The 41,921-nt window shown below is 71.9% G+C and carries 29 protein-coding genes, 2 tRNA genes and 2 pseudogenes; 24 read left to right on the top strand and 9 right to left on the bottom strand.

The features are described from left to right. Positions 1 to 82: 82 nt before the first annotated feature. Positions 83 to 538 carry an NUDIX hydrolase gene (locus tag A2U95_RS14220; RefSeq protein WP_166022517.1) on the bottom strand — a complete coding sequence of 152 codons (456 nt, stop codon included), beginning with the start codon at positions 536 to 538 and terminating at the stop codon, positions 83 to 85. 301 nt (positions 539 to 839) lie between these two features. On the opposite strand from A2U95_RS14220, the gene A2U95_RS14225 reads away from it, so the two are divergent. Beyond that, positions 840 to 4,145: a S8 family serine peptidase gene (locus A2U95_RS14225; RefSeq protein WP_166022519.1), complete on the top strand. Its 3,306-nt coding sequence runs from the start codon at positions 840 to 842 to the stop codon at positions 4,143 to 4,145. Positions 4,146 to 4,251: 106 nt separating this feature from the next. Here the strand turns inward: A2U95_RS14225 and A2U95_RS14230 are convergent, their stop codons facing one another. Next, positions 4,252 to 4,971 carry a hypothetical protein gene (locus tag A2U95_RS14230; protein WP_166022521.1) on the bottom strand — a complete coding sequence of 240 codons (720 nt, stop codon included), beginning with the start codon at positions 4,969 to 4,971 and terminating at the stop codon, positions 4,252 to 4,254. A 2-nt stretch (positions 4,972 to 4,973) separates the two neighbouring features. Continuing rightward, positions 4,974 to 5,512, bottom strand: a pseudogene (locus tag A2U95_RS14235) (RNA polymerase sigma factor). Between the two features lie 334 nt (positions 5,513 to 5,846). Between A2U95_RS14235 and A2U95_RS14240 the strand changes: the two are divergent. Together A2U95_RS14240 and pepN (A2U95_RS14245) are read left to right on the top strand one after the other, a co-directional pair. Further along, complete coding sequence (locus A2U95_RS14240) at positions 5,847 to 6,866, top strand: aspartate-semialdehyde dehydrogenase (RefSeq protein WP_166022523.1); 1,020 nt, start codon at positions 5,847 to 5,849, stop codon at positions 6,864 to 6,866. Between the two features lie 187 nt (positions 6,867 to 7,053). Continuing rightward, positions 7,054 to 9,630 (top strand): aminopeptidase N, encoded by a 2,577-nt coding sequence (gene pepN / locus A2U95_RS14245; RefSeq protein WP_166022525.1) that lies wholly within the window; start codon positions 7,054 to 7,056, stop codon positions 9,628 to 9,630. A gap of 96 nt (positions 9,631 to 9,726) precedes the next feature. Here the strand turns inward: pepN (A2U95_RS14245) and pepN (A2U95_RS14250) are convergent. Next, positions 9,727 to 12,294: pseudogene (gene pepN / locus A2U95_RS14250) on the bottom strand (aminopeptidase N); the annotation flags it as partial. A gap of 162 nt (positions 12,295 to 12,456) precedes the next feature. Here pepN (A2U95_RS14250) and A2U95_RS14255 point away from each other — a divergent pair. After that, positions 12,457 to 13,128, top strand: coding sequence for a mycothiol-dependent nitroreductase Rv2466c family protein (locus tag A2U95_RS14255; RefSeq protein ID WP_166022527.1), 672 nt, complete (start codon positions 12,457 to 12,459; stop codon positions 13,126 to 13,128). A gap of 190 nt (positions 13,129 to 13,318) precedes the next feature. Here A2U95_RS14255 and A2U95_RS14260 read toward each other — a convergent pair whose 3' ends face one another. Next, positions 13,319 to 13,900: a biotin transporter BioY gene (locus A2U95_RS14260; RefSeq protein ID WP_166022529.1), complete on the bottom strand. Its 582-nt coding sequence runs from the start codon at positions 13,898 to 13,900 to the stop codon at positions 13,319 to 13,321. Between the two features lie 338 nt (positions 13,901 to 14,238). On the opposite strand from A2U95_RS14260, the gene A2U95_RS14265 reads away from it, so the two are divergent. Continuing rightward, positions 14,239 to 15,672, top strand: a complete 1,434-nt coding sequence (locus A2U95_RS14265; RefSeq protein WP_166022531.1) for an amino acid permease — start codon at positions 14,239 to 14,241, stop codon at positions 15,670 to 15,672. A 147-nt stretch (positions 15,673 to 15,819) separates the two neighbouring features. Beyond that, complete coding sequence (locus tag A2U95_RS14270; RefSeq protein ID WP_166022533.1) at positions 15,820 to 16,869, top strand: hypothetical protein; 1,050 nt, start codon at positions 15,820 to 15,822, stop codon at positions 16,867 to 16,869. A 74-nt stretch (positions 16,870 to 16,943) separates the two neighbouring features. On the opposite strand, the gene A2U95_RS14275 is transcribed toward A2U95_RS14270, so the two are convergent. Beyond that, a complete protein-coding gene (locus tag A2U95_RS14275) occupies positions 16,944 to 18,374 on the bottom strand; it encodes an amino acid permease (RefSeq protein ID WP_166022535.1) in 1,431 nt (476 codons plus the stop codon). A 248-nt stretch (positions 18,375 to 18,622) separates the two neighbouring features. Between A2U95_RS14275 and A2U95_RS14280 the strand changes: the two genes are divergently transcribed. The 3 genes from A2U95_RS14280 to A2U95_RS14290 all read left to right on the top strand — a co-directional run bounded on the left by A2U95_RS14280 (position 18,623) and on the right by A2U95_RS14290 (position 21,349). Next, a complete protein-coding gene (locus tag A2U95_RS14280) occupies positions 18,623 to 19,108 on the top strand; it encodes a ribose-5-phosphate isomerase (RefSeq protein ID WP_166022537.1) in 486 nt (161 codons plus the stop codon). 112 nt (positions 19,109 to 19,220) lie between these two features. Next, complete coding sequence (locus tag A2U95_RS14285) at positions 19,221 to 20,063, top strand: Fpg/Nei family DNA glycosylase (RefSeq protein WP_166022539.1); 843 nt, start codon at positions 19,221 to 19,223, stop codon at positions 20,061 to 20,063. 128 nt (positions 20,064 to 20,191) lie between these two features. Further along, positions 20,192 to 21,349 (top strand): PP2C family protein-serine/threonine phosphatase, encoded by a 1,158-nt coding sequence (locus tag A2U95_RS14290; protein WP_166022541.1) that lies wholly within the window; start codon positions 20,192 to 20,194, stop codon positions 21,347 to 21,349. A 206-nt stretch (positions 21,350 to 21,555) separates the two neighbouring features. Here A2U95_RS14290 and A2U95_RS14295 read toward each other — a convergent pair whose 3' ends face one another. Beyond that, the gene (locus A2U95_RS14295) at positions 21,556 to 22,695 is read right to left on the bottom strand and encodes an acyltransferase family protein (protein WP_240957322.1); all 1,140 of its coding nucleotides are present in this window, start codon (positions 22,693 to 22,695) and stop codon (positions 21,556 to 21,558) included. Positions 22,696 to 23,255: 560 nt separating this feature from the next. On the opposite strand from A2U95_RS14295, the gene A2U95_RS14300 reads away from it, so the two are divergent. Further along, positions 23,256 to 23,450 carry a hypothetical protein gene (locus A2U95_RS14300; protein ID WP_151773224.1) on the top strand — a complete coding sequence of 65 codons (195 nt, stop codon included), beginning with the start codon at positions 23,256 to 23,258 and terminating at the stop codon, positions 23,448 to 23,450. Positions 23,451 to 23,532: 82 nt separating this feature from the next. Here A2U95_RS14300 and A2U95_RS14305 read toward each other — a convergent pair. Then, positions 23,533 to 23,603: transfer RNA gene (locus A2U95_RS14305), tRNA-Gly, on the bottom strand. 202 nt (positions 23,604 to 23,805) lie between these two features. Between A2U95_RS14305 and A2U95_RS14310 the strand changes: the two genes are divergently transcribed. The 5 genes from A2U95_RS14310 (at position 23,806) to clpX (ending at position 28,718) form a co-directional block, all read left to right on the top strand. Continuing rightward, positions 23,806 to 23,879, top strand: a tRNA-Pro gene (locus tag A2U95_RS14310). A 199-nt stretch (positions 23,880 to 24,078) separates the two neighbouring features. Then, entirely contained in the window at positions 24,079 to 25,470 is a 1,392-nt protein-coding gene (tig, locus tag A2U95_RS14315; RefSeq protein WP_166022543.1) for a trigger factor, read from the top strand. Between the two features lie 436 nt (positions 25,471 to 25,906). Next, positions 25,907 to 26,512, top strand: coding sequence for an ATP-dependent Clp protease proteolytic subunit (locus tag A2U95_RS14320; RefSeq protein WP_166025208.1), 606 nt, complete (start codon positions 25,907 to 25,909; stop codon positions 26,510 to 26,512). Between the two features lie 53 nt (positions 26,513 to 26,565). Continuing rightward, positions 26,566 to 27,246, top strand: coding sequence for an ATP-dependent Clp protease proteolytic subunit (locus A2U95_RS14325; protein WP_166022545.1), 681 nt, complete (start codon positions 26,566 to 26,568; stop codon positions 27,244 to 27,246). 182 nt (positions 27,247 to 27,428) lie between these two features. After that, positions 27,429 to 28,718, top strand: coding sequence for an ATP-dependent Clp protease ATP-binding subunit ClpX (gene clpX, locus A2U95_RS14330; RefSeq protein ID WP_166022547.1), 1,290 nt, complete (start codon positions 27,429 to 27,431; stop codon positions 28,716 to 28,718). A 64-nt stretch (positions 28,719 to 28,782) separates the two neighbouring features. On the opposite strand, the gene A2U95_RS14335 is transcribed toward clpX, so the two are convergent. After that, positions 28,783 to 29,799 (bottom strand): hypothetical protein, encoded by a 1,017-nt coding sequence (locus A2U95_RS14335; protein ID WP_166022549.1) that lies wholly within the window; start codon positions 29,797 to 29,799, stop codon positions 28,783 to 28,785. A gap of 133 nt (positions 29,800 to 29,932) precedes the next feature. On the opposite strand from A2U95_RS14335, the gene A2U95_RS14340 reads away from it, so the two are divergent. From A2U95_RS14340 to mrdA, 9 genes are all read left to right on the top strand, one after another. Further along, entirely contained in the window at positions 29,933 to 32,581 is a 2,649-nt protein-coding gene (locus tag A2U95_RS14340) for a valine--tRNA ligase (RefSeq protein WP_166022551.1), read from the top strand. Between the two features lie 101 nt (positions 32,582 to 32,682). Further along, a complete protein-coding gene (locus A2U95_RS14345) occupies positions 32,683 to 33,717 on the top strand; it encodes an acyltransferase (RefSeq protein ID WP_166022553.1) in 1,035 nt (344 codons plus the stop codon). Between the two features lie 125 nt (positions 33,718 to 33,842). After that, a complete protein-coding gene (gene folC / locus A2U95_RS14350) occupies positions 33,843 to 35,363 on the top strand; it encodes a bifunctional tetrahydrofolate synthase/dihydrofolate synthase (RefSeq protein ID WP_166022555.1) in 1,521 nt (506 codons plus the stop codon). A 7-nt stretch (positions 35,364 to 35,370) separates the two neighbouring features. Further along, positions 35,371 to 35,712, top strand: coding sequence for a DUF4233 domain-containing protein (locus tag A2U95_RS14355; RefSeq protein ID WP_166022557.1), 342 nt, complete (start codon positions 35,371 to 35,373; stop codon positions 35,710 to 35,712). Between the two features lie 273 nt (positions 35,713 to 35,985). Beyond that, positions 35,986 to 36,396 (top strand): nucleoside-diphosphate kinase, encoded by a 411-nt coding sequence (gene ndk, locus A2U95_RS14360; protein WP_166022559.1) that lies wholly within the window; start codon positions 35,986 to 35,988, stop codon positions 36,394 to 36,396. Positions 36,397 to 36,650: 254 nt separating this feature from the next. Then, entirely contained in the window at positions 36,651 to 37,670 is a 1,020-nt protein-coding gene (locus A2U95_RS14365) for a rod shape-determining protein (RefSeq protein WP_108955326.1), read from the top strand. A 201-nt stretch (positions 37,671 to 37,871) separates the two neighbouring features. After that, positions 37,872 to 38,918: a rod shape-determining protein MreC gene (gene mreC, locus A2U95_RS14370; protein WP_166022561.1), complete on the top strand. Its 1,047-nt coding sequence runs from the start codon at positions 37,872 to 37,874 to the stop codon at positions 38,916 to 38,918. Positions 38,919 to 38,937: 19 nt separating this feature from the next. Then, entirely contained in the window at positions 38,938 to 39,585 is a 648-nt protein-coding gene (gene mreD / locus A2U95_RS14375; protein ID WP_166022563.1) for a rod shape-determining protein MreD, read from the top strand. A 52-nt stretch (positions 39,586 to 39,637) separates the two neighbouring features. Next, positions 39,638 to 41,921 (top strand): penicillin-binding protein 2 (gene mrdA / locus A2U95_RS14380; RefSeq protein WP_166022565.1); only part of this gene is annotated, 2,284 nt, incomplete at its 3' end.

Here is a 41,921-nt window from a genome sequence, read left to right on the forward strand (position 1 = left end):
GGCCGTGGCCGTGCGCGGCCGCGCGGCGCCGGGCGCCCTCCGCCCCGCGACGCCGGGGCCGTGCCGGCGAGGCCCCGCGGGGTCAGGTCGCGCGGGCGAGGTGCCCGTTCCGCGGGCGTTCGCGCCACAGCCGCAGCCCCGTGTCCACCAGCTCGACGTGGTCGAGGCCGGCGACCGCCGACAGCGGATGCCACGCCGCCATGTCCGTCGACCCGCCCACCTCGTGGCGCAGCGTCCCCCCGGTGATCCGCCCCTCGTACACCACCCGCAGCCCGTGGAAGTCGGCACGCGCCCCCAGCCGCCGGGGGTAGGAGCGGCGGACCGAGTCCACACCGAGGAGGGCCACCGGCTCGACGGCGTAGCCGGTCTCCTCCTCCACCTCCCGCACCACCGTGTCGTAGGGATCCTCGCCGTGGTCCATGCCGCCACCCGGCAACGTCCACCGCCTGGTGCCGTCACCCGCGACCCAGCGCGCCAGCAGCACCTGCTCGTCCCGCACGCAGACGGCGTAGGCCGCCACCCTCAACTCCTCATGCATACCCAGACGTTACGGCAGGCGCGGCGGGAGGTCCGCCCGGTCGGCGCGACGCGGACGGCGAACGGACCACCGCCCACGACACGCCGGGCGGTCACCATGCCGTCACACCCGACACGCAAGTCACAGGCCATGGCGGGATTACGCCATGGCAGCAATACGCCTCGGACAACTCTCCCCAAACTCCGGACTCATAGGCAAAGCTGAGCGGTCATCCGGACCATTTTTCCGGACGTCGGCGATCCCGGGCGGTTCCGCCCCGGGTGACGCCCTCCTCACTTTCCTTCACTCGCAAGGGAAACCGATGACCTCTCATTCCGAGCGCACCCAGATATCGGGCGCCAGACGTGCGGCACGGATCGCCGTCGCCGCGGGTCTGGTGGCGGCGCTCTCCGCGGCCGGGCCGATCCCCATGGCCCTCGCCGCCGAGGCGGCCCCCGCGGCCGACCAGCCCGCCCCGGGCAAGTCGGCGCACGACAAGCTGGGTTCGGAAGACGCCGAACTCCTCGCCGAGGCCAAGGCCGACGGCGAGAAGAACGTCACCATGATGGTGATCACCGAGCCGGGCCGGACCGAGAAGGTCGCCGAGCAGCTCGACGCCGTCAAGGGCGCCACCGTGGGCAGGACCTACGACAAGCTCGGCTACGTCCGGGCCACGCTCCCCACCGGCAAGGCGGAGGCCGCCATCGCGGCCGCGGCCAAGCTCTCCTCCGTCCAGGGCATCGACCTGGACAAGGAGATCAAGCTGGACGACCCGCGTCCGGACGCCGGCAGGAAGGGCTCCGCCTCCTCGGCGGCCACCGCCTACCCGGCCCCGAACGCGAGCACCCCGGCGAAGAACCCGTACAACCCGTCCCACGAGACGGGCGCCGTCGACTTCGTGAAGCAGAACCCGAAGGCCGACGGCCGCGGCGTCACCATCGGCGTCCTGGACTCCGGCGTGGACCTGGGCCACCCGGCGCTCCAGAAGACCACCACCGGCGAGCGCAAGATCGTCGACTGGGTGACCGCCACCGACCCGGTCAAGGACGGCGACCTCACGTGGCGCCGGATGACCCTCCCGGTCACCGGCCCGACCTTCACGGTGTCCGCGCAGCCGCAGGGCTCGCAGACGTTCACCGCGCCCGCGGGGTCCTACAAGTTCAACTACTTCGCCGAGTCGGCCACCACGGGCGGCGACATGGCGGGGGACCTGAACCGCGACGGTGACACCACCGACATCTGGGGCGTCCTCTACGACGCCGCCGCCGGCACCATGACGGTGGACCTCGACGACGACCTGGACTTCACCGACGAGACGGCCATGAAGCCGTACAAGGACGGCTTCCAGACCGGCTACTTCGGCACCGACAACCCGGACACCCAGGTGGTCGAGCGGATCCCGTTCGTCGCGGAGATCCGCAAGGACGTGGTCTACAACGCGGCCGGTGACAAGGCCGACTACGTCAACATCGGCGTCATCGAGTCCACGCACGGCACGCACGTCGCCGGCATCACCGCGGCCAACGGCCTGTTCGGCGGCAGGATGAACGGCGCCGCCCCCGGCGCCAAGGTCGTCTCCTCCCGCGCCTGCACCTGGTCCGGCGGCTGCACCGCCGTCGCCCTCACCGAGGGCATGATGGACCTGGTGGTCAACCGCGGCGTCGACATCGTCAACATGTCGATCGGCGGCCTCCCGGCGCTGAACAACGGCGACAACGACCGCTCACGGCTCTACACGCGCCTCATCGACGAGTACGGCGTCCAGCTGGTGATCTCCGCGGGCAACTCCGGCCCCGGCGTCAACACCATCGGCGACCCCGCCCTCTCCGACAAGGTCATCTCGGTCGGCGCCACCATCTCCAAGGAGACCTGGGCCGCCAACTACGGCTCGGTCGTGGAGAAGTCCTACGCGATGATGCCGTTCTCCTCGCGCGGTCCGCGTGAGGACGGCGGTTTCACGCCGACCCTCTCCGCCCCGGGCGCGGCGATCAACACCAGCCAGACCTGGACCCCCGGCGGCCCGGTCGCCGAGGCGGGCTACGCGCTGCCGGCCGGCTACTCCATGCTGCAGGGCACCTCGATGGCCTCCCCGCAGGCCGCCGGCGCGTCCGCGCTGCTGATCAGCGCCGCCAAGCAGAAGAAGATCGACCTCACCCCGGCGAAGCTGCGCACCGCGCTGACCTCGACGGCGAACCAGATCCCCGGTGTCCAGGCCTACGAGCAGGGCGCCGGTCTGATCGACATCGTCGACGCCTGGGACTCCATCAAGGACAACGCCAAGGCCCACGAGTACACGGTGAAGACCCCCGTCGACACCAACATCGACTGGGCGCTGGCCGAGCCGGGCTTCGGCACCGGCCTGTACGACCGCGAGGGCGGCATCGAGGTCGGCGAGCGCAAGGTGTACGACGTCGTCGTCACCCGCACCTCCGGTTCCAGGGCGAGCGTGCTGCACAAGCTGTCGCTGAAGAACAACCACGGCCGCACCTTCGACATCGTCGGCAGCGAGCTGGTCGTCCTCCCGCTGAACAAGCCGGTCACCGTCAAGGTCGCCGCCAAGCCCGGCTCGCTGGGCATGCACAGCGCGATCCTCGAGGTGAACGACCCGTTCACCGAGGGCGTCGACAAGCAGATCATGACCTCCGTGATCGCCGCGTCCGAGCTGAAGCACTCCTTCTCGGCCGAGGGCACCGTCCAGCGGAACAGCCACAAGTCCTACTTCGTGACCGTTCCCGAGGGCGCCACCTCCCTGGAGGTCGCGCTCGGCGGTCTCGCCGAGGGCAGCCAGACCCGCTTCATCTCGATCCACCCGTACGGCGTGCCGTCGGACCCGACGTCGACCGTCAACTGCTACCCGAACTACGCGGGCGGCACCGGTGGCTGCAAGCCGGAGGCGCGCTTCTACGCGCCCACCCCGGGCGTGTGGGAGATCGAGGTCGAGTCCCGGCGCACCTCGCCACTGCTGAACAACCCCTACGAGCTCGACGTCACCGTCCTCGGTGCCACGTTCGAGCCGGAGACCCTCACCATCCCCGAGGCCAAGGTCGGCGAGCCGGCCGCTGCCGAGTGGACGGTCGAGAACAAGTTCGCGGGCTTCGACGGCAAGCTGGTCGGCGGACCGCTCGGCTCCTCCAAGTCGGACCGCCCGACCATCGCCAACAAGGAGACCCACACCTTCACCGTCGAGGTGCCCGCGGGCGCCGACGCGCTGAACGTGGCCATCGGCAACGTCTCCAACACCGCCTCGGACCTGGACCTCGACGTCTACTACGAGGACGGCGCGGAGCCGGTCAAGTCCTCCGCCGACGGTGACTCGGAGGAGTCGGTCTCCATCCCGAACCCGGCCGCGGGCACCTACACCGTCAAGGTCGTCGGCTACTCGGTCCCGGGTGACGCGACCCAGTACGACTACCTCGACGTGTTCTTCTCCGAGGCGCTCGGCACCGTCGCCGTCGACGGCGACGCGGTGAAGCTCGCCGAGGGCGCCAAGGCGTCCTTCTCCGGAGCCGTCACCGTCGCCGCGCAGGCTCCCGAGGGACGTGAGTTCTTCGGCGAGGTCCAGCTCGTCAACGGCAACGGCACCCCGGCCGGCGTCGGCAGCGTGAAGATCGGCAGCGTCGTGGAGTAGTCCACGGCCGGCGATCGAGGGGCGGGCGTCCGGGAACGGGCGCCCGCCCCGTGCTTTTCCGGGGGCACCTTCCCGGGGCATCTTCCCGGGGCACCCGGGTCCCGGGTCACCCGGGCGGGCAGGCCCGTCCGTCCGCACCGGGCCCCGCGGCGTCCAGCTCCTCGCGCTCGGCGGCGAGGCCGTCGCCCGTGACCCACCGGTCCTCCCCGGGGCCCTTGACGACCAGGGCCCGCGTGCCGGGCCGCAGGTCCTCCCGGGCGTCCTCGGGGAGCACCGCCACGGCGGTGGGCGCGTCCGCGGCGTCCTGCCGCGGCCTCCAGTACCGCTCGGCCTCCAGCACCACCCGCACGTGGCCCTCGGCCAGCGGCCGGACGCTCACCACCGTGCCCTCGACGGCCAGGCTCGCGCAGGCGGCGCCCGGCCGGCCGGAGGGCGAGGCGGGCACGGCGGCCTTCTCGTCGGCCTGCCCGCCGGCCTCCGGCGCCGCTTTGGCCGCGTCCGCCGAGGAACCGGAGCTCACTCCGCCCACCGCGCCGGCGTACATCACCCCCGTGAACGCGGCCGCCGCCGTGGCCAGCCCGGCGGCCCACACCAGGGCGGCCCTCCGCCGCGCGCGGCGGCGCGGGACCGCGGCGACGGGCCGGAGCGGCACGGGGGCGGGCGCGTCCGCGAGCGTGTCGCCGATGTCCCGCAGCGCACCGCCGATGAGCCGCACGTCCGCCAGCGCCGCCTCGTGGGCGGCGCGCGCGGCGGGGTCCGCGTCCGGCGGCGGGGGGTCCCCGTTCAGCACCGCGGCCAGCGGATCGTCCTCGTACCCGGCGGGCATCCTCACACCACCTCGTCCTCGTGCAGACGGGCGCGCAGCGCCCGCACCGCGCTGTGCAGCCGGCTCTTCACGGTGCCCTCCGGCACCCCCAGCTCCGCCGCGATGTCCCGGACCGCCAGATCGGCGTAGAACCGCAGGGCAGGGCCACCACCTGCCGCTGCGCGTCGGTCAGCTCGTCCAGACCGTGCGCCACGGACAGCTGCAGCACGCTGGACTCCTCGCCGGACGGCTGCTCGGCCGGCCGCAAGGAGGCCAGGCGCTCACCGACCCGCTCCTGGCGGCGGCGCGCGCGGTGCCAGTCCATCGCCCAGTTGGACGCCACCACGGCGGCCCACGCGGACACGTCCCGCGGGGCCTCCTTGCCGGCGGCGGCCCGCTCCAGCAGCCGCAGCCGCACGTGCTGGACCCCGTCCGCCAGGTCGGCCTGCGGCACCCCGCCGAGCGCCAGCACCGCCCGCACCCGCCGCTCCTGCCCAGGCTCCAGCGGATCGGCGGGGTCCGCCCCCGCCGCGCCCTTGAACCGCACCCGTCCGCGCAGCACGCCGCCCCTCCCGTTGCGCCCTTCCCGCCCCCTACGACGCCGGGTGCGGGCAAAACGTTCGCGCCCTGCGGGGAATGGCGTTCGTCACACCGTGACGCGGCCTCCGCAGAGCTTCCGCCGAGGCCCCCGAACGACAGGATTCGCACACGCGACGGCGGGTAGGCACCGCAGGATCGCCGCCGGGAGCCGTCCGCACCCTGTCCGGCCTGCGAGAGGGCGGGCAAAGAATTGGACAGGTGACCCGGTGGCCGCCGCATGATGGAAACCGGCCACCGCGCACCACGGCACGCGCGAGAGGGCCGCACACACGACAGACACGCAAGGGAGTCGCACCGTGAGGGTCGGAATCGTCGGAGCCACCGGTCAGGTCGGCACGGTCATGCGCAGGATCCTCGCGGAGCGGAACTTCCCGGTCACGGAGCTGCGCCTGTTCGCCTCCGCCCGGTCCGCCGGCCGCGAGCTGGACGGCGTCACGGTCGAGGACGCCGCCACCGCCGACTACTCCGGCCTGGACATCGTCCTGTTCTCGGCCGGCGGCGCCACCTCCAGGGCGCTGGCCGAGAAGGTCGCCTCCCAGGGCCCCGTGGTGATCGACAACTCCTCCGCCTGGCGCAAGGACCCCGAGGTCCCGCTGGTGGTGTCCGAGGTCAACCCGCACGCGATCGCGAACCGCCCCAAGGGCATCATCGCCAACCCGAACTGCACCACCATGGCCGCCATGCCGGTGCTGCGGCCGCTCCACGAGGAGGCCGGCCTCGAGGCCCTGGTCGCCACCACCTACCAGGCCGTCTCCGGCTCCGGCGTGGCCGGCGTCGCCGAGCTGCACGGCCAGGTCCGCAAGGTCGTCGACGAGGCCGACAAGCTCACCCACGACGGCTCCGCCGTGGAGTTCCCCGCGCCGGACGTCTACAAGCGGCCCATCGCCTTCAACGTGCTGCCCTTCGCCGGCAACCTGGTCGAGGACGGCCTGAACGAGACCGACGAGGAGCAGAAGCTCCGCAACGAGTCCCGCAAGATCCTGGAGATCCCCGGGCTGAAGGTCTCCGGCACCTGCGTGCGCGTCCCGGTCTTCTCCGGCCACTCCCTCCAGGTGAACGCCCGCTTCGCCCGCCCGATCAGCCCGGAGCGCGCCGCGGAGCTGCTCGCCGAGGCCCCCGGGGTCGTCCTCACCGACATCCCCACCCCGCTCCAGGCGGCCGGTCAGGACCCGTCCTACGTGGGCCGCATCCGCCGCGACGAGACGGTCGACAACGGCCTCGCGCTCTTCATCTCCAACGACAACCTCCGCAAGGGCGCCGCGCTGAACGCCGTCCAGATCGCCGAGCTGGTCGCGGCGGAGCTCACCGCCGAGTAGCGGAACACCGTTCCCCGCGGCGCGTCGCACAGGGCGGTCACCCTCACGGGTGACCGCCCCGCGTCGTTTCCCGGGGTCGTCCACAGGCGGTTCGCCCGGTTCGTCCACAGGCCGGGGAACCTGATCGCACGGAGCGCGGGCCCCGTGGAAGGATGGCGCAACCTACGCACAACGAGGAGATGACCGCGTGCCTGGCACCAATCTGACCCGCGAAGAGGCACAGCAGCGGGCCGAGCTGCTCACCGTCGACTCGTACGAGATCGAACTCGACATCTCCGGCGCTCCGGAGGGGGAGAGGACCTACCGGTCCGTCACCACGGTGCGCTTCACGTCCGCCCGGGACGGGGAGTCCTTCATCGATCTGGTCGCCCCCACCGTCCACGAGGTGACCCTCAACGGCGACGCGCTGGACCCGGCAGAGGTGTTCCAGGACTCGCGGATCGCGCTGCCCGGCCTTCTCGAGGGGCCGAACGTGCTGCGCGTCGTCGCGGACTGCGCCTACACCAACACGGGCGAGGGCCTGCACCGCTTCGTCGACCCGGTCGACGAGCAGACCTACCTGTACACCCAGTTCGAGGTGCCGGACGCCCGCCGCGTCTTCGCCTCGTTCGAGCAGCCCGACCTGAAGGCGACCTTCCGGTTCACCGTGAAGGCCCCCGCCGGCTGGAGCGTGATCTCCAACTCGCCGACCCCGGAGCCCGGGAACGGGGTCTGGGCCTTCGAGCCGACCCCGCGCATCTCGACGTACATCACGGCGCTGATCGCCGGCCCGTACCACTCGGTGCACAGCACCTACGAGAAGGACGGCCGGACGGTCCCGCTCGGCATCTACTGCCGCCCCTCCCTGGCCGAGCACCTCGACTCCGACCACATCTTCGAGGTCACCCGCCTCGGCTTCGACTGGTTCGAGGAGAAGTTCGACCACCCGTACCCGTTCGCCAAGTACGACCAGCTCTTCGTGCCGGAGTTCAACGCCGGCGCCATGGAGAACGCGGGCGCGGTCACCATCCGCGACCAGTACGTCTTCCGCTCCAAGGTCACCGACGCCGCGTACGAGCGCCGCGCCGAGACCATCCTCCACGAGCTCGCCCACATGTGGTTCGGCGACCTGGTCACCATGGAGTGGTGGAACGACCTCTGGCTGAACGAGTCGTTCGCCACCTACACCTCGGTCGCCTGCCAGGCCGCCGCCCCCGGCTCCCGCTGGCCGCACGCCTGGACCACGTTCGCCAACTCCGAGAAGACCTGGGCCTACCGGCAGGACCAGCTGCCGTCCACCCACCCGATCATGGCGGACATCCGCGACCTCGAAGACGTCATGGTCAACTTCGACGGCATCACCTACGCCAAGGGCGCCAGCGTCCTCAAGCAACTGGTGGCGTACGTCGGCGAGGACGAGTTCTTCCGCGGCGTGCAGGCCTACTTCAAGCGTCACGCCTTCGGCAACACGCGCCTGCCCGACCTGCTGGGCGCGCTGGAGGAGACCTCCGGCCGCGACCTGAGGAACTGGTCGACGAAGTGGCTGGAGACGGCCGGCATCAACATCCTCCGCCCGGAGATCGAGACCGACGGGGCGGGCGCCGTCACCTCCTTCGCCGTCCGCCAGGAGGCCCCCGCGCTGCCCGCCGGCGCCAAGGGCGAGGCGCTGCTGCGCCCGCACCGCATCGCGATCGGCCTCTACGACCTCGACTCCGCCACCGGGAAGCTGGTGCGCTCCGAGCGGCTGGAGCTGGACGTCGACGGCGAGCTCACCGCCGTCCCGCAGCTCACCGGCAGGGCCCTCCCGGACGTGGTCCTGCTCAACGACGACGACCTGTCCTACGCCAAGGTCCGCCTCGACGAGCGGTCGCTGGCCTTCGTCACCGAGCACCTCGGCGACTTCGAGTCCTCCCTGCCGCGTGCCCTGTGCTGGGCGTCCGCCTGGGACATGACCCGTGACGGCGAGCTCGCCACCCGCGACTACCTGGAGCTGGTGCTCTCCTCCATCGCCAAGGAGTCCGACATCGGCGTGGTGCAGTCCCTGCACCGGCAGGTGAAGCTGGCGCTGGAGCTGTACGCGGCCCCCGCCGACCGGGACGCGCTGCTGGCCCGCTGGACCGACGCCACGCTGGCCCACCTGCGGTCCGCCGAGCCGGGCAGCGACCACCAGCTCGCCTGGGCGCGCGCCTTCGCCGACGCCGCCCGCACCCCCGAGCAGCTCGACCTGCTGGAGGCGCTGCTCACCGGGTCGAAGAGCCTCGACGGCCTCGCCGTCGACGCCGAGCTGCGCTGGGCCCTGGTCCAGCGCCTCGCGGCGACCGGCCGGTTCGACGAGGCGGAGATCGCCGCCGAGTACGAGCGCGACCGCACCGCGGCCGGCGAGCGGCACGCCGCCACCGCCCGCGCGGCCCGCCCGACCCCGGAGGCCAAGGCGGAGGCGTGGGCCGCCGTCGTGGAGTCCGACAAGCTGCCGAACGCGGTCCAGGAGGCCGTGATCGCGGGCTTCGTCCAGACCGAGCAGCGGGAACTGCTGGCGCCGTACACGGCGAAGTACTTCGAGGCGCTGAAGGGCGTCTGGGAGTCCCGCTCCTTCGAGCTGGCCTCGCAGATCGCGGTGGGCCTCTACCCGGGCATCCAGGTCTCCGAGGACACCCTCGCCCGCACCGATGCGTGGCTGGACTCCGCGGAGCCGGTCGCGGCCCTGCGCCGCATCGTCACCGAGTGCCGCGCGGGCGTCGAGCGCGCGCTGCGCGCACAGGCCGCCGACGAGGCCGCGGCGAAGTAACACCTCCCCGGGGCGCCCGGTCGCCGGGCGCCCCCTTCCTCTCCCCCCGGCACGACCGCCGGACACGGAGGCCTCCGGGGGAGGGGCGGAAGGAGTGGCGGCCGCGTCGCACTCCTGGGCGCGCAGCGCGCGGGCGAGGTCGTCCCGCGCCTCGAGCACCAGGCGCCGCAGTGCCGGAGCCGCTGCCTCGTGCGCGGACAGCCACGCGTCCGTCGCCTCCAGCGTCGCGTGCGAGTCCTGGAGCCACGGGTACAGCCCCTCCACCAGGTCCTTGCCGATCTGGATCGACCGCTCCGCCCACACCCGCTCGATCATGGCGAAGTACTTCCCGGCGTACGGCGCCAGCAGCCCCCGCTGCGACGGCTGCGAGAAGCCGCCGATGGTCGCCTCCACCAGTGCGTTGGAGAGCGCGTCGGACTCCACGACCGCCGCCCACGCCTGCGCCTTGACCGTCTCCGACGGCCGTGCCGCCAGGCACCGCACCTGCCGCCGCTCGCCCGAGGCGGTGTCGTCCCGGGCCAGTTCCGCGGCGAGCACCGACGCGTCGGCGAGCCCGTGGGCGGCCAGCGGCTCCAGGAAGTCCCAGCGCAGCTCCTGGTCCACCTCCAGCCCGTCGATCTTCTCGGCGCCGTCCAGCAGGCCCCGCAGCAGCGCGAACTCCGGCTCCCCGGAGGCGACGGAGGCGAGGAACCGCGCCCAGGCGAGCTGGTGCTCGCTGCCCGCCTCGGCGGCCCGCAGCTCCCGCAGCGCGCACTCGGCCAGCAGCCGCTCGCCCTCCGGCCGCCAGACCGGCGCCGCGTACCGCACCAGCGCGGTCCGCGCCCAGGCGTGCAGCATCTGCAGCACGCCGATCTCCGTCTCGGCGCCCGCGAACCGCGTCACCAGCGCCACGAAGTCCCGGGCCGGCAGCAGCGCGTCGCGGGTCATGTTCCACAGCGCGGACCAGCACAGCGCCCGCGCCAGCGGGTCCGTCGTCGCACCCAGGTGCTCGCGCAGCGTGGCCAGCGAGGTCTCGTCGAAGCGGGCCTTGCAGTAGGTGAGGTCGTCGTCGTTGACCAGCACCAGGTCCGGGGCGTCCGCCCCGGCCAGCTCGCCGACGACCGTGCGCGCTCCGGCGACGTCGGCCTCGGCGCGCGCGTAGCGGACCAGTTCGCCGCCGTCGACCCGGTAGAGGCCGATCGCCACCCGGTGCGGCCGCAGCGTGGGGTGGGACTCGGCGGCCTCCTGCACCACCGCCAGCTCCTCGACCCGCCCCCGCGCGTCCAGCAGCACCTGCGGGGTGAGCGCGTTGACCCCGGCCGTCTGCAGCCAGGCCTTCGCCCAGGAGGTCATGTCCCGGCCGCTGGTCTCACCGAGCACCGACAGCAGGTCGCCCAGCCGGGTGTTGCCGTAGGCGTGGCGCTTGAAGTAGCGGCGCGCCCCCTCCAGGAAGGCGTCCCGCCCGGCGTAGGCCACCAGCTGCTTGAGCACGCTGGCGCCCTTGGCGTAGGTGATGCCGTCGAAGTTGAGCTTGGCGTCCTCCAGGTCGCGGATGTCCGCGGTGACCGGGTGGGTGGACGGCAGCTGGTCGGCGCGGTACGCCCACGCCTTGCGGCTGTTGGCGAAGCTGATCCAGCCCTCGGTGAAGCGGGTGGCCTCGACCAGCGAGAAGGTGCCCATGAAGTCGGCGAAGGACTCCTTGAGCCACAGGTCGTCCCACCACTCCATGGTGACCAGGTCGCCGAACCACATGTGGGCCATCTCGTGGAGGACGGTGGTGGCCCGCCGCTCGTAGGCGGTCCGGGTCACCTTGCCGCGGTAGATGTACTCCTCGCGGAAGGTCACCATGCCGGGGTTCTCCATGGCGCCGAGGTTGTACTCGGGCACGAAGGCCTGGTCGTACTTGCCGAACGGGTACGGGTAGTCGAAGTGCTCGTGGAAGAAGTCCAGGCCCTGCTTGGTGACCAGGAAGACGTCGTCGGCGTCGAAGTACTGCGCCAGCCCCTTGCGGCACATCGCGCCGAGCGGGATCTCCAGGCGGGTCCCGTCGGGCAGTTCACGGCTGTAGGTGTCGGTGACGTGGTGGTACGGGCCGGCCACGACCGCCGTGATGTAGGTGGAGATCGGCTTGGTCTCCGCGAAGCGCCAGACCCCGTCGGCGAGTTCTCCCGCGCCGTTGCTCCACACCGTCCAGCCCTCGGGGGCGCGCACCTCGAACCGGAACGGCGCCTTCAGGTCGGGCTGCTCGAAGTTGGCGAAGACGCGCCGCGAGTCGGCGGGCTCGTACTGGGTGTAGAGGTAGACCTCGCCGTCCTCCGGGTCGACGAAGCGGTGCATGCCCTCACCGGTGCGGGAGTAGGCGCACCGCGCGTCGACGATCAGCTCGTTCTCGGCGGCCAGGTCCTCCAGCTGGATGCGCGAGCCGTCGAAGACGGCGCCCGGGTCGAGGTCGCGTCCGTTCAGGGAGACCGCCGTGACGCTCGGCGCGATCAGGTCCGCGAAGCTGCCGGCGCCGGGTTCGGCGCAGCGGAAGCGGACGGTGGTGACGGAGCGGAACGTCCGCGGTCCGTCGCCGGTGGTCCCGCCGAGGGCGGAGCGCAGGTCGAGCGACACCTCGTAGGCGTCGACGGACAGCAGCGCGGCCCGCTCGCGGGCCTCCTCGCGGGACAGGTTCTCACCGGGCAAGGGTCGTCTCCTCCGGGGTTGGGCGGATGCGAATGATCAGGGGTTGTGGTGATCGGCGATGATCCTCCCACGGTGCGGCGGGAGGGGGCATGCGGGAATTGACGCGCGCGGCGGCGTGTTGGCGGAACGAGGACCGACCCGACCCCGCACCCGAGGAGCGCCATGCCCGAGACGACGTCCGAGACGACTTCCACCCGGACCCCGGTGGACTTCTGGTTCGACCCGCTGTGCCCCTGGGCCTGGATGACCTCCCGCTGGATGCTCGAGGTGGAGAAGGTCCGGGACGTCGAGGTGCGCTGGCACGTGATGAGCCTCGCCGTCCTCAACGAGGACAAGCTGGACGAACTCCCCGCCGAGTACCGGGAGATGCTGGAGAAGCAGGCCTGGGGGCCGGTGCGGGTGGTGACGGCGGCCTGGCAGAAGCACGGCGAGGACGTCCTCGGTCCGCTCTACACCGCGCTCGGCACCCGCATACACAACCAGGGCGCGGGCGTCGGCCGTGAGACCGTGGCGGCCGCGCTGGCCGACGTGGGCCTGCCCGCCGAACTGATGGAGTACCACGACCAGGAGGACTTCGAGTTCGACGCCCAGCTGCGCGCGTCGCACAAGGAGGGCATCGACAAGGTCGGCCAGGACGTCGGCACGCCGGTGATCGCGGTGCCCGGAGCGGACGGCGAGCAGATCGCCTTCTTCGGCCCGGTCGTCACCCCCGCCCCGCAGGGCGACGAGGCCGGCCGGCTCTGGGACGGCACGCTGGCCGTGGCCTCGGTCCCGGGCTTCTACGAGATCAAGCGCACCCGCACCAAGGGGCCGGACTTCTCCAACCTGGTCTAGGACCGGGTGCGGGGGACCGGCCGCCCCGCCGTCCGTGTGAGAAGACGACCGCGGCGGGGCGGCCCGGCGATCCTTGCCGTCACCTTATTGCACATCGTTCGCAGAATGCGGGTCCGTGCACGGGAAAGGCCCCGGCTCTCCTGAGCCGGGGCCTTTCGCCCGCTCCGGCCGGCGTCCGGCCGACGTCCGGTCAGCGGCGCTCGAGCAGCTTCCACACGGAGGGCAGCACGCCCATGGCCAGCGCGGCCTTCAGCACGTCGCCCAGCACGAACGGGGTGAGGCCGGCGGCGATCGTCGCGCTCGCCGAGAGGTCCAGGGCGAAGGCCAGGTAGGGCAGGCCCAGCGCGTAGATCACCGCGGAGCCCAGCAGCATGGTCCCGGCCATCCGCAGCGGGGTGCGGTCGGCGCCGCGGCGGGCGAGTGCGCCCACCATCGCGGAGGCCACGACCATGCCGAAGACGTAACCGAGGGACGGGGCGGCCGCGCCCGAGGCGCCCTCGGCGAACCACGGCATGCCCGCCATGCCGGCGAGCAGGTAGACCAGCATCGAGAGCAGGCCGCGCCGGGCGCCCAGGGCGCTGCCGACCAGGAGCACGGCGAAGGTCTGGCCGGTGACCGGAACCGGGGAGCCCGGGACCGGCACGGCGATCTGGGCGGCGACACCCGTCAGCACGGCGCCGCCGACGACGAGCGCGGCGTCCCGGACGCGGGAGGCGGGCAGCAGGTCGGCGAGGACCTGCCCGGAGCGGGCGGGGGCGGCGGCGGTGCTCATGGGTCTCTCCGCGGGATGGGGTCGGCTGTGGGGGACGGCCGGGCAGGTCCGGGTGAACCGGCCGCGACACGCACTTGTTCGAACACGACGACGCTATCCCAGGGCGTTCGGCGGCATCACCGTCCGTGCTCGACAAAGGCCGGATCGACGACGTCGTGGGTACCGCACAAATTACCCGCCCCACGCCTCGGCGAAGAGTGACGCTGCTCACGCCGGAGCCTTGTAGGAAGTCGCCAATTCCGGCCGGAGGGTAAGCGGAATATCACGCTCCGAATTGTGGCCGTTCGCATTCCGGGCGCAGGCACCGAACCCCGTCGGCGTCGACCAGACTCACTGCCATGTCACGCACCACCCCCGAGACCGCGGCGGTGACGGAGACCCCGTCGTCGTCCGCGGCCCCCGCGCACGATCCGTCCGCCCCGGAGTCCGGCTCCCTCGGCCACGGCCTCAAGCAGCGTCACCTGTCGATGATCGCCCTCGGCGGGGTGATCGGCGCCGGCCTGTTCGTCGGCTCCGGCGCGGGCATCGCCGCCGCCGGACCGTCGATCGTCATCGCCTACGCGGTCTCCGGCCTGCTGGTCATGCTGGTGATGCGGATGCTCGGGGAGATGTCCGCCGCCCACCCCTCCTCCGGCTCCTTCTCCTCGCACGCCGGGCGGGCCATCGGCCCCTGGGCCGGCTTCACCTCCGGCTGGGCGTTCTGGGTGATGCTCTCCACCGCCGTCGGACTGGAGGGCATCGGCGCGGCGAAGATCGTCACGGGCTGGCTGCCCGGCACCCCGGAGTGGATGTGGGTCGCCCTCTTCATGGCGGTCTTCACCGGGACCAACCTGGCCGCGGTGAAGAACTTCGGCGAGTTCGAGTTCTGGTTCGCCGCCCTCAAGGTGGTGGCCATCGTCGCCTTCCTGGCGCTGGGCGTGCTGGCCGTCGCGGGGCTCCTGCCCGGCAGCGACGGGGCGGACCCCGCCGGCCTCTCCGAGATCATGCCGGGCGGGGTGCACGGCCTGATCATCGGTCTGCTGGCCTCCGTCTTCGCCTACGGCGGCATCGAGTCCGTCACCGTGGCCGCCGCCGAGTCGGAGGACCCGGTGCGGGGCGTGGCGAGCGCCGTGCGCACGGCGATGTGGCGGATCGGCCTCTTCTACATCGGCTCCATGGCCGTGATCGTGCTCCTGGTGCCGTGGAACTCCCCGGCCCTGGTCGAGAAGGGCCCCTACGTCGCCGCCCTCGACACCCTGGGCATCCCGGGCGCCGGCCAGATCATGAACGTGGTCGTCCTGGTCGCGCTGCTGTCGGCGATGAACGCCAACACCTACACCGCCTCCCGGGTGGCCTTCTCCCTGGTCCGGCGCGGACAGGGCCCCAAGGCCCTCGGCCGGGTCACCGGCGGGGTACCGCGGGCGGCCGTGCTGGCCTCCTCCGCCTTCGGGTTCCTCTGCGTGCTGCTCAGCTACTGGCGTCCGGACGACGTGTTCGCCTGGCTGCTCAACATGATCGGCGCGGTCATCCTGGTGATCTGGCTCTTCGTCGCGGTCTCCCAGCTGGTGCTGCGCCGCCGGCTCGAGCGCGAGGAGCCCGCCCGGCTGACGGTCCGCATGTGGGCCTTCCCCTGGCTCACCTGGGTCGCGACGGCCGGCATCCTGACGATCTTCGTGCTGATGCTGCTGGAGCCGGGCACCCGCGTCCAGGTGCTCTCGACCGGGGCGCTGACCCTGGTCCTGGCCGTCACGGGGTACGTGTCGCAGCGACGCGGCGGGCGCACGGCCGCGTAGCGGCGCGGCGCCCGCCGGGGCGGCGCCCGTCGGCTCCCCGCCCCCTATCGCGCGTCTGTTCCCCGGAACATGGCGGAACGGTCAGCGTTCCTCGACGGGCCTGTAACAGGGGTCGGGTGCTGCTCCGTACGGGGGAAGCAAGGGAACATGACGCACGACTTCCCCGTGAACCCCTTGCTCTCCTCCCGCCCCGCCGCCCCCTCCGGGGCGCGCCTGCTCGTCACCGCCGCCGAGCTGCGCGCCCACGGCGTGACGTCCGCCCAGGCCGGGGCGCGGTGCCGGCCGGGCGGGTCCTGGCAGCGGCTGCTGCCCGGCGTCTACCTGCTGCGGCAGGGCGCGCCGACCGGGGAGGAGCGGCTGCACGCGGCCCTGCTCTACGCCTCCCGCCGGGAGTCCGCCGCGTCCTCGCCGGGGGAGGGGCGGGAGGCCACCGCCGTTCCGGTCCAGCCGCGGCGGGACGACCCGCCGCACGCGGACGCGGTGGTCACCGGCCTGGCCGCGCTGGCCCTGCGCGGCTTCTCCTCGGCGCCCGCGCTCTCCCGGCTGGACGCCGTCGACGTCCTGGTGCCGCGCGCCCGCCGGGTCCGCTCCACCGGCTGCGCGCGGGTGGTGCGCACCGCCCGGATGCCGGTGCCGGAGGCGGTGGCCGGGGTACCGGCGGCCCCGGTCGAGCGGGCCGTCGCGGACGCGGTGGCGCACCTGCCGGAGGACGCCGGGGCCCTCACCGTCCGGCGGCTGTTCGGCGAGGCGGTCCAGGACGGGCACTGCGAGCCCGCCGCGCTGCTGCGGGAGCTGCGCCGCGGGCGGCTGACGGGGCGGCCCCGGGTGGCGGAGGCCATGGACGTCCTGGTGGCCCAGGGACGCGCGGCGGCGGAGGAGCGCCTGTACCGGATGGCCCGGGAGCACGGGCTGCCCGACCCGGTGTGGAACGTCGAGCTCCGGCTGCCGGACGGCCCGTCGCTGGGGGCGGTGGACGCGTACTGGCCGGAGCGGGCGGTGGCCGTGGAGCTCGAGGCGCCGGGGGACGCGGGGAAACGGGAGCGGCTGGAGCGGCTCGGGGTCAGGGTGGTCCGCGTCCCCCGCCTCCGCCTCACCACCGACCAGGGCATGGAGCACCAGGCCGCCCTGGTCCGCACCGCCCTGACCGCGGCCCTCGACCACCGTCCCGCCTCCCCCCTGCGGATCCTCCCGCGCTGACCCGCCGCCAGGACGCCGCGACCCCCGCCGCCCGGTCGGGCGGCGGGGGTCGCGGCGGGGGAGGGGGCGGCGCGTCAGACCTCGGCGGCCGGCCGCGACGGGGAGGATTCGTCGGAGGGGGCGGCGCCGCCGGTGCGGCCCCGGCGGACCAGGGCGACCCCGACCACGACGGCCGCCACCAGCAGCGACAGCAGCATCGTGTCCCGTCCGCCGTTCTCCGTGTCCGTCAGCATGTAGCCGATCACGAACACGATGAACGCGATGCACGCCCACGTCAGGTACGGGAAGAGCCACATCTTCACGACCAGCTTCTCCGGCGCCTCCCGCATCACGATCCGCCGCATGCGCAGCTGCGACACGCAGATCACCAGCCACACGAACAGCGCCACCGCGCCGGAGGAGTTCAGCAGGAAGAGGAAGACCGTGTCCGGGAACGCGTAGTTGAAGAACACCGCGACGAAGCCGAAGACCACCGAGGCCAGGATCGCCACCCGCGGCACGCCGTTGCCCGTGGTGGTGGCGAACGCCTTCGGCGCGTCGCCGCGACGGCCGAGCGAGTGCGCCATGCGCGAGGCGGTGTACAGGCCGGAGTTCAGGCAGGAGAGCACCGAGGTCAGGATGATGAAGTTCATGATCTGGCCGGCGTGCGGGATGCCCAGCGAGTCGAGCGCGGCCACGTACGAGCCGTCCTCGGCGATCTTCTTCGAGTCCCACGGCAGCAGGGTGACGACCACCAGGATCGAGCCCAGGTAGAAGACGCCGATCCGCCAGATGATGCTGTTGGTGGCCTGGGTGACGGCCTTCTGCGGGTCCTCGGCCTCACCGGCGGCCAGCGTCGGGATCTCGGAGCCCATGAAGGAGAAGACGACCAGCAGGACACCGGTCAGGATCGCGCCGGCGCCGTGCGGCAGGAACCCGCCGTGCTCGGTCAGGTTGGACCAGGAGGCCTGCTCGGCGTCGACGCCCGGCAGCACCCCGAAGATGGCCAGCAGGCCGATCGCGATGAACGCGGCGATGGCGACGACCTTGATGCCCGCGAACCAGAACTCGAACTCGCCGTAGTTGCCGACGGAGGCCAGGTTGGTCGCGGTGAGCACGACCATCACGATCAGCGCCCAGGCCCACTGCGGGACGGCCGGGATCCAGCCCTCCAGGATCACCGCGCCCGCCGTCGCCTCGACGGCCAGCACGACGACCCAGAAGAACCAGTAGAGCCAGCCGATGGAGAAGCCCGCCCAGCGGCCGAGCGCGCGGTCCGCGTGGGCGGAGAAGGACCCGGAGGTCGGGTTGGCGACCGACATCTCGCCGAGCATCCGCATCACGAACACGACGAGCGCGCCCACCAGGGCGTACGACAGCAGGATGCCGGGTCCGGCGGCGGCGATGCCGCTGCTCGAACCGACGAAGAGGCCCGCGCCGATGACGCCGCCGATGGCGATCATCGTCAGGTGCCGGTTCTTGAGGCCGGTCTGAAGGCCGGAGCCCTCGTGTCCGCCAGAAGTCATGGAGCTGTTCCTTACGCCGGGATGGTGCGTGTGGTGTTCCCCCGCCCTTGTGGGGCGTGCGGGGGCTTCGCCGGAGCGACGGTTCAGTGAAACGGAGGAGGAAGATCCTTGGAACCTTGGGTTCCGGATTTTTATCTGGGTTTTGCCTTGGCTCCTATGGCGGAGGTCACATTTTCCGGTGATCAGGGCCTTCCTGAAATCGCCGCCCCGTGCGCGGCGGGCACGCGCGTCCATGTCACACTCGGACCATGCGCGTCTATCTCGGCTCCGACCACGCCGGTTACGAACTGAAGAACCACCTCGTCGAGTGGCTGAAGGCCGCCGGCCACGAGCCGGTGGACTGCGGCCCGCACGTCTACGACGCCCAGGACGACTATCCGCCGTTCTGCCTCCGCGCGGCGGAGCGCACCGCGGCCGACGAGGGCTCCCTCGGCGTGGTGATCGGCGGCTCGGGCAACGGCGAGCAGATCGCCGCCAACAAGGTCGCGGGCGTGCGCGCCTCGCTGGCCTGGAGCGAGCAGACCGCCGCCCTCGGCCGCGAGCACAACAACGCCAACGTGGTGGCCGTCGGCGCCCGGATGCACTCCCAGGAGGAGGCGACGAAGTTCGTCGAGATCTTCCTGAACACGCCGTTCTCCGGCGACGAGCGCCACATCCGCCGCATCGACATGCTCGCCGCGTACGAGACGACGGGCGACCTCCCGCCGATCCCGGCGCACCACCCCCAGCAGTGACGGCCGCCGCGGACGGAACGCCGCGGCAGCCCCACGCCCCAGGACCTCGCCGGCCCCCGCACCTCCCCGTGCGGGGGCCGCGCCGTGGCGCGGGCAGAACGGAGAAGACGCCGTGCCGGAAGGGCACACCATCCACCGGCTCGCCCGGGACTGCGCCGAGCGCTTCCTGCACGCCCCGGTGCGCGTCAGCAGCCCGCAGGGCAAGTTCGCCGACGGCGCGGCCCTGATCGACGGCACGGAGATGACGTCCGCGGAGGCGCACGGCAAGCACCTGTTCCTGGGGTTCCCGGGGTTCCTGGGCCCCGGGGACACCGCCTGGGTCCACGTCCACCTCGGCCTCTTCGGCAAGGTCGCCTTCGGCCCCGTCCCGCCGCCCCCGCCGGCCGGCACCGTCCGCCTGCGCCTGACCGGCCCGGCCGCCTTCATGGACCTGCGCGGTCCCACCGTCTGCGCGCTGATCACCCCCGGCGAGAAGCAGGCGGTGCACGACCGCCTCGGCCCCGATCCGCTGCGCGAGGACGCCGACCCGGACGCCGCCTGGCGCCGGATCTCGCGCAGCCGGACCACCGTCGCCGCCCTGCTGATGGACCAGAAGGTGGTGGCCGGCGTCGGGAACGTCTACCGCGCCGAGGTCCTCTTCCGGCACGGCGTCGACCCCTACCTGCCCGGCCGGGACCTCACCCGCGGGCAGTGGAGGGCGATCTGGGACGACCTGGTGGAGCTGATGCGCGAGGGCGTCCGCAACAACCGGATCGACACCGTCCGCCCCGAGCACACCCCCGAGGCCATGGGCCGTCCGCCCCGCGTCGACGACCACGGCGGCGAGGTCTACGTCTACCGCCGCACCGGCCAGGCCTGCCACGTCTGCGGGGAGGCCGTCCGCGTGTCCGAACTGGCCGCGCGCAACCTGTTCTGGTGCCCCGGGTGCCAGCCCGCGAACGTGCCCGGCGCGTGACCGGCGAAGGGCGCGACCGGGGGGAGGGCGGGGGAGGCAGGGACTTCCGGCCCGAATCGGGCCCCGGACGGGGGACAAGTGGGACCTCCCGTGCCAGGGAGGGGGTCCGCTGGATAGGGTCCCAAGCGATGGCAGCAGGACGAAAGAGGCGCTCGGCCGCCGACACGTTCACGGCCCGGATGAAGAAGCAGTTCCACCGGGCCCGCATCGGCCTGCGCAAAGCCGCGGTCGACTACTTCCGGGGCGACGGCTCGGACTGGATAGCCTTCGTCGCCCTGCTCCTCACCATTCCCCTGATCGCGAGCCTCACCCTCGCCAACGCCGTCTGGTTCACCCCGGCGGCCCTGGTGCTGCCCATCGTGGCGGGCGGTCTGCTGCTGCGGCCCGCCAGCCTGCTCGCCCTCTACGCGGCCGCGGCCACCGCGCTGATCGTGGAGGCACTGGCCCTGCGGCCCTATCCGGACGGGTTCGCCCGGGTCACCCCCGGTGTGGTGCTGGTGGTCGCCGCCTGCGGTTTCGTGGGCCTGCTGGTCGCACAGTTCCGCAGCCGGGTCGGCGTGCCCTGGCGGCGGGGCGGCACCATGCTGTTCGACCTCCGCGAACGCATCCGGGTGCAGAGCGCGCTGCCGGACCTGCCGGACGGCTGGCACCGGGAGATGGCGCTGCGGCCGGCCGGCGGCCAGTCCTTCTCCGGCGACTTCGTGGTCGCGGCCCGCACCAACGAGGGCCGCACCCTGGAGGTCGTCCTCACCGACGTCTCCGGCAAGGGCATGGACGCCGGGTCGCGGGCGCTGCTGCTGTCCGGCGCGTTCGGCGGCCTGCTGGGCTCGCTGCCCCCGCACGCCTTCCTGCCCGCCGCCAACGGCTACCTGCTCCGGCAGGACTGGGAGGAGGGCTTCGCGACCTCCATCCACCTGGTCCTCGACCTGGACACCGGCGACTACGAGCTCTACTCGGCGGGCCACCCGCCGGGGCTCCAGCTGTGCGCGGGCACCGGACGCTGGGAGGAGAAGACGGCCGAGGGGCCACTGCTCGGCGTCTACGACGGGGCCACGTTCGACCCCTGCAAGGGCTCGCTCCGCCCCGGCGACGTGCTGATGCTCTTCACCGACGGCCTGGTGGAGACCGCCGAGCGCGACCTGGTGGAGGGCATCGACCGGCTCACCGGCGAGGCCGACCGGTACGTGGCGGGCGGCTTCGAGGGCGCCGCCTGGCACCTGATCGAGGCCGTCGCGAAGGACGTCAACGACGACCGGGCCCTCCTCCTCATCTCCCGCACGGGCTGACGGCCCGCCTCCGCACGGGCCGGGGAGCCGCCTCCCGCACGGGCCGGCGGCCCGCCTCCGCGCGGTCCGGCGCTCCGCCCACCCCGGGTACGGGCCGGGCCGGCACCCCGCCCGCACCGGTGCGGCGCCTCGGGCACGACGAAGGCCCCGCCGCTCCTCGGGAGCGGCGGGGCCTTCGTCGTGCCCGTCGTGCGGGTGGCGCCGGGTCAGACGCCGGCCGGGACCCTGGAACGGTCCGCCGTGCCCGGCCCCTCGGCGGGGGCGGCGGTCCTGGCCGCCCTCGCGGCGGCCTCGTCCTCCCGGAAGAAGCGGTCGAGGTTCGGCTCCAGCACCGGCTTCAGCGCCGTGCGCACCGGCGCCGAGCAGAGCACCGTGACCACGGCCACCGCCAGCGCCGTGCACAGCAGCACGCCCATCGGGCCGCGCGCCAGGTCGTGGTCGAACCAGCCGAACCAGATGCCGCCCTTCACCAGGAACCCGTGCAGCAGGTAGCCGGAGATGGTCCCCGCCCCGAGGGCGGTGAACCACAGCCGCCGTCCCGGCACCCAGGCGAAGAAGCAGGCCGTGAGCAGCACCGAGCAGCCGAACATGCCCAGCGTCATCAGCGGACCGATCCACCAGTCGCCGCCCAGCTCCTGGGCCGCGTCGCGGTGGTAGAACCACGCGGTGTTCATGTTGCCCTTGGCCCACCAGCCGACGACCAGCGCCGCGGCGAAGACCGGCAGCGCCAGGGTCCGCATCCGCCAGGTGCGCACCAGCTTGAAGTGCTCCGGCTTCAGGCACAGGCCCAGCACGAAGTACGGCAGGAACTGCAGGGCGCGCTGCATGTCCAGGTCGTTGCCGATCTTCGGCGAGACGGTCGCCAGCATGGCGATCGCCAGCGCCACGGCCAGCGGGTGCCGCAGGGAGCGCCACATCGGGGTGGTCAGCCGCCAGACGAAGAGGGCGGCCAGGAACCAGGTCAGGTACCAGGGGTCCAGCAGGCTGATCGGGGCGTCGGGCTCGTGCGCCCAGCGGCGGAAGAGCGAGTAGGCGGTCTCGAAGACGATGTACGGCACCACCACGCCGCTCAGCAGGCGCTTGATCTGGTGGGGCTTGAACGCGAACGACCGCGAGAAGTAGCCGGAGATCACGATGAAGGCCGGCATGTGGAAGGCGTACACGACCATGTAGAGCACGCCCATGGTGCGGTTGCCTTCACGGAGCGGTTCCCAGACGTGCCCCATGGCCACGAGGACGATGGCCAGGTACTTGGCGTTGTCGAAGAACGAGTCGCGCTGCCCCGCGGGGGGGAGGGGGCTGCGCTGGGTGTGCTGGTTGCTGTGCGGCTGCGGCGGCGCGTTCACCGGCGACCACCCCGCGGGCAGGGGCGGGGAGTCCGGACGTTCGTCGTCGCACGTGAGGGGGACGAGGCAACGTGAAACATCTGAGGCACCCTAGCGTCGGTTGTACGAATCCGAAAAACGCAGGGTCGGTGAATAACCGCCTCACCCCCGGATACCCCCGTATTCACCTGCGATGTCTCTTGCTCCTGTGACGATCGGCACAATGCGGAGGAGTGGGGTCCGCAGGCCGAACGCCCCTTTTTAGGTATCCCTTTTTCATCTCAAATGCGGCCAAGTCGGGCATGGGGCCCATGATCGTACGTGGGGGTCGCGCGGGGTCTGTGGATACGGGGAAACGGATGTGCGGGGATTATCGGCATTGCCTTTCGGAGGAATTGCCGAATGGTCCGCCCGGTAAGATCGTAGTTTTTATATCGAGCGTCGAACGTGTGGTCGGCGGGTGTCCGCGGTGCTCCACCGGCCGTGTGGGGGCGGCGAGTTGGGTGGCACGATGGGTTGGCCGGGGATGGGCCGGGTACATCCCATGGCGGCAAGCGGACCGACCGAGGGTGTGATCAGGCGTGGCCATTTCACTGTCTGTGGTGCTTCTGCTGGGGATCGTCCTCGTCGTCCTGATCCGGGGCGGGTCCCTCAAGGCGGGGCCGGCGATCGTCGCCATGTTCTTCGGCTTCTTCCTGGCGTCGACGGGGATGGCCGACGACATCCAGAGGTTTCTCGATTCGCTGGCGGCGATGATCAATTCGATAAACATCTGACCGTCGCGACGGGTGCGCGCCGGGGACGGCCGAAGGCCCGGAGCGAGAAGGTGATCTTCTCGCTCCGGGCCTTCGGCGTCGGAGCGGGCGACGGGAATCGAACCCGCGTAGCTAGTTTGGAAGACTAGGGCTCTACCATTGAGCTACGCCCGCGAGGGTGGCGCCGACGGCCGGGCCGCGGCGACACAAGGCATGGTAGCGGGTCGTCGCACCCGACCGCACCTCCCCTTTTCCGCGGCACCGTCCCGCGCACCTGTTTGAGGCCGTCCGACGCCCCGTCACGACCCCGTGGCCGACGGCGTGGAAAGCGGCGGACCGGGGCCCGCGCCGCGTGTACCCTACGGATCGCACCAGACGGGGTGTGGCGCAGCTTGGCAGCGCGTCCGCTTTGGGAGCGGAAGGCCGTGGGTTCAAATCCCGCCACCCCGACAAAAATGATCACCGGGCGCCCCTTGGGGTCCGGTGATCGCCTTTTGGGTGGTGTGGCCGCTGCGGCTACTATGCAAGCGCGCCCGTGTGCGGTCGGCCGTGAAGCCTCAGAGCCTGACGCCGAAGCCGCCCCGGTGCGCGGAGCCGGACCGCTCTGGTCCCGGCGAACCCAAGCAGTCAGCCACAAGGAGACCGAACCGTGAAGAGCGCCGTGGAGACCCTGAACCCGACTCGGGTTCGGCTCACTGTCGAGGTGCCCTTCGAGGAGCTCAAGGACAGCCTCGACGCGGCGTACAAGAAGATCAACCAGCAGGTCACGGTGAAGGGCTTCCGCAAGGGCAAGATCCCGGCCCGCGTCATCGACCAGCGGTTCGGCCGCGGCGCCGTGCTCGAGGAGGCGATCAACGACGCCCTCCCGAAGTTCTACACGCAGGCGGTCAACGAGGCCGAGCTCGACGTCCTGGGCCAGCCCGAGGTCGACATCAAGGACCTCAAGGACGGCGAGCTGCTGAACTTCACCGCCGAGGTCGACATCCGTCCCGAGATCGAGCTGCCCGAGGACTTCTCCGGCATCGAGGTCGAGGTCGACGCCGTCGAGGTCACCGAGGAGGACGTCGACAAGTCGGTCGAGCAGCTGCGTGAGCGCTTCGCCACCACCTCCCCGGTGGAGCGCGCCGCCGCGGACGGCGACGTCGTGACCCTTGACCTCGAGGCCAAGGTCGACGGCGAGGTCCTCGAGGACGGCATCGCCAAGGACGTCAGCTACACCATCGGCTCGGGCGAGCTGCTGGACGGCATCGACGAGGCCGTGAAGGGCGTGGAGGCCGGTGGCGAGGCCACCTTCACCTCCGAGCTCAAGGGCGGCTCCGCCGCCGGCAAGGCAGCCGAGATCACCGTCAAGGTCAGCCAGGTCGCCGAGCGCGAGCTGCCCGAGCTGGACGACGAGTTCGCCCAGCTCGCCTCGGAGTTCGACACCCTCGAGGAGCTCAAGGCGGACAGCCGCAAGCGCCTCGAGAACATGAAGCAGTACGACCAGGCCACGCAGGCGCAGGAGCGCGTGCTGGACAAGCTGCTCGAGCTGATCGAGGTCCCGATCCCCGAGAAGCTGCTCGAGGACGAGATCCAGACCCGCAAGCACAACCTGGAGCACCACCAGCTCGGTCAGATGGGCCTCGACCTCGACAAGTACCTGGAGATCCAGGGCAAGACCGCCGAGGAGTTCGAGACCGAGACCCGCGAGGCCGCGGTCAAGGGCATCAAGACCCAGTTCGTCCTCGACGCGCTGGTCAACAAGGAGAAGCTGAACGTCAACCAGGAGGAGCTCACCGAGCACCTCATGCGGCGTGCGGCGTCCTCCGGCATGTCCCCCGACCAGTTCGCCCAGGCGGTCGTCCAGGGCAACCAGGTCCCGATGCTGGTCGGCGAGGTCGCCCGCGGCAAGGCGCTGGCGATGGTCGTCGAGTCGGCCACGGTCAAGGACACCAACGGTGAGGTCGTCGACCTGAGCGACGAGGACGAGGAGGAGGCCGAGGGCCAGACCGCCGAGGCCGCCGCCGAGGAGTCCGCCTCCGAGGAGTCCAAGGAGGGCTGACCCTCCCGCTCCCCGAGCCCGCACCGGGCCCCGCCCTTCCCCGCCCCGCGCGGCGGAAGGCCGGGGCCCGGTCCCGTTTCCCTGCCGCCGCCCTCCCCGGTGCCCGCCGGGAGAGGGCGGCGGCGCGGCGTCCGGGGGAAGGGGCGCCCCGGGGTGGTGTGGGCGCGGCCCGGCGGGCAACCCGGGTCGTGACGAGGGCCGCGACGCCGCAGGACCCGTCCCGCCCCTCCCATGCGCTCACAGCGAACACTCCAGGAACCGGGATGGCACGTGACTGCCTGCGCGTTAGGGTCCATGAATACGAGGGCAGGGGTCTCCCCGTCGCCGCCGATCACCGCGGCGCGCTGCAGGGGCACGCACCGCCCCCGCCCCGGCAGAACACGTGAGACGGCCCGGCGCCGTCGTAAGACGAGCAGGTGGATACGTGACGAATCTGATGCCCTCCGCCGCCGGCGAGCCTTCCATCGGTGGTGGCCTCGGCGACCAGGTCTACAACCGGCTGCTCAACGAGCGGATCATCTTCCTCGGCCAGCCGGTCGACGACGACATCGCCAACAAGATCACCGCACAGCTGCTGCTCCTTGCCGCAGACCCGGACAAGGACATCTACCTCTACATCAACAGCCCCGGCGGCTCGATCACGGCCGGCATGGCGATCTACGACACCATGCAGTACATCAAGAACGACGTGGTGACGATCGCGATGGGCCTCGCCGCCTCGATGGGCCAGTTCCTGCTGAGCGCCGGCACGCGCGGCAAGCGCTTCGCGCTGCCGAACGCCGAGATCCTGATCCACCAGCCGTCGGCCGGCCTGGCCGGTTCCGCGTCGGACATCAAGATCCACGCCGAGCGCCTGCTGCACACCAAGAAGAAGATGGCGGAGCTGACCGCGTTCCACACCGGTCAGACGGTCGAGCAGATCACCCGCGACTCCGACCGCGACCGCTGGTTCGACGCCGAGGAGGCCAAGGAGTACGGCCTCATCGACGAGGTCATCTCCGCGGCCTCCAACATCCCGGGCGGCGGCGGCACCGGGGCCTGATGCCCGCACCCGCACACCGGCCCTTCCCCGCCCCGCCTTCCAGGAGACAGAGAATGAACGACTTCCCCGGCAGCGGCCCGTACGACCGCGCGCGCGCCGAGCTGACCGTTCCGGTCGCCGAGTCCCGTTACGTGATCCCGCGCTTCGTCGAGCGCACCTCCCAGGGCGTGCGCGAGTACGACCCGTACGCGAAGCTCTTCGAGGAGCGCGTGATCTTCCTGGGCGTGCAGATCGATGACGCCTCCGCCAACGACGTCATGGCGCAGCTGCTGTGCCTGGAGTCGATGGACCCGGACCGCGACATCTCGATCTACATCAACAGCCCCGGCGGCTCCTTCACGGCGCTCACCGCGATCTACGACACGATGCAGTTCGTGAAGCCGGACATCCAGACCGTCTGCATGGGCCAGGCCGCCTCCGCCGCCGCCGTCCTGCTCGCGGCCGGCACGCCCGGCAAGCGCATGGCGCTGCCCAACGCCCGCGTCCTGATCCACCAGCCCTACAGCGAGACCGGCCGCGGCCAGGTCTCCGACCTGGAGATCGCCGCCAACGAGATCCTGCGGATGCGCTCCCAGCTGGAGGAGATGCTGGCCAAGCACTCCACCCAGCCGGTGGAGAGGATCCGCGAGGACATCGAGCGTGACAAGATCCTCACCGCCGAGGACGCGCTGCAGTACGGGCTGATCGACCAGATCATCTCGACCCGCAAGATGAACAACACCAGCGTTCGCTGACGCGACCGCGGCAGGACGTCTGCCGCCTCTTGGCGGGGTTCGCCCGGATCCGTTCCGGAGCGGACCCTGCCAAGGGGGGCCCGAACGGGGGGCCAGGCAAGGTACCGTCGACATAAGGCAGCACCGTGGAGACCGGGGACGCACCAGCGTCCGGGGGCTCCCAGGCGAAGGGGAAGCACACCGTGGCACGCATCGGTGACGGCGGCGATCTGCTCAAGTGCTCGTTCTGCGGCAAGAGCCAGAAGCAGGTCAAGAAGCTCATCGCAGGCCCCGGTGTGTACATCTGCGACGAGTGCATCGATCTCTGCAACGAGATCATCGAGGAGGAGCTCGCCGAGTCCAGCGAGACCCGGTGGGAGGAGCTCCCCAAGCCGCGGGAGATCTACCAGTTCCTCGAGAGCTACGTGGTGGGCCAGGAGCCCGCCAAGAAGGCGCTCTCGGTGGCGGTGTACAACCACTACAAGCGGGTCCAGGCCGGTGAGAACGGCGGCGGCCAGGGCCGCGAGGACTCCATCGAGCTGGCCAAGTCCAACATCCTCCTGCTGGGGCCCACCGGCTCCGGCAAGACGCTCCTCGCCCAGACGCTCGCGCGGATGCTGAACGTGCCGTTCGCCATCGCCGACGCGACCGCGCTGACCGAGGCCGGCTACGTCGGCGAGGACGTCGAGAACATCCTGCTCAAGCTGATCCAGGCGGCCGACTACGACGTCAAGAAGGCCGAGACGGGGATCATCTACATCGACGAGATCGACAAGGTCGCCCGCAAGAGCGAGAACCCGTCGATCACCCGCGACGTCAGCGGCGAGGGCGTCCAGCAGGCCCTGCTGAAGATCCTCGAGGGCACCACGGCCTCGGTGCCGCCGCAGGGCGGGCGCAAGCACCCGCACCAGGAGTTCATCCAGATCGACACGACGAACGTGCTGTTCATCGTGGGCGGCGCGTTCTCCGGGCTGGAGAAGATCATCGAGTCGCGGGCCGGCGCCAAGGGCATCGGCTTCGGCGCGACCATCCGCTCCAAGCGGGAGCTGGCCGCCAAGGACCAGTTCGAGGACGTCATGCCCGAGGACCTGGTCAAGTTCGGCATGATCCCCGAGTTCATCGGCCGTCTGCCGGTGATCACCAGCGTCCACAACCTGGACCGCGAGGCGCTGCTCCAGATCCTGGTCGAGCCGAAGAACGCCCTGGTCAAGCAGTACCAGCGGCTCTTCGAGCTGGACGGCGTGGAGCTGGACTTCGAGCGCGAGGCGCTGGAGGCCATCGCGGACCAGGCCATCCTCCGCCAGACCGGCGCGCGCGGCCTGCGCGCCATCATGGAGGAGGTCCTGCAGTCGGTGATGTACGAGGTGCCGTCCCGCAAGGACGTCGCCCGCGTGGTGATCACCGCCGACGTGGTCCACTCCAACGTCAACCCCACCCTCATCCCGCGCGACGCGCGCGGCGGCCGGGGCACGGGCGAGCAGAAGTCCGCCTGATCGGCCCGGTCCACGCGAAAGGGGCGCGCCCGCCAGGGCGCGCCCCTTTCGCACGGGCGGGGTCCTACGCGGGCTTGCGGATCTCGTCGCGGACCTTCCCGGTGAGCTCCACGGCAAGTTCCTTGCTCACGCCCGCGGTGGCGTCACCCGGCGAGACGAGCCCCATGGTGCTGTAGTCGGCCCAGACGCAGAACCAGTCCGTCTTCATCTGCTTGGTGACCGGGTTCTTGCCCTCGACGCCCTGGCACTTGGCCACCGTGCCGTCGATGTCCACTTCCTCGGGGTCGCCCAGCAGCCGGGCCCCGCTCTCGGAGTCCTTCTCGAACTCCTTCTTGTAGGAGGCGAAGAACGCGTCGAGGCTCGCCTCCGGGTCGGCGATCTCGCCGTACCCGCCGGCGACGGTCAGCCCTTTGGCGGTGGCCATGTCGGGCATGGTGCCCGGGTCCTGCGGGTCGTAGCCGGAGACGTCCGCGGTGGTCCAGAAGCCGCCCATCGCCTTGCCGTCCTTGACGCCGCTGGCTTCGAGGTCCTTGGCCTGCGCCCCGGCGCCCTCGGCGGCCTCGCCCATCAGGTGGTAGTCGGTCAGCAGGGTCTTGGGCGCCGTCAGCTTGTGCGGGCCGTCGTCCTCCAGCCCGCCGGCGAAGAACAGGAAGTACGCGCCGACCGCGAGCGCGACCACCGCGGCCGCGCCACCGAGGAGCAGACCCTTCTTCCTGCCGCCGCCACCGCCGCCGGGCTGCCCCTGGGGCGGCACGCCGTACGGGGGCTGACCGGGCTGACCTGGCTGCTGGCCGTACGGGTTGGCCTGCGGCGGGACGCCGGGCTGCTGGGGGTAACCGTAGGGCTGCTGCTGCTGCGGGTAGCCGTAGCCGGGCTGCGGCTGCTGGGGCGGCGGGGAGCCGTACGGGCCGGGCTGCTGACCGCCGGGCGGGCCGTAGGGACCGGGCTGACCGTAGGGACCGGGCTGACCGCCGGGCTGACCGGCCGGCTGACCGTAGGGCCCAGGCTGAGCTCCCGGCTGTCCGTAGGGGCCGGGCTGCTGGGGCTGCCCGCCGTACGGGCCAGGCTGGTGGTGACTCATGGCTGGTTTCCCTCCCTGGTGCTGTCCGGCGCCATCCTTCCCTAACCGGGGCCCCCGCGTGCGCCCGGGGCGCAGACCGTTACCGAGTAATCGCGTTTCGGAACGACCCCGGCACACCCCTAAAATGACCGGCGTGACCGAGAACTCTCAGCAGCCCACAGCGCCCGAAACCGAACTGCCGACCCAGTACACGCCGGCCGACGTGGAGGGACCGCTGTACGAGCGCTGGGTAGAACGCGGTTACTTCGAGGCGGACGCCGGGAGCGACAAGCCGCCCTTCACCGTCGTCATCCCCCCGCCGAACGTCACCGGCTCGCTCCACCTGGGCCACGCCTTCGAGCACACGCTGATCGACTCCCTGACCCGCCGCAAGCGGATGCAGGGCTACGAGACGCTGTGGCAGCCCGGCATGGACCACGCCGGCATCGCGACCCAGAACGTCGTCGAGCGCGAGCTCGCCAAGGAGGGCAAGTCCCGCCACGACCTGGGCCGCGAGGCGTTCGTCGAGCGGGTCTGGCAGTGGAAGGCCGAGTCCGGCGGCCAGATCTCCGGCCAGATGCGCCGCCTCGGCGACGGCGTCGCGTGGTCGCGTGAGCGCTTCACCATGGACGAGGGCCTGTCCCGGGCCGTCCAGACCATCTTCAAGAAGCTCTACGACGACGAGCTGATCTACCGCAAGGAGCGCATCACCAACTGGTGCCCGCGCTGCCTGACCGCGATCTCCGACATCGAGGTCGAGTACCAGGAGGACGACGGCGAGCTCGTCTCCATGAAGTACGGCGAGGGCGAGGACACCATCGTCGTCGCCACCACCCGTGCCGAGACGATGCTGGGCGACACCGCGGTCGCCGTCCACCCGGACGACGAGCGGTACAAGCACCTGGTCGGCAAGCAGATCAAGCTCCCGCTGACCGACCGCACCATCCCGGTCGTCGCCGACACGCACGTCGACCCGGAGTTCGGCACCGGCGCGGTCAAGGTCACCCCGGCCCACGACCCGAACGACTTCGAGATTGGCGAGCGGCACGGCCTGCCGTCCATCACGGTGATGGACGAGCACGCCGTCATCACCGTCCACGGCCCCTTCCAGGGCCTGGACCGGCTGGAGGCGCGCTCGGCGATCGTCGGCGCGCTGCGCGCCGAGGGCCGCGTGGTCGCCGAGAAGCGCCCCTACGTCCACAAGGTCGGCCACTGCTCGCGCTGCAAGACCACCATCGAGCCGCGGCTGTCCATGCAGTGGTGGGTCAAGGTCGCCCCGCTCGCCAAGGCCGCCGGTGACGCGGTCCGCGACGGCAGGGTCAGGATCCACCCGCAGGAGATGGAGAAGCGGTACTTCGACTGGGTCGACAACCTGCACGACTGGTGCATCTCGCGCCAGCTCTGGTGGGGTCACCGCATCCCGGTCTGGCACGGACCCGACGGCGAGATGGTCTGCGTCGGCCCCGGCGAGGAGCCGCCGTCCGGCGAGGGCTGGCGCCAGGACAGCGACGTCCTCGACACCTGGTTCTCCTCCGGCCTGTGGCCGTTCTCCACGCTGGGCTGGCCCGAGCGGACCGAGAGCCTCGCGAAGTTCTACCCGAACTCCGTCCTGGTCACTGGCTACGACATCCTCTTCTTCTGGGTCGCCCGGATGATGATGTTCGGCCTCTACGCGATGGACGGCACCCCTCCGTTCCACACCATCGCGCTGCACGGCATGGTCCGTGACCAGAACGGCAAGAAGATGTCGAAGTCCTTCGGGAACGTCGTCAACCCGCTGGACTGGATGGACAAGTACGGCTCCGACGCGCTCCGCTTCACGCTCGCGCGCGGCGCCAACCCGGGCGTCGACGTCCCGATCGGCGAGGACTGGGTCCAGGCCTCCCGGAACTTCGCCAACAAGATCTGGAACGCCACCCGGTTCGCCCTGATGAACGGCGCCACCGTCGAGGGCCCGCTGCCGGAGGCCGCCGAGCTGTCGGCGACCGACCGCTGGATCCTCTCCCGGCTCGACTCGGTGGTCGCCGAGGTCGACGCGCTCTACGAGGACTACCAGTTCTCCAAGCTCTCCGAGGCGCTCTACCACTTCGCGTGGGACGAGGTCTTCGACTGGTACGTCGAGCTGTCCAAGACCACCTTCATGGCGGGCGGCCCGGCCGCCGAGGCGAGCAAGCGCGTCCTCGGCGAGGTCCTCGACGTCACGCTGCGGCTGCTCCACCCGATCATGCCGTTCGTCACCGAGACGCTGTGGACCACGCTGACCGGCGGCGAGTCCGTCGTCGTCGCCGACTGGCCGGGCACCGTGCGGGTTTCCGGGGCCGACGCCCCGGGTGGCTTCCGCGACGCGGCGGCCGAGCAGGAGATCGCCACCCTCCAGTCGGTGATCACCGAGGTCCGCCGCTTCCGCAGCGACCAGGGCCTGCAGCCGGGCCAGCGGGTCCCGGCCCGCCTCACCCTGGACGGCACGCCGCTCGCCGCGCACGAGGCGGCCATCCGCCAGCTGCTGCGCCTCCAGCCGGAGGGCGAGGGCTTCGCCGCCACCGCCAGCCTGCCGGTGGCCGGCGCGACGGTCGAGCTGGACCTGTCCGGCGCGATCGACTTCGAGGCCGAGCGCAAGCGGCTCACCAAGGACCTCCAGGCGGCGGAGAAGGAGAAGGCGCAGGCCCACGGCAAGCTCGGCAACGAGGCGTTCCTCGCCAAGGCGCCGGAGCCGGTCGTGGACAAGATCCGCACCCGACTCGCCAAGGCCGAGGAGGACATCGCGCGGATCACGGAGCAGCTCGCGAAGCTGCCCTCCGCCTGATTCCCCGAGCACGTCCGGCGGGCCGTCCCTCCCCGGGGGCGGCCCGCCGCGTTCATGTCGCGGCCCGTTCCGCGTAACCGGCCGGCTGTTCACTGCGGGGCATGACCGACCCCGCAGGCGGCCCCGCCGCCGCAACCGTCCGGCCCGCCGCCCCCGCCCCGCCGGCCCCGGCGCCCGCCCGGCGGGACGACGTCGACCTGCTGCGCGTCGTCTGCACCGCCGCCGTCGTCCTCTGCCACACCGCCGCCGCCTTCGTGGAGGGCGGCCACCGCACCGCCGGTGTCGCCGCCGACTCGCTCACCCGGTTCGCGGTGCCCGCGTTCTTCGCCATGGCCGGATGGGCGGCGCTGGTGGCCTCGCCGGTGCGCGGGGAGCGGCAGCTGCTGCGGCGGGCGGACCGGATCGTGCGGCCCATGGCCGTGTGGACGGTGCTGTACGTGGTGTGGCGGGGCGGGGCCGAGGACGCCGTCGGAGCCGTCCTCGGGTCGGTCGAGCCGGCGTTCCACCTCTGGTACCTGTACGTGTACGTCCCGCTGATGCTGGTGCTCGGCGCGGCGGTGCTGCTGGTGCGGCGGGCGGCCGTCCCCCGGTGGACCCTGGCGCTGCTGGGCGTGTGCGCGCTCGGCGCCACGGCGCGCGGCGACGCGGGCCGGATCACCGGGCTGGACCTGCCCGACTGGGCGTGGGGGCTGTCGCTGTACCCGCTGGGCTACGCGCTCGCCGGAGCGGCGCTGCTGGGCGCCGCCCGGCGGGCCGGGCCCCGGTGGCTGTGGGCGGCGGCCGTGGTGGCCGGACTCGCGGCGGTCGGCGCGTACCAGCTGGGCCACCGGTTCCCCGCCGCCTACGCCGCGCCGCCGGTGGCGGCGCTGACCCTCGCCGTCCTCGGCGCGTTCCGCGGGGTGCGGGTGCCGGAGCGGTGGCGGGGGCCGGTGCGGCGGCTGTCGGACGCCTCGTTCGGGGCGTACCTGGTCCACCTGGCGTTCGTCGCGCCGCTGGGCGGCGCGGTGGCGGCGCGGACCGGCCGGGGCTGGGCCGCCGTGGGGGCGCTCACCGGGACCGCGCTGGTCTGCGCCGCGCTGTCGTTCGCCGTCGCGCACCTGTGGGGGCGGCTGCGGCTGAGGGCGTGGCTGGGCTGAGCCGCGCGGCGCGCCGTGCCGTGCCGCATGGTGCGGTGGGTGTGGTGCCGCGCGGTGCGGTGGGTGCGGTGCCGGGCCGGTGGCCGGGGACGGACCGTGCCGCGGCCGGAACGTAGACTGGGCGCGTGAGTGAGCTCCCCCCGGACGACAGCAGTGAGCGCCCCGACCCGCTGGACGCCTTCGAAGAGATCATCGCGGAGGAGACCGACCGCGATCCCGATCTCGCCGTGATCGAGGCCGGCAGCCGCACCCTGCGCACCCAGGGCGGCCCGCCCGGCGCCGACGTGCCGGCCCGGCCCGAGGACCCGGAGGTCGACAAGGCGCTCCGCGAGGTGGAGCAGGAGCTCGCCTCCCGCTGGGGCGAGACCAAGCTGGAGCCCTCCGTCAGCCGCATCGCCGCGCTGATGGACGTCCTCGGCGACCCGCAGCGCTCCTACCCGTCGATCCACATCACGGGCACCAACGGCAAGACCTCCACCGCCCGCATGATCGAGGCCCTGCTCGGCGCCTTCGACCTGCGCACCGGCCGCTACACCAGCCCGCACGTGCAGTCCGTCACCGAGCGGATCAGCCTGGACGGCCACCCGATCAGCGCCGAGCGGTTCGTCGAGACCTACCGGGACGTCCAGCCGTACGTCGAGATGGTCGACGCCCAGCAGGAGTACCGGCTCTCCTTCTTCGAGGTCCTCACCGGCATGGCGTACGCGGCGTTCGCCGACGCACCCGTGGACGTGGCCGTGGTCGAGGTCGGCATGGGCGGGACGTGGGACGCCACCAACGTCATCGACGCCGGCGTCGCCGTGATCACCCCGATCGACCTGGACCACACCGACCGCCTCGGCTCCACGACGGGCGAGATCGCCACCGAGAAGGCCGGGATCATCAAGGACGACGCCACCGTGGTGCTCGCCCAGCAGCCGGTCGACGCAGCGCAGGTCGTCCTCAAGACGTCCGTGGCCAAGAACGCCACGGTGGCCCGCGAGGGCCTGGAGTTCGGCGTGCTGTCCCGGCAGATCGCGGTCGGCGGCCAGGTGATGACGCTGCGCGGCCTGGGCGGCGAGTACGAGGAGGTCTACCTCCCGCTGCACGGCGCCCACCAGGCGCACAACGCGGCGGTCGCGCTGGCGGCGGTCGAGGCGTTCTTCGGCGTCGGCGGGGCGCGCTCCGGCCCGCTGGACGTCGAGACGGTGCGGCGGGCGTTCGCCTCGGTGTCCTCGCCGGGCCGGATGGAGGTCGTGCGGCGCTCGCCCACCGTGGTCCTGGACGCCGCCCACAACCCGGCCGGCGCGCGGGTCACCGCCGAGGCGGTCAGGGAGGCGTTCGACTTCAGCCGCCTGATCGGCGTGGTCGGCGCGAGCGGCGACAAGAACGTGCGGGGACTGCTGGAGGCGTTCGAGCCGATCTTCGCGGAGGTCGTGGTCACCCAGAACTCCAGCCACCGCGCGATGGGCGCGGACGAGCTGGCCGCGATCGCCGTCGAGGTGTTCGGCGAGGAGCGGGTCCAGGTCGAGCCGCGGCTGCCGGACGCGCTGGAGGCGGCGATCACGCTGGCCGAGGAGGAGGGCGAGTTCGCCGGCGGAGGCGTGCTCGTCACCGGTTCTGTCATCACGGTCGGCGAGGCCCGGCTGCTCCTGAGGAAGGGCTGACGATCCCGTGCGTACGCTCTGCGCTTCTACGCTCATCGGCGAGTTCTTCGTCATCGGCTTCGCCGGACTGGTCGCCATGAAGGACCCGGACCTGTCCATGACCACGGTGTGGACGGTGTGCGGGATCGGCATGCTGGTGTCGGTGCTGCTCTGCGGTGTGGTCACCCGGCCGGGCGGGGTGGTCCTGGGCTGGATCCTCCAGCTCGCGCTGATCGCCTCGGGATTCGTGGTCCCGATGATGTTCGGCCTCGGCCTGGCCTTCGCGGCGCTGTGGTGGGCCTCCGTCCACTACGGCCGCAAGATCGACGCCATCAAGGCCACCCGCGAGGCGGCCACCCCGGCGGCCTGACGCCGCACCGCCGCCCACGTCCTCGTGGAGTCCTCGTGGAGGCGGCGCCCGCCCGCGGACGGCCCGCCCACCGGCCCGGTGGGCGGGCCGTCGCGCGCACGGGCGGTCCCGCCCGCCTCTCCCGGCGGCACGATCGCCCGCAAAGGGAACCAATGGTCCCGCGGGGGCGTGCGGACGGGCCGCACGGTGCGCCTCGGGTGAGGAGGGGCGGGGGCGGGGCGATAGGCTCGGGCCCTGATCATCACCGTCCGTACAGCCCCACCGGGAGCCCGCATGCAGCGCACCCTTGTCCTCCTCAAGCCCGACGCCGTCCGTCGCGGCCTGACCGGCGAGATCATCAGCCGTATCGAGCGCAAGGCGGGCTGGAGCATCACCGCCCTGGAGCTGCGCACCCTCGGCCAGGAGACCCTGGAGCAGCACTACGGCGAGCACAAGGGCAAGCCGTTCTACGAGCCCCTGGTCGCCTTCATGGCCTCCGGCCCGGTCGTCTCGATGATCGTCGAGGGCGAGCGCGTGATCGAGGGCGTCCGCCGCCTGGCCGGCCCCACCGACCCCGTCGAGGCCCAGCCCGGTTCCATCCGCGGCGACTTCGGCGTCATCACCCGGGAGAACCTCATCCACGCCTCGGACTCCGAGGAGTCCGCCGAGCGCGAGATCAAGATCTTCTTCCCCGGCCGCGGCTGAGGGCCCCGTCCGTTCCGTTCCGGCGGTGGCGGACCCTCTTGGGGGAACCTTTCCCTCCGACGGCACGTCACCGCAGGCGTACAGCGCCGCCATCTGCTGAGAATGGCGGAGACCCTCGCGCAGTGTCCGGGCGGGCGAGACTACGATGTAGCCCTTGCAAGCCCGCACGTCACAGCACCCACCCTTGCCGTCCCCACCGCAAGCGGCTTCACGCTCAACGTGGGACGGCCAGACGAATCCTGATGGGGAACTCAATGTCGTTCATCGGCCGTGACATGGCTGTCGACCTCGGGACCGCCAACACGCTGGTGTACGTACGGGGTCGCGGGATCGTGCTCAACGAACCGTCGGTCGTCGCGATCAACACCAACACCGGCGGCATCCTCGCGGTCGGGGCCGAGGCCAAGAAGATGATCGGCCGCACGCCCGGCAACATCGTGGCGGTGCGGCCGCTGAAGGACGGCGTGATCGCCGACTTCGAGATCACCGAGCGGATGCTCCGCTACTTCATCCTGAAGATCCACAAGCGCCGCTACCTCGCCCGTCCGCGGGTCGTGGTGTGCGTGCCGTCCGGGATCACCGGGGTGGAGCGCCGCGCCGTCATCGAGGCGTCGACGCAGGCCGGCGCGCGCCAGGTGCACATCATCGAGGAGCCCATGGCGGCCGCCATCGGCTCCGGCCTGCCGGTCCACGAGGCCACCGGCAACATGGTGGTGGACATCGGCGGCGGCACCACGGAGGTCGCGGTGATCTCCCTCGGCGGCATCGTGACCGCCCAGTCGATCCGGGTGGCCGGCGACGAGCTGGACAACGCGATCATCCAGCACGTCAAGAAGGAGTACTCGCTGCTCCTCGGCGAGCGGACGGCCGAGCAGATCAAGATCTCGATCGGCTCCGCGTACGACCTGGACAAGGACGAACACACCGAGATCCGCGGCCGCGACCTGGTCTCCGGCCTGCCGAAGACCGTGGTCATCTCCGCCGCGGAGGTCCGCAAGGCGATCGAGGAACCGGTCAACGCGATCGTCGACGCCGTGAAGACCACGCTGGACAAGTGCCCGCCCGAGCTGTCGGGCGACGTGATGGACCGTGGAATCGTCCTCACCGGCGGCGGCGCCCTGCTCCGCGGCCTGGACGAGCGGCTGCGCCGGGAGACCGGCATGCCGATCCACATCGCCGAGGACCCGCTGGACAGCGTGGCGCTCGGCTCCGGCAAGTGCGTCGAGGAGTTCGAGGCGCTCCAGCAGGTGCTGGACGCCCAGCCGCGCCGCTGACCGGCACCGCCGGCCGGCCGGCGGGCGGCCACCCGTCCGCCGTACGGGGCGCACCCGTACGGCGGATCTCCGGCCGGACCCGGAACTCCGGTGTCCGGCCAGGGCGTTCCTCCCGCGGAACCGCCCGGGAACACACATCGCCAGTCGCCGACATGGCAAGTCCGTAGGACCATTCCGACAAGGAAGGCACGGCCGCCGCACGTGAGGGACACACGAGAGAGCCGGCTGCTCCTGGTGCTGCTGGTCGCGATCGCGTTCGCGCTGATCACGGTGGACATCAGGGGCGGGAAGGACTCACCCGTCGACGGCGCCCGCCATGCCGCGGCCGCCGTCTTCGGCCCGATCGAGAGCGGCGTCGCCTCCGCGGTCGATCCGATCGGCAACGCCGTCGCGGCCGTCCGCGACTCCGGCGAGCGCCACGACCGGCTCACCGAACTGGAGCAGGAGAACGCCGCCCTCAAGGCGGAGCTCGGCAGCGACGCCCGCGACCGCAGCAAACTCCGCCAGTTCGAGAAGATGCTGACCACGGCCGGCGCCGGGCAGTACAAGATCAAGGGCGCCCAGGTGGTCGGCATCGGCGCGGCCCAGGGCTTCTCCTGGACGGTCACCCTGGACGTCGGCGCCAACGACGGCATCCAGCGCGACATGACGGTGCTCAACGGCGACGGCCTGGTCGGCCGGGTCACCACCGTCGGCCCCGAGACGGCGACCGTCCTGCTGGCCAGCGACCCCGACTTCACCGTCGGCACCCGGATGGAGGACAGCGACGAACTCGGCTTCGCCTCCGGCCAGGGCGACCGGCCGCTGCGCGTCCAGCTGCTCAACGGCAAGGCCAAGGTGGAGAAGGGCGACCGCCTGGTCACCTTCGGCTCCCAGGGTGACAAGCCGTTCGTGCCGGGCGTCCCGGTGGGCGTCGTCCAGCGGGTCGACCCGGCGGGCGGCGACCTCACGCGTACGGTCTACGTCACGCCGTTCGTCAGCTTCACCCAGCTGGACATCGTCGGCATCGTCGTCCAGGGTCCCGCCAAGGACCCGCGGGACAGCGTGCTGCCGCCCAAGCCGAAGCCGACGCCCGTCCCCACGGTGACCGTCACCGTCACGCCCGGCGCGCAGGACCCGGAAGGCCGGGCGGGCCAGGACGGCCAGGCCGCACAGGAGGGTCAGGCGGCACAGGAGGGTCAAGCGGCACAGGACGGCCAGGCGGCACAGGACGGGCCGCAGCCGCAGCAGGAACAGGACGAGCAGTAGGAACTGGGGGGCCTTACCCATGAAACTCAACCGGATCCTGCTCTCGGGCACGCTGGTGGTGGTCGCCCTGGTGATCCAGGTGAGCGTCCTCGCCCGGCTCCAGCTGCCCGGAGCCGTCCCCGACCTGCTGCTGCTCACGGTGCTCGGCCTCGCCCTGGTCTACGGGCACACGGGCGGCGCCCTGGTCGGTTTCACGGCCGGTCTCCTGGCCGACCTCGCCCCGCCCGCGGACCACGCCGCCGGACGGTACGCGCTGGTGCTCTGCGTCGTCGGCTACCTGGTCGGCCTCGCCCGGCCCGAGCACGGGCGGCTGCGTTCCGCGGTCGGCCCGATGGCCGTGGTGGTCGCCGCCGCCGTCGGCTCGACGCTGCTCTACGCGGGCGTCGGCGCGCTGGTCGGCGACACCGCGGCCCGTGACGTGGGCCTCGGCTCGCTGGCCTTCACGGCGGCCCTCTACGACCTGCTGCTCACGCCCTTCGTGGTGCCCGGGGTGATGGCGCTGGCGCGCCGCGTGGAGAACGACCCGCTCGCCGACACGTCCGCGTCCGGCGGCGCCCCGGCCGCCTCGAACTGGCTGGTCTCCGGCACGCCCGGTCTCAGCCGCACCCGCCGTGGCGCCGGCCGGATGGGCCTCGGCACCCGCCTGAAGGGGGTCAAGCGGCTGTGAGCCAGGCCTTCCCGTCGTCCGACCGCCACCCCTCGACGAATGGGCCGCGCCCATGAGCAACATTCCCGAGACGGGCCGCAGCCCCCGCGTCCAGATCCGCCTGGTCGTCCTGCAGATCCTGGTCCTCTCCCTGCTCGCCACCCTCGGCGGACGCCTCTGGTACCTCCAGGTGCGCAACGGCGCCGAGTACGCGGCCGAGGCCAGTGGCAACCACGTCCAGCAGGTCGTCCAGCCCGCCACCCGCGGCGAGATCCTCGACGCCCGCGGCGTGGCCATCGCCGACAACGAGAACCGGCTGGTCGTCTCCGCCTCCCGGACCGAGCTGATGAAGATGGACGACGACGGCAAGGGCGTCCTCGCCAAGCTCGCCGGCGTCCTCGGCATGAAGCCGAAGGAGGTCGAGGAGAAGGTCCGGCTGTGCGACTCCGAGACCCCGCAGCCCTGCTGGAACGGTTCGCCCTACCAGCCGATCCCCATCACCGACGAGGCGACGCCCCGTCAGGCGCTGCAGATCCGCGAGCGGTCCGAGGACTTCCCCGGCATCACCGCCGAGCCCGCCTCGGTCCGCCGCTACCCGAGCCCCGGCGGCGCCAACACCGCCCAGGTCCTCGGCTACCTGTCGCCCGTCACCGACGAGGAGATCCAGAAGGCGCAGGACACCGACTCGCCCTACCTGCGGTCCGACCAGATCGGCCGCTCCGGCCTGGAACGCCAGTACGACAAGGCGCTGCGCGGCAAGGCCGGCGTCACCCGGTACGAGGTGGACAAGCTCGGCCGGGTGCTCGGCGAGGCCGAGGCCGACCCCGGCGTGCCCGGCTCCCACCTGGTCACCAGCATCGACGCCCGGGTGCAGCGGGTGGCGGAGTACGAGCTGGAGGAGGCCATGAAGGCGGCCCGCCAGGAGTGGGACCGCAACACCAACGAGCGGTACAAGGCCGACGCCGGCGCCGTCGTCGTGATGGAGGCCAAGACCGGCAGGGTGGTCGCGATGGCGTCCAACCCGTCCTACGACCCCAACGCCTGGGTCGGCGGCATCTCCGCCAAGGACTACGCCAAGATGACCGGCAAGAAGTCGAACTACCCGCTGCTCAACCGCGCCATCCAGGGCCAGGCGGCGCCCGGCTCGATCTTCAAGGTGGTCACCACGGCGGGCGCGGTCGAGGCCGGATACCCGTTCGACGGCAACTACCAGTGCTCCAGCGACTACTCCATCGGCGGCCAGGTCTTCAAGAACTTCGAGTCCGCCAACCACGGCATGATCGACCTGGGCCGCGCCCTGGAGGTGTCCTGCGACACCGTCTACTACCGCCTCGCGCACCAGGAGTGGAAGAAGGACGGCGGCGCCAAGGGCGGCGAGAAGGCCAACGACCACTTCTACGAGGCGGCCCACCGGTTCGGTCTCGGCAAGGAGACCGGCATCGACCTGCCCAACGAGGTCGCGGGCCGCATCCCGGACCGCGCGTGGAAGCAGGAGTACTGGGAGGCCAACAAGGACTACTGGTGCAAGCACGGCAAGAAGGGCGGCGACTACGTCGAGCAGATCGAGTGGGAGAACTGCCACGGCGGCAACGAGCTGCGCGCCGGTGACTCGGTCAACTACTCCATCGGCCAGGGCGACACGCTGGTGACGCCGATCCAGATGGCGGCCATCTACGGCGCCATCTCCAACGGCGGCACCATGTACGTCCCCACCGTCGGCAAGGCCGTGATCAGCCCGGACGGGAAGACGGTCGAGGAGATCGAGCCCCGGCGCAACGGCAGGCTGCCGGTGGACAAGGCGACCCTCAAGGCGATGGACGGGGCCCTCGAGGGCGTCGCCACCCGGGGCACCGCCGCCTGGCGCTTCGGCGGCTGGCCGCAGGACAAGATCCCGATGCACGCCAAGACCGGTACCGCGGAGGTCTACGGCAAGCAGACCACCTCCTGGTTCGCCACGTACACCGAGGACTACACGATCGTCATGACGATCTCCCAGGGCGGTACGGGTTCCGGCGCCTCCGGCCCGGCCGTGCGCAAGATCTACGACGCGATGTACGGCGTCCAGCCGGACGGCTCGATCGACAGGAAGAAGGCCCTGCTGCCCGAGCCGCAGAAGAAGCTGCCCAAGATCCGCCCCGACGGCACCGTGGACAGCCCCAAGATCGACCAGGACCCGGTCGAGGCGCTGAAGAAGGCCGCCGAGGCCGCCGCCGAAGCCGGACAGAACGGGCAGGCGGGGCAGGCCGGGCAGGCCGGCGGCTACCCGGGCCAGGCACCGCCGGACGAGGCGGCCGCCGCCCCCGACGACGGCGCGTCGCCCGAGCAGCCCGCCGGCACGGCCGGCCGTGCCGGCGCCG

The sequence above is a fragment of the Streptomyces chilikensis genome, from assembly GCF_001642695.1.
Lineage (GTDB): Bacteria > Actinomycetota > Actinomycetes > Streptomycetales > Streptomycetaceae > Streptomyces > Streptomyces chilikensis.

Excerpts from the sequence above, each read along its gene's own strand:
- A2U95_RS14220 (WP_166022517.1), bottom strand. The coding sequence starts at position 538 with ATGCATGAGGAGTTGAGGGTGGCGGCCTACGCCGTCTGCGTGCGGGAC.
- A2U95_RS14265 (WP_166022531.1), top strand. The coding sequence starts at position 14,239 with ATGTCACGCACCACCCCCGAGACCGCGGCGGTGACGGAGACCCCGTCG.
- A2U95_RS14255 (WP_166022527.1), top strand. The coding sequence starts at position 12,457 with ATGCCCGAGACGACGTCCGAGACGACTTCCACCCGGACCCCGGTGGAC.
- A2U95_RS14365 (WP_108955326.1), top strand. The coding sequence starts at position 36,651 with ATGTCGTTCATCGGCCGTGACATGGCTGTCGACCTCGGGACCGCCAAC.
- A2U95_RS14280 (WP_166022537.1), top strand. The coding sequence starts at position 18,623 with ATGCGCGTCTATCTCGGCTCCGACCACGCCGGTTACGAACTGAAGAAC.
- A2U95_RS14320 (WP_166025208.1), top strand. The coding sequence starts at position 25,907 with ATGCCCTCCGCCGCCGGCGAGCCTTCCATCGGTGGTGGCCTCGGCGAC.
- A2U95_RS14275 (WP_166022535.1), bottom strand. The coding sequence starts at position 18,374 with ATGACTTCTGGCGGACACGAGGGCTCCGGCCTTCAGACCGGCCTCAAG.
- A2U95_RS14230 (WP_166022521.1), bottom strand. The coding sequence starts at position 4,971 with ATGCCCGCCGGGTACGAGGACGATCCGCTGGCCGCGGTGCTGAACGGG.
- ndk (WP_166022559.1), top strand. The coding sequence starts at position 35,986 with ATGCAGCGCACCCTTGTCCTCCTCAAGCCCGACGCCGTCCGTCGCGGC.
- A2U95_RS14260 (WP_166022529.1), bottom strand. The coding sequence starts at position 13,900 with ATGAGCACCGCCGCCGCCCCCGCCCGCTCCGGGCAGGTCCTCGCCGAC.
- A2U95_RS14345 (WP_166022553.1), top strand. The coding sequence starts at position 32,683 with ATGACCGACCCCGCAGGCGGCCCCGCCGCCGCAACCGTCCGGCCCGCC.
- mreD (WP_166022563.1), top strand. The coding sequence starts at position 38,938 with ATGAAACTCAACCGGATCCTGCTCTCGGGCACGCTGGTGGTGGTCGCC.
- A2U95_RS14290 (WP_166022541.1), top strand. The coding sequence starts at position 20,192 with ATGGCAGCAGGACGAAAGAGGCGCTCGGCCGCCGACACGTTCACGGCC.
- A2U95_RS14225 (WP_166022519.1), top strand. The coding sequence starts at position 840 with ATGACCTCTCATTCCGAGCGCACCCAGATATCGGGCGCCAGACGTGCG.
- A2U95_RS14270 (WP_166022533.1), top strand. The coding sequence starts at position 15,820 with ATGACGCACGACTTCCCCGTGAACCCCTTGCTCTCCTCCCGCCCCGCC.
- A2U95_RS14325 (WP_166022545.1), top strand. The coding sequence starts at position 26,566 with ATGAACGACTTCCCCGGCAGCGGCCCGTACGACCGCGCGCGCGCCGAG.
- A2U95_RS14335 (WP_166022549.1), bottom strand. The coding sequence starts at position 29,799 with ATGAGTCACCACCAGCCTGGCCCGTACGGCGGGCAGCCCCAGCAGCCC.